The organism is Pseudoalteromonas umbrosa, assembly GCF_030125375.1.
Classification (GTDB): Bacteria; Pseudomonadota; Gammaproteobacteria; order Enterobacterales; family Alteromonadaceae; genus Pseudoalteromonas; species Pseudoalteromonas umbrosa.
The window spans coordinates 475,620-533,290 of record NZ_JASJUU010000003.1 but is presented as its reverse complement, the minus strand read 5'-3'; the positions used below and the strand labels follow the sequence as shown (position 1 = coordinate 533,290).

The 57,671-nt window shown below is 38.5% G+C and carries 47 protein-coding genes and 3 pseudogenes (2 of these 50 cut by a window edge); 15 read left to right on the top strand and 35 right to left on the bottom strand.

Features of this window, described 5'->3' with window-relative positions; translation table 11 throughout:
* Positions 1–797, top strand: partial view of an MBL fold metallo-hydrolase gene (locus QNM16_RS12265; protein WP_284020749.1) — the 3' portion only. Its footprint begins 298 nt before the window's first position; the window shows 797 of its 1,095 coding nt (coding positions 299–1,095); its start codon lies beyond the left edge, outside the window; the stop codon is at positions 795–797.
* 52 nt (positions 798–849) lie between these two features.
* Here QNM16_RS12265 and rnd read toward each other — a convergent pair whose 3' ends face one another.
* From rnd to QNM16_RS12250, 3 genes are all read right to left on the bottom strand, one after another.
* Positions 850–1,980 carry a ribonuclease D gene (rnd, locus tag QNM16_RS12260; protein ID WP_284020748.1) on the bottom strand — a complete coding sequence of 377 codons (1,131 nt, stop codon included), beginning with the start codon at positions 1,978–1,980 and terminating at the stop codon, positions 850–852.
* 51 nt (positions 1,981–2,031) lie between these two features.
* The gene (gene fadD, locus QNM16_RS12255) at positions 2,032–3,681 is read right to left on the bottom strand and encodes a long-chain-fatty-acid--CoA ligase FadD (protein ID WP_284020747.1); all 1,650 of its coding nucleotides are present in this window, start codon (positions 3,679–3,681) and stop codon (positions 2,032–2,034) included.
* Positions 3,682–3,798: 117 nt separating this feature from the next.
* A complete protein-coding gene (locus tag QNM16_RS12250; protein ID WP_284020746.1) occupies positions 3,799–4,674 on the bottom strand; it encodes an alpha/beta fold hydrolase in 876 nt (291 codons plus the stop codon).
* Between the two features lie 128 nt (positions 4,675–4,802).
* Here QNM16_RS12250 and QNM16_RS12245 point away from each other — a divergent pair, with 128 nt between their 5' ends.
* Complete coding sequence (locus tag QNM16_RS12245) at positions 4,803–6,098, top strand: alkaline phosphatase (protein WP_284020745.1); 1,296 nt, start codon at positions 4,803–4,805, stop codon at positions 6,096–6,098.
* Positions 6,099–6,160: 62 nt separating this feature from the next.
* Here QNM16_RS12245 and QNM16_RS12240 read toward each other — a convergent pair whose 3' ends face one another.
* The gene (locus QNM16_RS12240; RefSeq protein WP_284020744.1) at positions 6,161–6,676 is read right to left on the bottom strand and encodes a DUF2867 domain-containing protein; all 516 of its coding nucleotides are present in this window, start codon (positions 6,674–6,676) and stop codon (positions 6,161–6,163) included.
* Positions 6,677–6,934: 258 nt separating this feature from the next.
* Between QNM16_RS12240 and QNM16_RS12235 the strand changes: the two genes are divergently transcribed.
* Positions 6,935–7,120 (top strand): hypothetical protein, encoded by a 186-nt coding sequence (locus tag QNM16_RS12235; RefSeq protein WP_284020743.1) that lies wholly within the window; start codon positions 6,935–6,937, stop codon positions 7,118–7,120.
* 66 nt (positions 7,121–7,186) lie between these two features.
* On the opposite strand, the gene QNM16_RS12230 is transcribed toward QNM16_RS12235, so the two are convergent.
* The gene (locus QNM16_RS12230) at positions 7,187–8,032 is read right to left on the bottom strand and encodes an alpha/beta hydrolase (RefSeq protein WP_284020742.1); all 846 of its coding nucleotides are present in this window, start codon (positions 8,030–8,032) and stop codon (positions 7,187–7,189) included.
* Between the two features lie 1,313 nt (positions 8,033–9,345).
* On the opposite strand from QNM16_RS12230, the gene QNM16_RS12225 reads away from it, so the two are divergent.
* Positions 9,346–9,720, top strand: a complete 375-nt coding sequence (locus tag QNM16_RS12225) for a hypothetical protein (RefSeq protein WP_284020741.1) — start codon at positions 9,346–9,348, stop codon at positions 9,718–9,720.
* 495 nt (positions 9,721–10,215) lie between these two features.
* On the opposite strand, the gene QNM16_RS12220 is transcribed toward QNM16_RS12225, so the two are convergent.
* Positions 10,216–12,255, bottom strand: coding sequence for a S9 family peptidase (locus tag QNM16_RS12220; RefSeq protein WP_284020740.1), 2,040 nt, complete (start codon positions 12,253–12,255; stop codon positions 10,216–10,218).
* Positions 12,256–12,837: 582 nt separating this feature from the next.
* Between QNM16_RS12220 and QNM16_RS12215 the strand changes: the two genes are divergently transcribed.
* Positions 12,838–14,415, top strand: coding sequence for a S8 family serine peptidase (locus QNM16_RS12215; RefSeq protein ID WP_284020739.1), 1,578 nt, complete (start codon positions 12,838–12,840; stop codon positions 14,413–14,415).
* Between the two features lie 1,016 nt (positions 14,416–15,431).
* Positions 15,432–18,707 (top strand): TonB-dependent receptor, encoded by a 3,276-nt coding sequence (locus tag QNM16_RS12210; RefSeq protein ID WP_284020738.1) that lies wholly within the window; start codon positions 15,432–15,434, stop codon positions 18,705–18,707.
* A gap of 251 nt (positions 18,708–18,958) precedes the next feature.
* Here the strand turns inward: QNM16_RS12210 and QNM16_RS12205 are convergent, their stop codons facing one another.
* The 3 genes from QNM16_RS12205 to QNM16_RS12195 all read right to left on the bottom strand — a co-directional run bounded on the left by QNM16_RS12205 (position 18,959) and on the right by QNM16_RS12195 (position 21,151).
* Positions 18,959–19,564, bottom strand: a complete 606-nt coding sequence (locus QNM16_RS12205) for a hypothetical protein (RefSeq protein WP_284020737.1) — start codon at positions 19,562–19,564, stop codon at positions 18,959–18,961.
* A 111-nt stretch (positions 19,565–19,675) separates the two neighbouring features.
* Positions 19,676–20,278, bottom strand: coding sequence for a hypothetical protein (locus QNM16_RS12200; protein ID WP_284020736.1), 603 nt, complete (start codon positions 20,276–20,278; stop codon positions 19,676–19,678).
* A gap of 279 nt (positions 20,279–20,557) precedes the next feature.
* Positions 20,558–21,151 (bottom strand): pentapeptide repeat-containing protein, encoded by a 594-nt coding sequence (locus tag QNM16_RS12195; RefSeq protein ID WP_284020735.1) that lies wholly within the window; start codon positions 21,149–21,151, stop codon positions 20,558–20,560.
* A gap of 176 nt (positions 21,152–21,327) precedes the next feature.
* Here QNM16_RS12195 and QNM16_RS12190 point away from each other — a divergent pair, with 176 nt between their 5' ends.
* Positions 21,328–22,116, top strand: a complete 789-nt coding sequence (locus QNM16_RS12190) for a hemopexin repeat-containing protein (RefSeq protein ID WP_284020734.1) — start codon at positions 21,328–21,330, stop codon at positions 22,114–22,116.
* A gap of 77 nt (positions 22,117–22,193) precedes the next feature.
* Here QNM16_RS12190 and QNM16_RS12185 read toward each other — a convergent pair whose 3' ends face one another.
* The 3 genes from QNM16_RS12185 to QNM16_RS12175 form a co-directional block, all read right to left on the bottom strand.
* Positions 22,194–23,738: an alkaline phosphatase gene (locus QNM16_RS12185; RefSeq protein ID WP_284020733.1), complete on the bottom strand. Its 1,545-nt coding sequence runs from the start codon at positions 23,736–23,738 to the stop codon at positions 22,194–22,196.
* A gap of 87 nt (positions 23,739–23,825) precedes the next feature.
* Entirely contained in the window at positions 23,826–24,881 is a 1,056-nt protein-coding gene (locus QNM16_RS12180; RefSeq protein WP_284020732.1) for an alkaline phosphatase D family protein, read from the bottom strand.
* Between the two features lie 343 nt (positions 24,882–25,224).
* Positions 25,225–27,576, bottom strand: a complete 2,352-nt coding sequence (locus QNM16_RS12175; RefSeq protein ID WP_284020731.1) for a TonB-dependent receptor — start codon at positions 27,574–27,576, stop codon at positions 25,225–25,227.
* 209 nt (positions 27,577–27,785) lie between these two features.
* On the opposite strand from QNM16_RS12175, the gene QNM16_RS12170 reads away from it, so the two are divergent.
* Together QNM16_RS12170 and QNM16_RS12165 are read left to right on the top strand one after the other, a co-directional pair.
* Positions 27,786–28,499 (top strand): UTRA domain-containing protein, encoded by a 714-nt coding sequence (locus QNM16_RS12170; RefSeq protein WP_284020730.1) that lies wholly within the window; start codon positions 27,786–27,788, stop codon positions 28,497–28,499.
* Positions 28,500–28,611: 112 nt separating this feature from the next.
* On the top strand, positions 28,612–29,928 hold the full coding sequence (locus QNM16_RS12165; RefSeq protein WP_284020729.1) for a DUF5690 family protein: 1,317 nt from the start codon (positions 28,612–28,614) through the stop codon (positions 29,926–29,928).
* Positions 29,929–30,141: 213 nt separating this feature from the next.
* Here QNM16_RS12165 and QNM16_RS12160 read toward each other — a convergent pair whose 3' ends face one another.
* On the bottom strand, positions 30,142–31,005 hold the full coding sequence (locus QNM16_RS12160; protein WP_284020728.1) for a hypothetical protein: 864 nt from the start codon (positions 31,003–31,005) through the stop codon (positions 30,142–30,144).
* 756 nt (positions 31,006–31,761) lie between these two features.
* On the opposite strand from QNM16_RS12160, the gene QNM16_RS12155 reads away from it, so the two are divergent.
* Positions 31,762–32,121 (top strand): hypothetical protein, encoded by a 360-nt coding sequence (locus QNM16_RS12155; protein ID WP_284020727.1) that lies wholly within the window; start codon positions 31,762–31,764, stop codon positions 32,119–32,121.
* Between the two features lie 211 nt (positions 32,122–32,332).
* Here QNM16_RS12155 and def read toward each other — a convergent pair whose 3' ends face one another.
* Complete coding sequence (gene def, locus QNM16_RS12150) at positions 32,333–32,881, bottom strand: peptide deformylase (protein WP_284020726.1); 549 nt, start codon at positions 32,879–32,881, stop codon at positions 32,333–32,335.
* Positions 32,882–33,451: 570 nt separating this feature from the next.
* On the opposite strand from def, the gene QNM16_RS12145 reads away from it, so the two are divergent.
* Together QNM16_RS12145 and QNM16_RS12140 are read left to right on the top strand one after the other, a co-directional pair.
* Positions 33,452–33,595 (top strand): hypothetical protein, encoded by a 144-nt coding sequence (locus QNM16_RS12145; RefSeq protein WP_196760638.1) that lies wholly within the window; start codon positions 33,452–33,454, stop codon positions 33,593–33,595.
* Positions 33,596–34,574: 979 nt separating this feature from the next.
* Complete coding sequence (locus QNM16_RS12140; RefSeq protein WP_284020725.1) at positions 34,575–34,820, top strand: hypothetical protein; 246 nt, start codon at positions 34,575–34,577, stop codon at positions 34,818–34,820.
* A 179-nt stretch (positions 34,821–34,999) separates the two neighbouring features.
* Here the strand turns inward: QNM16_RS12140 and QNM16_RS12135 are convergent, their stop codons facing one another.
* The 16 genes and pseudogenes from QNM16_RS12135 to QNM16_RS12060 form a co-directional block, all read right to left on the bottom strand.
* Positions 35,000–35,149 carry a hypothetical protein gene (locus tag QNM16_RS12135; protein ID WP_284020724.1) on the bottom strand — a complete coding sequence of 50 codons (150 nt, stop codon included), beginning with the start codon at positions 35,147–35,149 and terminating at the stop codon, positions 35,000–35,002.
* Between the two features lie 211 nt (positions 35,150–35,360).
* A complete protein-coding gene (locus tag QNM16_RS12130; RefSeq protein WP_284020723.1) occupies positions 35,361–35,864 on the bottom strand; it encodes a hypothetical protein in 504 nt (167 codons plus the stop codon).
* 2 nt (positions 35,865–35,866) lie between these two features.
* Positions 35,867–36,382: a hypothetical protein gene (locus QNM16_RS12125; protein WP_284020722.1), complete on the bottom strand. Its 516-nt coding sequence runs from the start codon at positions 36,380–36,382 to the stop codon at positions 35,867–35,869.
* Between the two features lie 272 nt (positions 36,383–36,654).
* Positions 36,655–36,834, bottom strand: a pseudogene (locus QNM16_RS12120) (transposase); the annotation flags it as partial.
* A 200-nt stretch (positions 36,835–37,034) separates the two neighbouring features.
* Positions 37,035–37,526, bottom strand: a pseudogene (locus tag QNM16_RS12115) (transposase); the annotation flags it as partial.
* Between the two features lie 17 nt (positions 37,527–37,543).
* The gene (locus QNM16_RS12110) at positions 37,544–37,819 is read right to left on the bottom strand and encodes a hypothetical protein (RefSeq protein WP_284020721.1); all 276 of its coding nucleotides are present in this window, start codon (positions 37,817–37,819) and stop codon (positions 37,544–37,546) included.
* 266 nt (positions 37,820–38,085) lie between these two features.
* The gene (locus tag QNM16_RS12105) at positions 38,086–39,057 is read right to left on the bottom strand and encodes a transposase (protein WP_284020720.1); all 972 of its coding nucleotides are present in this window, start codon (positions 39,055–39,057) and stop codon (positions 38,086–38,088) included.
* A 223-nt stretch (positions 39,058–39,280) separates the two neighbouring features.
* Entirely contained in the window at positions 39,281–39,790 is a 510-nt protein-coding gene (locus tag QNM16_RS12100) for a hypothetical protein (protein ID WP_237136666.1), read from the bottom strand.
* A 10-nt stretch (positions 39,791–39,800) separates the two neighbouring features.
* Positions 39,801–40,973: an RHS repeat-associated core domain-containing protein gene (locus QNM16_RS12095; protein WP_284020719.1), complete on the bottom strand. Its 1,173-nt coding sequence runs from the start codon at positions 40,971–40,973 to the stop codon at positions 39,801–39,803.
* 408 nt (positions 40,974–41,381) lie between these two features.
* The gene (locus QNM16_RS12090) at positions 41,382–42,758 is read right to left on the bottom strand and encodes a UvrD-helicase domain-containing protein (RefSeq protein WP_284020718.1); all 1,377 of its coding nucleotides are present in this window, start codon (positions 42,756–42,758) and stop codon (positions 41,382–41,384) included.
* Positions 42,755–44,452 carry an ATP-dependent nuclease gene (locus tag QNM16_RS12085; RefSeq protein WP_284020717.1) on the bottom strand — a complete coding sequence of 566 codons (1,698 nt, stop codon included), beginning with the start codon at positions 44,450–44,452 and terminating at the stop codon, positions 42,755–42,757. Before QNM16_RS12085 ends, QNM16_RS12090 begins: the two co-directional genes overlap by 4 nt.
* Before the next feature lie 347 nt (positions 44,453–44,799).
* Positions 44,800–45,786: a tyrosine-type recombinase/integrase gene (locus tag QNM16_RS12080; protein WP_284020716.1), complete on the bottom strand. Its 987-nt coding sequence runs from the start codon at positions 45,784–45,786 to the stop codon at positions 44,800–44,802.
* Positions 45,779–46,279, bottom strand: a complete 501-nt coding sequence (locus QNM16_RS12075; protein ID WP_284020715.1) for a hypothetical protein — start codon at positions 46,277–46,279, stop codon at positions 45,779–45,781. Before QNM16_RS12075 ends, QNM16_RS12080 begins: the two co-directional genes overlap by 8 nt.
* Positions 46,272–47,018, bottom strand: coding sequence for an ATP-binding protein (locus QNM16_RS12070; protein ID WP_237136670.1), 747 nt, complete (start codon positions 47,016–47,018; stop codon positions 46,272–46,274). Before QNM16_RS12070 ends, QNM16_RS12075 begins: the two co-directional genes overlap by 8 nt.
* Positions 47,011–48,450 (bottom strand): Mu transposase domain-containing protein, encoded by a 1,440-nt coding sequence (locus tag QNM16_RS12065; protein ID WP_284020714.1) that lies wholly within the window; start codon positions 48,448–48,450, stop codon positions 47,011–47,013. The genes QNM16_RS12070 and QNM16_RS12065 overlap by 8 nt, the downstream gene beginning before the upstream one ends.
* Positions 48,451–48,738: 288 nt before the next feature.
* Positions 48,739–49,029 carry a hypothetical protein gene (locus QNM16_RS12060; RefSeq protein WP_081216431.1) on the bottom strand — a complete coding sequence of 97 codons (291 nt, stop codon included), beginning with the start codon at positions 49,027–49,029 and terminating at the stop codon, positions 48,739–48,741.
* A gap of 125 nt (positions 49,030–49,154) precedes the next feature.
* On the opposite strand from QNM16_RS12060, the gene QNM16_RS12055 reads away from it, so the two are divergent.
* Entirely contained in the window at positions 49,155–50,213 is a 1,059-nt protein-coding gene (locus tag QNM16_RS12055; protein WP_284020713.1) for a hypothetical protein, read from the top strand.
* Positions 50,214–50,582: 369 nt separating this feature from the next.
* Here QNM16_RS12055 and QNM16_RS12050 read toward each other — a convergent pair.
* From QNM16_RS12050 to QNM16_RS12030, 5 genes and pseudogenes are all read right to left on the bottom strand, one after another.
* A pseudogene (locus QNM16_RS12050) lies at positions 50,583–50,705 on the bottom strand (transposase); the annotation flags it as partial.
* Positions 50,706–50,853: 148 nt separating this feature from the next.
* Positions 50,854–51,087 (bottom strand): hypothetical protein, encoded by a 234-nt coding sequence (locus QNM16_RS12045; RefSeq protein WP_284020712.1) that lies wholly within the window; start codon positions 51,085–51,087, stop codon positions 50,854–50,856.
* Positions 51,088–52,836 carry an RHS repeat domain-containing protein gene (locus QNM16_RS12040; protein ID WP_284020711.1) on the bottom strand — a complete coding sequence of 583 codons (1,749 nt, stop codon included), beginning with the start codon at positions 52,834–52,836 and terminating at the stop codon, positions 51,088–51,090.
* A gap of 204 nt (positions 52,837–53,040) precedes the next feature.
* Positions 53,041–55,080: a S9 family peptidase gene (locus tag QNM16_RS12035; RefSeq protein WP_284020710.1), complete on the bottom strand. Its 2,040-nt coding sequence runs from the start codon at positions 55,078–55,080 to the stop codon at positions 53,041–53,043.
* Positions 55,081–55,431: 351 nt separating this feature from the next.
* Positions 55,432–56,238, bottom strand: a complete 807-nt coding sequence (locus tag QNM16_RS12030; RefSeq protein WP_284020709.1) for an AraC family transcriptional regulator — start codon at positions 56,236–56,238, stop codon at positions 55,432–55,434.
* A gap of 77 nt (positions 56,239–56,315) precedes the next feature.
* Between QNM16_RS12030 and QNM16_RS12025 the strand changes: the two genes are divergently transcribed.
* On the top strand, positions 56,316–56,687 hold the full coding sequence (locus QNM16_RS12025) for a DUF3224 domain-containing protein (protein WP_284020708.1): 372 nt from the start codon (positions 56,316–56,318) through the stop codon (positions 56,685–56,687).
* A gap of 327 nt (positions 56,688–57,014) precedes the next feature.
* On the top strand, positions 57,015–57,671 hold the start of the coding sequence (locus QNM16_RS12020; RefSeq protein ID WP_284020707.1) for a M24 family metallopeptidase. The gene runs 696 nt beyond the window's last position; 657 of the gene's 1,353 nt are visible here — the first part of the coding sequence; it begins with the start codon at positions 57,015–57,017; its stop codon lies off the right edge, out of view.

Here is a 57,671-nt window from a genome sequence, read left to right as displayed (position 1 = left end):
TAGGTCATGCTAGCTTTTCCGTAACAACACCTACTGGGGAAACCATACTAATTGACCCTGTCACAGGCCAATTTGACTGGCCCGTAGATTGGGCGTTTGTTCACTTGGCAGGTGGCTTTTATCGAACGGAGCCCAGTGCATACAGTAAACAAACACTTGAAGATACTCAGGCAGTCGTCTATTCACATATCCATTACGACCACTTCAATAAATCAGATATCGAAAACATAGGTAATCATCCAACCTACCTAACACCTTTAAACTTTGCAGATTACTTTCCTACTGGTGGTTATAACATTGTAGAAATGCCTTGGTTCTCCAAATATGATATCGGTAACACACAAGTTCATTTTGTCCCCGCACATCATTTTAGTAGTCGTATTGTTGTGCCCATGATCACAAGCGATGATGATGAAACACTTTGGGGTGGCTGGGTGTTCGAAAGTGAAGGCAGGAAATTGTTTTTTGCTGGCGATACAGGTTACTCAGGGCACTTTAAAGATATACACCAACAGTATGGTGATATGGATGTCTGTCTCATCCCAATCGCATCTTACCATCACGAAAAACATGGAAAGTGGTATAGAAACGTCCATTTGACTCCAGAAGATGCGCTAATTGCAGCTGATGAGCTAAATTGCGGTGTAATGGTCCCTTGGGGACACGGAAATATGAGCTGGAAAATGGGTGATCATACATCACACTCAGCACTATTTCGTTTATTACATATGAAAGAGGAGCTGAACAGCCGAACCCCACTTTTTATTTTGAATGAAGGTGAGCAAGCCGAATTCTGATTAAGCAAATCTAGCGAAGTAAACTGCTTCGCTAGACGATTGGGGAGCAAAGTTATGCTTCCCACTTTTTAAGCGCATCTCCAATGAGTTGCTTACGCCAGCCTTGGAATAAATCAGGTTTTATCATCACTTCGCGCTCTTTGGCACTAAGTTTCCAGTTCCAACTGATCACTTGATTAATTTGCTTTTTAGATGCAATGACATCAACAGGTAAATTACTCTTCTTAGCAACATCTGTGATGTCTGACTTAATCTCTTTCGCCGCTCGTTTGTACTGTGCAAAATCAATTAGCCTTTTTACTTTTGCAGGCAAAGCATCTTCTGCTACAGATTTTCCTTGCTCAATACACACTAATATTTCTTTACCAGAGCGATTCACTTCCATTGCATCGACTTCTGGAATATTGCGCATACTCGAAAGTGAGCTAGGTCGCCTCTTAGCAATCTCAACCATATTGAGCTCTTTAAGGATGAAGTTTACCGAAATATTTTTCTTTTCGGCTTTGTTCATCCTCCAAGCAGCAAGCTCTCTCAATACAGCAAGATCACGCCCTCTTAACTGCCAAACATTTTTAATGCTTAAGTAAAGGTATTCATCCGGCGTTCTAAAAGCACGCTTTTGAGCAATCAATTCACTCTCTGATATCACAATATCAAATAACTGCTTTTCTTCTATTTTCTTTATTAGTTTTTCAAAACAAGGAAGAAGGTAGTAAACATCAGCTGCGGCATATTCCAACTGTTTATCCGATAATGGTCTTTTCAACCAGTCTGTACGCGACATGCTCTTATCGATTTCAACATCCAAAAGGTTTTTAACCATGTTTGCAAAACCAACACAATTCCCTTCCCCCAACAATTGCAATGCAAATTGGGTATCAAACAAAGGTGAAGGTACAATACCACCAAATTTTTGAAAAACTTCAATGTCTTCAGAGGGAGAGTGAATTACTTTTATCACATCTTGCGAAGTAAACAGTGCCCATAAAGCTGAAAAGTCCATATCAATCAATGGGTCAATTAAAGCCAGATGTGTACCATCATACACTTGGAATAAAGCACTTTCAGGATACAGCGTTCTACGACGCATAAACTCGGTATCAATTGCTAAGATTTTACTTTCACAAATGAGGTTAATAAATTTATCTAACTCCGCTTGAGTTTGAATAAACTGATACTGCACATTGACTCCTTCGCTTCTTGCGAAAAAAAACCGACATAAGCCGGTTTCTTGTTATTTTAACGCCCTACGTAATATCTTACCTACGTTCGTTTTTGGTAGTTCATCTCTGAACTCAACCATTTTTGGAACTTTGTAGTTTGTTAGGTTTTCACGACAATGCGCTATTATATCTTTTTCTGACAAAGATTGGTCTTTTCTGACAACAAAAACTTTAACTTGCTCACCACTGACCTCGTGAGGCACACCAATAGCTGCAACTTCAAGTACGCCATCATGGCTTGCAACAACCTCTTCAATCTCATTAGGGAACACGTTGAAACCGGATACTAAGATCATATCTTTTTTACGATCAACAATGTAAAAGAAGCCTTCATCGTCATAGGTTGCAATATCACCTGTTGCAAACCAACCATCTTGCAAACACTCAGCCGTTGCGTCTGGACGGTTATAGTAACCCGCCATTACCTGAGGGCCTTTCACTAAAAGTTCACCTGGTTCACCTTTAGGTGCTTCCTCACCATTGTCTAGCACTATTTTTAAATCTGTGCTCGGTGCTGGTAAACCAATTGATCCGTTATAGCCAGCTAGGTCTAACGGACAAATAGTCACAAGTGGTGCACACTCGGTTAAACCATAGCCTTCAAGTAAGCGAGAGTTAGTGACAGATTGCCATCTTTCTGCAACGGGTCTCTGAACAGCCATGCCACCACCTAAAGACACTTTCAACTTTGAAAAGTCTAACTGCGCAAAGCCATCAGTATTGAGTAAACCGTTAAATAGCGTGTTAACACCCGTAATCACAGTAAATGGATACTTGGCTAGGTCTTTGACAAAGCCGGCCATGTCACGGGGGTTTGTGATCAAAATATTATGACCGCCATACTTCATGAAAGTCAGACAGTTCGCAGTAAGCGCAAAGATGTGATAAAGCGGTAGCGCCGTGATCACAACTTCTTTACCTTTATCTAGTACTTTGTCTAAACACCCTGATACTTGTTCTAAATTAGCAACCATATTGCCGTGCGTTAGCATCGCACCTTTTGAAACACCTGTCGTACCACCGGTGTACTGCAAGAATGCAAGGTCGTTTTGATTGACGTCAGGCTTTTTATAGCCATTAGGATCAGCACTCATTACATTTGCAAAAGGAATGGCTGATGGCAAATTATACGCCGGTACCATCTTTTTAACTTTCTTGACGACAAAATTCACCAAATGCTTTTTCACACCGCCAAGTAAATCACCAATCTGAGTTAAAACAATATGTTTAACCGATGTTGAAGGAAGTGCTTTTTCTAACGTACTTGCAAAGTTCGCTAGAATGAAAATAGCTTTGGCCTCAGAATCGTTTAATTGATGCTCTAATTCTCTTACTGTGTAAAGCGGATTAACGTTTACAACTGTACAACCCGCTCTTAGTACACCTAAAATAGTGATCGGTGTTTGCAGTAAGTTTGGCATCATCACCGCAACTTTATCACCTTTCCCAAGTTTAAGTGTGTTTTGAATATAACTTGCAACCGACTTAGTCGCTTCATCAATCTCTTTATATGTCAGTGTTTTACCCATATTTGAATAAGCGGGTAACTGAGCATAGTTGGTGAAACATTCGTCTATTAATTCTAGCAGCGAGTTGTAGTGTTCTGGATCAATCGTTGCCGGCATGCCTTCTGGATAGCGCTTTAGCCAGATTTTTTCCACTCTTAGCTCCTGTGTTCTCGTTCTTTTTTTCATTAACCTTAAAGCAAATAAGGCACTTAAACAATTGAGTAAATACTCTAACTGATGGATATTCCCATATTTAAAGCAAAGTTACAATCAGCAAAGCACCTGCTTTTCGATATGTCCAACAATCTCATTTAAGATATTTTGAGGATGTTGCATATGGCAATGATGACCTCCAGAGACATTGGAAACGCTAAGTTTATCAAAACACGACAGAAATTTTTTCATGTTATCACGCATTTGAGCATATCCTTTTTCAGGTAAGATAAGCATAGTGTCTACTGAAATTTTATCTAATAAACTAATCGCTTGTTCCTCATTTAACCTGATGGTCGAGGGTAATTTAAGTTTCGGGTCTGAACTCAATCTATATTTACCGCACTCGACAAGAATCGTTCTTTCCATCAAAATCTCTGCAATTTGCTCATCGAAGCCACCGACCTTGGCTCTTGCCTTGATCATTGATGACCTGTCATCAAACCAACGGTTATGTTGACTAGATTGCCTTTGTCGCTCTTCAAATGCTTTTATCAAGTTTGTTTTAGCGAACTGGGGGCCTTGATATATGAGTCCAATTCCGTCAATTAAGTTCAATGAGCGAACGTACTCAGGAAAAATACTAGCCAGTAGATTGGCTATTAGTGCCCCCATGGAGTGGCCTACAAAATGTGCACTTTTTATGTTAGCTGTTTGCATGAAACGCATTACATCGTATACATACTCGACAAAATAGTACTGCGCATCGTCAGATTTCCAATTTGATTTGCCATGCCCCGGTAAATCCAAAAAAATCCAAGTATATTTTTTTTTCTGAGCTTCTGTCAGCAGCTCTGCCATCGGTTTAAAGCTGTTGCTGTTGTCTAACCAGCCATGCAAACACACGACGGCATAAGGCCCGTTACCAACCTGTTGCCAAGAAAAGCCACCTTTAAAATTGTCTTTCATCTCATTTTTTTTATTAATCAGCATTTATTGATATTCTTCACAAACACATTTAGTTAAGATCATACGCGATAAAATCTATACAGCTATAGAAATAATTAATTCAATTATTGCATCAGACTTTAAATCAAACACGGGAATTCAAAGGAAAAACTATGTCACGCAAAATTTCGGCAGTTGCAGCGGCTATTTCATTATTAGCGAGTAGCCAAGTTTACGCTGCACCAAAAAACATCATTTACATGATTGGTGACGGCATGGGCCCAGCATATACCACGGCATATAGATACTACAAAGATGACAAAACAACAAAAGTAGTTGAGCCTACTGTGTTTGACTCAATTTTAGTTGGTATGGCGCACACTTACCCTGACGACAACACAGTGGTGACAGACAGTGCAGCAGGTGCAACGGCCCTAAGTACAGCAAAGAAAAGTTATAATGGCGCAATCGCCGTTGACACAGCCAAAAAGCCGCTAAAAACAATGCTGCAAATGGCTAAAGAAAAAGGCATGACTACAGCGTTGGTTGCAACTTCACAAATTAACCATGCAACACCTGCAAGTTTTGCCGCACATAATGAGTCAAGACGCAATTACGATGAAATCGCAAACGATTATGTAGATGTCAAAATAGCGGGTAAATTACCTGTCGACTTGATGTTAGGCGGCGGCACACAATACTTCATTCGAGAAGATAGAAATATCGTTTCGGAGTTCAAACAAGCAGGATACCAATACATTGACGATTTAAATGACCTAAACTCACTTAAATCAGTACCTGCAATCGGGCTTTTCGCCAAAAAAGGCATGCCGCATGCTATTGATGAAAGCCCTCTTCGCCTAACAAATATGACAAATAAGGCGCTAGATTTACTTGATCAAGACAAAAACAAAGAAGGTTTTTTTGTCATGATCGAAGGTAGCCAAATTGATTGGTGTGGACATGCTAACGATATTGCGTGCGCAATGAAGGAAATGGATGACTTTGCTCAATCGATTGAACTAGCTAAGGCCTATGTAGACAAAAACCCTGATACACTTTTAGTTATTACAGCTGATCACTCTACCGGTGGTCTAACGCTGGGTGCAGACGGTGACTACAAATGGGAACGTGACGTCGTTGCAAATGTTAAAGCTTCAGTCAAAACCATAACCCAAAAACTTAAAGATAGTAAAAGCCTTGAAAAAGACTGGGTTGCACTTACCGGTTTAGAGTATACATCTGAAGTCGCTGAAGAACTTAAAGAAGCAAAGTCCGAGGGTGATAAAGCTCTTTTTAAAGCGATAAACGAGCAAATAAACGAAGCTAGTTACACAGGTTGGACAACTGGTGGTCATACTGCCATAGATGTTCAGGTATTTGCACATGGTAAAGGCCGTGAAGATTTCATTGGCTCGCAAAACAATACTCAAATTGCTGAGAAATTAATTTCATTTATTGAACGCTAAATTTTCATTTCACATTAGGTTGGTTGTGGCTTCTAACAACCAACCTATCAACTTATACCTGTTTACCTTCGCTCTTTAAGCTTGCGAAGTCGCTGTAATAGTGTAGGTACTATCAATTTATGTACTGGTTTTATAAAAAACATATACCATTTGCCAAATGTATTATTTAAATGAACAACTGTCGTTGCATGGAGTTTGGCTCCAGAGTCATTTGGTGTCACATAAAATGATACTTTAACGTTTAAGTGTTTATCTTTATCCTCTAATATAACTTCATGTTGAGTATTTTTATAAAGAGTGAAAATCCCGACCCTGTCTCCAACCTCTATATTCTTAATATTCCTTTGCGGATTAACAGCACCAATCGCACCAAGATCTTTCAAACCAAAGCTAGAAACTATCTTATTACGTAAACTCATTAAAAAATTGAACCACTCTGGTGAGCGCGTCACTAGCTCCATAAACAGCTCAAGTGCAGTTTCACCTCGGTAACAATCGATATCAGACGAAAAGCAATCATAAAAATCTGCATCTTGTGTATATAACTTAATAAGGGAGGAGTTCGGTATTTTATCCATAAAATTAATATCGAGTTAAAGTGTTAAGTAGAATTTACCAATACTAATAGCACTATTGCAACCACACCCAATTTATCAAATTCAGTGCATACATTTCTTAAAGAAAAATCTGTAATGTTAAGCACTGCCTAACTTCAAGAACGCGTGTAGGGATAACTAGTAAAAATAAAAGGAACAATATAAAAACAAAATATTTACATTTTTTTATTATTAATATACGGTAAATAGAAACCAAGTAAGACATAAGGAAAAATGAGAATGAAAAAGCTAAATAAAAAAACACTAAAAAGTTTATCTAAAGACAACATGAAGCTGCCGCTGGATATGACACCAAACATTGCTGGGGGTGATCACACGGATCGATATACTGACAATTGTGGACCTTCAGTACCTCGTAACCCTACTTGGTATTCTGAATGTGGTTGTCCAACATCACCTTGTTGATAGAAAAACTTAAATATAAAAATGGGTTAGCAAGCACCTAAATGCTAGCCCATCCAAAGCAATTATTTATAAGCTCGCTACAAAATTAGCATAGACACGGCGTACGCTCTCATTGTCGAACATTTGATAGTGATCAGCTTCTTCAGATATCACAATTTGCTTATTTTCACTGTTACTCGATTTATAAAGTGCATGTGAGAGTGAAACAGGAGTTTGCTTGTCCTCCCCACCGCCAATCACCAGTAATGGTCCTTTATACACCCCCCTTAGCACTTGCTTGTTATCAACAGAATAAAAGACGTCATCCACTTGAACATCTACAATAATTTTTTTGTACCAAGGAATTGCTTCGTCTATCCACTCTTGAACATTAGTAGCTGAGCCTTCCATTACCAACCCATCAATTGGCTTTACGCTGGCTACTTGAGCAGCCAAAAAACTACCTAAAGAAAAACCATGTACTAGCACTTTATCAGCATGAAGTTGGTTTTGGACATAATCAAAGCTCATTTTTGCATCTTCAACTAAGTTCGAGATCGTTGCTTTGCCATTACTTGCGCCTAATCCCCTGCGATCGAACACAACAATATCAAAATTATATTCAGCTAAATGTAGTAATGCTTTCTGAGTTGCTGAGCTTTCAAGTGTCATTCCATTGCCCGGTATAAACAAAATTGTATTATTTGTCCCGGAAAAATCTAAATGCAAGCCACGCAATTCAACATTACCTCCATCTACGGACATCTTCAGCTCTTTAACTTTATGCTGAGCGGTAATGCGCTCAAGGCTTTGTAAAAATTGCGGAGTGTAGTGCTTTATCGAGTCTGACTGGCTAATGAAATTAGATTCACTAATCGAAATAGTGCACCCATTTAGTAAAAAGAAAGTCAAAAAAATCACATGCTTTTTCATTTTATTTCCTGATTATTAGTAGGTTATATGTACCAATCTATCAGAAAGTATTCCTAAAATGTGGTATGTACATATTTTGTAACCACAAACTACTTTTGATAAATGAAAAAACAATCAATTTTAGAAAGGTGATACAAATTACATGCATCGCAAACCCCACTAAAGAGCTTATGATGCAAGATAAGTTTTGAAGCTCACTAAAAACAGCCACTTGATAATAAAAAATCTGAATGGATTAAAAGTAAATCTATAATTCAGAAACTTAAATAACTTTGATATAAAACGCTATACTATCATTGACGCATGTAAGAAAGATTCTATTTAACATATCAGAGGGCAGTATGAATCGAATAAAATATATTGTGCTCATTAAAGTTACGAAAGGTATGAAAATTCGAGCATTCATCGCTGATGATTTGTTCTTTAATTGACAGTTTTGTGTGTAACGTCTATTCGAGTGACTAGGTAATACAGATCTAGGTATAATACAAATATAAGTTTAGCGACCAGTTTTTTCCAAAAACCGAAGCCGCCCTATCGCCATTACGTTTTATCAAGCAGTTATCAAACAAGTTGGAGACCACTTAACATCTTTCATTGCTCAATATAGAGGGCATACTTACTATTGAATTAATATTGAAAAGCATGATGCAGAGCTGGTTACCAAGCATAACTTCCTCTCGCCATTTTATTCATTAAAACTATAACCTTGAAATTCGAGCTAATAAAACGTTGAGTTAACATACTTTCAATAATTCTAGTGGTTTCATTATTGAGAGTTTTATGAAATAAATACCCAACCATTTTGCTAGGCTGCGAAAATCACATTATCGCCATCTAATTTTATTTTTTATCTGAACACAGCTCTTAAAAGAGTAAAATCTACAAGCCCCTTATCGACTCTACACTCCATTGACGACTAACTGATTGTATTTTTAGTTTCCCTAATTCAAAACATATGATGTGCATCATATATACTATATTCATAACTGATTTATAAAAACTAAAACAGATACAACTAGCTGCTTTAAAAGAGCAAAAAAGTTGTTCTAGAACATAAAATTTAACATAAAAACACCAGAAATGTTAAATAAAAAATACCCATAGAAAACAAAAACTTCCAAATAACAAATCTTACAGGAAGAAATTATTCATATACTTATCAGTAAATTAAAAACAAAATCCCAACCTAATTATTTCCATAGACTGGTTAATTTAGAAAAAACACCATTGACGAAAGATTAAAAATTTTACTATCTTGTTAATGCACAAAGTGCATTCAATAAAAAACATCAATAAACAGGATTTTAAAAATGAAAACAACTTTAAAAGCTCTTACACTTGTAGCAGGCACTTTTTTTGCTGGTTCTGCGTTCTCAGCAGAGCTTGTGTGTGATGTATACCCCAAAGGTAACGGTAACAGCTGGGGCAATGGCACACAAAACTGTTTTGGCATAGATTTCTCGTTCGGGACATCCACATCAGGTCGTTTTTACCTAAAAAATGTTTCGAAGCCTATCCAAGAAATTCAGTGGAATGGCGCAGCTCGATGCAGTGGCACCAGCACAAGCTGTAGAGTTACGGTCAGAGCATACTCTGCTACATCAGCTTCTGCATTAATTCTATATAAAGACGGTACATGGGAAAAAACTAACACTGCTACCGCGTCATATGAGACTGGCCATTAACATCTTAACTAGCTAAATCTGAGCAGCGCCTAAAACCTTTTAGGCGCTTTAGGCAATAGTTAAACTTGACTCGCAAACACTCAAGAAACTTAAAATAAAGACTTCTTCTTCACTTAAACAACCTTTTAATTCTTTAATCATTCAGTGAGTTAATAAGACAGAAGAGACCTTTTCAAATTTGCTTATCATGGTAGATAAAAGTCATCCATACAAATATTATTCGTAAAGTATGTAGGAGCAGAATTACACTTATCAGCTATATAAACATAGTTTTTGCTTACTATTCTCAGCGTTCTAGCCAGCGAAATGCTAAAAACTATGTAAATAGCAAAGATTACAACTAGTCACTAAGATATCTACTTAAGTGAGGATATAGCCTTTTGCAGCAGTATTCATTAGAAGTGAGGAATTGGTAACCAGCAAGCAAACTAGGCAGGTGTGCTTGCTGGTCTAAAAATCGGAGCTTAACGTTGTGCAGATGCTCCACACGTAAGTTTATTTACCACCGGGCTCTGCAAATTTAGTCATCCACTTCTCAACTTCATTGTACCAATAGATTGAGTTATTGGGTTTCATAATCCAATGGTTTTCATCTGGGAAGTAAATCATGCGTGACTCTACGCCTTTGGTCTGCAAAGTACGGAATAGCTCAAAGCCCTGTCCGACAGGCACGCGATAATCTAGCTGACCATGAACTATCAGTGTTGGTGTATTAAAGTTTTCAGCATAAAAGTGTGGAGAAATAGTTTTATAAATTTCCGGCTGCTCCCAATAACTGCCGAAGCGAGGTGAATGTACAGCAAAATCAGCCGACATTTGAGAGTACATGTTATAAACCGCAGCATGAATTAAAAATGCCTTAAAAGAGTGTTTGTCGCCAAGTAATGTCGAACTCAAAAAACCACCATAGCTTGCTCCTGCTGCAACCATACGCTCTGCATCTATCCATGACTTTTGCTCAAACCATTTTGTTGCCAATTGCACATCTTTTAAGGGCTTCGTTCGCCAATCTGGGTTGATCGCATCAGCAAAATCCTGCCCAAAACCACTTGAACCATGGAAATTAGGCCACGCCGTTACATATCCCCAAGAAGCGAAAGTTTGCGCATTCCAACGATAGTGAAACCCGTCCGTGATTGCATTATGCGGTCCACCATGGATCAGCATCATTAATGGGTACTTTTTAGATTTATCAAACCCTGGCGGATAATGAACCCACATTTGTATGTCCTGTCCCCCCGCACCTTTGTAAGTGACAGATTCGTATGTACCTAGCTTAACTTCAGACATGACAGATTCATTCAAGCTGTCTATGCGACTTGATTTACCATTACGCGTATTGACTACGACTAAACGTTTTGGATACAAAAAGCTCTCATTAGTTGTCACTAATTTGCGTGAACCAAGCAGTATGGGCGCGCCAAAATTAGTGTCTTTTGTAATGGCACGTGTTTTCCCGCTTTTCCCATTAATATGGTAAATACGCCTTGTTCCAGCATCATCTATCGAACTATAAAAATCACGACCATTATCAGCCCATGTAATATTTGTGACTGAACGGTCTTTGTCTATGTTGAGTACTTTTGTTTCTTTATTTTTTAAGTCATATAGTTTTATGACAGCAGTGTCAGCATAAAAGCCAAGAATGCTGCGGCTTAAATAGGCTAGGGTTTTACCACTTTGATTAAACTTTGGCGAAAAATCTGGCGCATTATTGTCTGGCGTAATGTTTACAGCTTGCTTACTACCAATTTTACCAACAAAAATATCTGACTTAGTGTCAACTTGGTTATCCCAACCATTAGAATTAAACACAATGTGGGTCTCTTTTGAGTCAATGTCATAGCTCAATGCTGATTGACTTGATCGGATCAGCTGTCTTCCCATTGGCTCTGTAATAGGCTCAACCTGACCGCCATTTGCTGGAATACGAAAAACATGTGCTTGTCTGTCTTCATCAATAAAATGATCAAAAGAAGAGTATGGCAGCGCGCTCCATTGGCGAGCTGATACTTTGGTACCCTTCTGCTCTTTTAATAGCGCTTCCATTTCAGCCCAGGTTTTTTGCGGCCAAACCGAACTAATAAAATAAAGGTGCTTACCTACCCACTTTATACCTTTCACCCCAGTTGGGACATTCGTCAACCTTTTTGCTTCACCGGGCTCAGTTAGAGGCAAAATATAGATTTGGCTAGCTTTGTCCTCTGCACGCTTACTAATAAATGCGAGTTGACTGGAATCAGGAGAAAATACAGGCCCACTCGCCCTTAATTTAGCAGATGTTAAAGCCCTTGCCGGTTTGCCCTTTGCATCAAACAACCATAGTTGCGTATCGCCTTTATCTTTTGCAACATTAAACTTTGTTACTGGTGCAACGATAAAATTGCCATCTGATGACACAACAGGCGAACCCAGTCGTTCTAACTGCCATAAGCGCTCTACATTCAGAGCTGTGTTAGGTTGTGAAGAAGTCGCGTGCACATTAAACGTCCACCCAACCAACAACACAAACAATAAAAATAAACGAGTTTTCATTGGCTTGTGATACCTCTATTAATATGAAAATGCAAAATAACACTATCCATCAAATGAATCATACAATTTGGGATAAAACCCCCTAAACGAATGTTTACCGGACAGCGAGCTAATGCACTGTCGCTTTTGATAAGCCTATAACTAAAACGCTGTTGTTTAAGTTTCATTGAATATTAGACGCACCTATCAAAATTTCACATCGAATACGTAAAGATAAAGCACCAGAAAAAAGTAGTCTCAATAGCGGTTTCGCCAATAGTAGTAATTCATGTACCCATATATCATGCCAAAAACACACTATGAATATTTTTCATGTTAAAATATATATTCATATATAACAATAATTTCTGTTCAAAAAACAACCTAAAAAGTAACCCCTTGTAATTTAAATTTGCAAACAATATTGCCATTAGACCGTTCCAAGTATTATGTTATTTAAAAGAACACAAAATGTTACTGTGATGTTTACGACTTATATCAGACACACCCTAATGCTTATAGTTATTAAGGCTCTAACGCATTTGGCTGAATAAGTGATGTTTAGTCACAGGCAACATAAAACCTAAACAACAAGGAACAAACATGAGTATCAAGCGATTTAAACTTTCTGCAATCACAACCCTAATGGCAGCCGCAGTCAGCTTACCTACACTAGCGAATGAACTTGTCTTCGAAGGCCACAGCTCGGACCATAAGTTAGAGACAAAAACGGTTGAAAGTAACCGATACATTGTAAAGTTTAAGAAAGAGAAACTTGGTGAAAAAAGAGCGTTCAACGACTTTATAGCACTAAATTACTTGTTCACAGCGGGCGCTGAACCATTATTTGCACTAAACGATGAGCAAGCCATGGTCGCTGAACTCGATGAGTTTAGCCTTAGAACATTGCGTAAGATGTCATCCGTAGAATCAATCGAAATTGATCCTAAGCGTTACTTGTCAAAACCAATCTCAAAGGATTCCATTACCCCCTATGCACAAAGCACACCCTATGGAATAAACATGGTACAAGGAAACCAACTGTCACAGACTAATACTTCAGCGAGAAAAGTATGTGTTATAGACACTGGCTACAACTTAGGCCACCCAGACTTACCTTATGGTAATGTGACTGGTGTTGCTAACAACAATGCTGTTGGCAGATGGAATAATGATGGAAATGGTCATGGTACGCACGTTGCTGGCACAATTGCAGCCGAAAATAATAACCAGGGCGTTGTTGGCGTATACCCGGGCGTAGACCTTCATATAGTTAAGATTTTTGACGACAACGGCCAATGGACTTATGCATCAAATTTAATCAACGCGATACAGCAATGTAAAGATGCTGGTTCAGATGTAGTGAATATGAGTTTGGGCGGTGGCAATTACTCAAACAGCGAAAATACGGCAATGCAAAACTTTGTCAACGGCGGCATGATGTTGGTTGCGGCGGCAGGTAATGATGGTAACGGCACAAAGTCTTACCCAGCATCATATGATGCTGTTATTTCAGTCGCTTCCGTCACATCAAATGAATCGCGTTCATCATTTTCTCAGTACAACGACCAAATTGAAATATCTGGTCCAGGCTCGAATGTTAACTCCACTTATCCAACCAACACATATAGAAGTCTAAGCGGGACCTCTATGGCTTCACCTCACGTTGCCGGTGTTGCAGCACTCGTTTGGAGCCACCATACACAGTGTACAAACCAAGAAGTACGCGCAGCAATCAATGCAACGGCTAAAGACAAGGGCGCTGCAGGATATGATATCTATTATGGCCATGGGATCGCACAAGCGAAAAGCGCATCTGATTATTTAACTGCAAATGGTTGTCAAGGTGGTGGTGATCCAGGTAACCCAGGTGGCGTAAAACCGGTGAATGGCTCACTGCCTAATTTACAAGGTACGCAAAACGGATGGACGCACTACACTTGGAATATCCCTCAAGGGGTGAAAGAAATGAGCTTAAATATCACAGGTGGAACCGGTGATGCTGATCTTTATGTTCGTTACAACGCACAACCTGATTCAAACAACTATACCTGCCGCCCTTGGAAAGACGGAAACGAAGAACAGTGTACATTTACCAACCCGAACTCTGGTACATGGCACATTAGCTTATTTGGATATAGTAACTACAGTGGTGTAACACTTAACTATGCTTACAAATAAATAACAGCAGAATACCAAAACCAATGTTCAAGGCTAATTAAACAATCCCGATTAGCCTTGAACTCACACTTTTAAAAATGATAAAAACACAACAATAAAGAAATGCATGAAAAAATAATAACTTTCACTTAATTTACAAAACAAAAAACAACGCAATAATTTATTCATTCATTAAAGTTATATAAATAAACCAGTAACTTTGAACTCAAACCCATGCTCACTCATTGAAACCCAACAGAGACCAATAACATATTTTGTTATAATATACATAAATATAGGAAAAAATCATTAACACTTTTGCCACCTGGGCACACTTCAAACAAATAACTGTATATCCAGACAGCAACTCATAAAAACCTCAACTTGAAAACCAAAAAATATACGTTAAAACTGTGTATTTTTTATTCTTTTAATAAAGAATATCTTTGATAACCTAATCAAGCTTGAGTTATAATGCGCGCCCATAATTGCACAAAACCAAAGGGTGATAAGTTTTTCTTCTCGTATTTAAGTGGATTTTTACTGCTGTTTTGCAGGTTGACTTAAATGAAGGGAGGCGGACTTTAAAGCACATTAAATTGAATACACAGGATGAATGTCCGGTAAATCAATATTTATTGATTCAATTACAATGGAGCGGCCTGATTTAGATGACTGGAAAAACTAGAACGTGTTAACTCGAAACATTTTGTTGTTACAAACTAAAATAGCGGCCTTAGTCCAAGTGTGTCCATCACTTTTGACAGCTGCTCAGTTTCGCATTCTTATTTGTAATCTTCGTGGTCAAACACTCTTTGGTACTAATTATAAATAATAAGCAGTAACTCCTATCTATTAATTCTCACACCAACTTTATTACCAAGTAAGTTTCCTTCAGGAAGCTTACTTAAATTTGGTTTGAATAAAATAGCGTGGATGAAGCAGTTTTTAACTAATTATTGAGATTTATATTTAAATCAACTGGTTAGAAATTTAATTTAAGATTGAAACAACCTAAACACACGGGAAACAACACAATGAAAAACGTTCGCTTATCGAAAGTGGCCGGCGCCTTAGCACTTGCTATTGGTGTGTCAGCAAGTGCATTTGCATCTGACACCTCATCAGCCATGCGTGGTAAAATCACTACGCCTGCTGGCGATGCTGCCGCTAACGTTAAAGTTACGGTTATTCACGAGCCGACAGGCACAGTAAATACATTTACTACTAATGACTCTGGTGCATTCATCGCAAAAGGTCTTCGCGTTGGCGGTCCATACCGCGTTGTGATTGACTCTGATAAATATTCTGATGCAGAGCTAAACAACATTTCACTTCAGCTAGGTGACACACACCGTATTACAAAACAGCTAGAGCCACTACAGACAATCGAAAAGATCCAAGTAAGTGGTTATAAACTAGTACAACAAGCCGGCGGTTCAAGCAGTGTATTTGGTGAAGATACCATTAATAACGTACCTAGCTTCAACAACGACATCAAAGACGTTGCACGTCTTAACCCACTTGCAAGCATTAACGGTAACGGTGAATTGACCATTGCTGGTAATAACCCAAGAACAAACGGTTTAACTGTAGACGGTATCGGCCAAAACGATGACTTTGGTTTGAACTTTGGTGGTTACCCAACGTCTCAACCACCAGTTGCACTAGATGCAATTGAGCAAATCTCTGTTGATAGCTCACCATTCTCTGCGAAAAAAGGTAACTTTGGCGGCGGTACTATCAATGCCGTAACTAAGTCAGGTTCTAACGAGTTTACTTTCTCAGGTTTTTACGAGACAAGTACACCTAGCCTAGCAGGTAAAGTAGATAACATCTCAGAAGCCAAATATAAAGAGAATATTGTCGACGACAAAGGCGAAGTAGTCCATTACGCTGGATCTAACATTTTAGACGAAGACGGTCATAAAACGTTTGAAGTTTCAAGCACAGATCCAATCGAAACAGAAGCAAGAATGGGCTTTAGCACTGGTGGCGCTATCATCAAAGATGAGCTATTTTTCTTCGTGAACTACAACTCTTGGAAACAAGAGAAAGAAATGGACTATGGTTTTGATGGCTCTGGCACATCACACGAATTTGATATTTCTGAGCAAGATTACGACCGATTCAATAGTATCCTAAGCAATACATACGGTTTACAAGATGAGCTTGGTGGCGATCCTGAGAATACAAGTGACAGTCTACTAGTAAAGCTGAGCTGGAACATCAGTGACCTTCACCGCGCAGACTTTACTTACCAATGGCAAGATGAAGAGAGCGATAAAGGCTTCGCAACTGGTGGTAACACCATCACTATGGCATCTAGCCGTTACCAATACGTTACTAAATTCAACAACTTTGCGACAAAACTTTATTCAGATTGGTCTGACGACTTCTCAACTGAAATTGGCTTTGCTTACAAAGATGTATCCAATGACAGCTTAACAAATTCTGATTTAGGTCAAATTCAAGTCTATCTAAATAATAGCGACCGTGGTGAGTCTATTCAGTTCGGTCGTGACGATGTACGTCACAGCAACATTTCTGAAACAGAAACTTACGCATTCACTTTCGATGCAACTTACCTAATGGGTGACCATGAGATCAATTTTGGTGCGCAACTAGAAAGTAAGCGTCTATACAACCTATTTGCCCAAAACTCGATGGGCACATGGAAGTTTGGTAGCCTAGATGATTTTGAAAGCAAAAAACTGTACAAAAATTGGAAGGATGACTACCAATTCTCATACATGAATGCAAATTCAAACAATGTGAATGACTTAGCGTATGACGCAACACGTGAGCAACTTGCACTATATGTAGAAGATAAGTTCTACCTGACTGATGATTTAGAAATTACTGCTGGTGTTCGTTATGAACGCTTAGCTTCAGATGATGAACCTAATCTTAATGAACATTTCCTGAAAACATACAAACACACTAACCAAGAAAACCTAGATGGCGCAGACATCATCCTTCCGCGTATTGGATTTAAGTTCTACGCAACGGATGCACTAACCATTAACGGTGGTATTGGTCGCTTCCAAGGCGGTATTCCTAACGTTTGGTTCAACAACCCATTCCAAAAAGACGGCATAACACAAGTTGAAGCATCGCAAGATGATATCAACGCTTATTTTGCTAATGTTGAACAAGTTGATATTACTCGTGTGCCTGAAGGCATTAAGTCTACATTGGAAGAGGGTGCAGGTCATACAGCTTATACTGATCCAAACTTTAAACTACCTTCAAGCATCCGTGCGCAAGTCGGTTTTGAGTATGAATTTGATTCTGAGCTACTAGGTGACGGCTTCAAATGGTCTGCTGAAATTGCTTACCAAAACAAGCAAGACGAAGCTGTTTGGCGCAATACGGCTATTAAACAGAAAGAAGCTGCTCCAAACCTTTCGGCGACAGGCCGTGTAATTTATGAAAGTATTTACAAAGAAGAGTCTGGTCGTACAGATAATCATGACATCATGATGACGAATTCTGACTTAGATGCACGTTCAATTATCATTTCAACAGCAATCGCAAAAGAATTCGATAACGGCCTATACGTGTCTGCAAGCTATACACATCAAGATGTTGAAGACATCTCGCCGGGTAGTGCATCACAAGCTGACGGTAACTACAAACATGCAACAACACATAGCCGTAACGTTGACTTAGTTGGCCGTGGTCACTATGAAGTTGAGCACAGCTTTAAGCTTAACTTACGTTACCAGACTGAGTTCTTCGAAGGTTATGCATCTAAGTTCAACATGTTCTTCGAGCGCCGCTCAGGTCGTCCATTTAGCTATACGATGGGCTCATACAACGATGGCGACTTTGGTGATACTCGTGGTCTAGATAGAACATCAGCTTATCTTGCATACATTCCAACAGGTCCTGATGACACAAACGTAGATTGGAATGAATCTAAGTTATCGTGGAATGAGTTAGAAGCACTTCTTAACAGGGCTGGTATTTCTGAGCGTGGCCAATTACTTGACCGTAATACAGGTACTCAACCTTGGGTTACAACAATGGATGTGAGCTTTACTCAAGAGATCCCAGGTATCTATAAAGAGCACAAAGGTGAAGTTTACTTCATGATTGAAAACTTCGCGAACCTACTTAACAGTGACTGGGGTGTTGAGAAGAGACTTGGCTACAGCGACCAAAAACTATATGATTTTGGTGGTTTAGAGGACGGTAAACTAGTTATCGATCCACGTTACCAAGGTTCAGACGTTCGTAATTACTCTCAGATCACCAAAGGTGCATCTGCATGGCAAGCTAAGATTGGTATCCGCTACTCTTTCTAATAGCGTGACTATTTAATGATTAAAAGGCCAACTTATGTTGGCCTTTTTCTTCTCTGTGGTAACTGCATAAAAAACCGTAAAACATACTAGATAAACGAGTGCATAAGCTAAGCACTTTTATCAAATATTTTTAAAGCATATAGAGCAACTTTAAACCCTTACTCCCCTCTCAGCACCGTTGTTACGATACATCAAAAACGAACCAAAAAATTATGTTAAATTGGTATATAATCAAAAAAGCACGACTATCACTACTTTATTTCTAACTCAGTACAGCCAGCTCGCTTTTGCTTAAAAGCGATATACTCACTAAAGTATTTAACATTAACAGGGAAATACTCTACTGGCTCATCTCCATCAGGGTAAGCCTTTGCTTGTGATATTAGAGCTTTTTGCAAGGCTCCACACTCCTTCACTCGCTCTCCAGTAGTGCTATAACCGGATGAAAGTCTCTCATATAAACTTGCTATAAGCGCTTGATTATCATCTGCAACCACATAGCTGATCGCCTTTATGTAATGCGCAATACCTTGCTGCTGCCTATTTTCAAATGTTACACCGGCTTCTGCAAAACCAAAAACGTTAAACGTGCCTTTATGATTGGTCAGCATAGAAGAAAGGTAAAAGTCACCATAATACAAATGAGTGTACACCAAACATTTTGGTTTTTTAGTTTCATTGCAAAACTCCAACACATTACTAAGCAGATTATCTACACCTTTAGGCGCTTTATTTTGCTTTAAAAACCTAACTGCTTTATTAAAGTCCCTATCTGCATCTTCTTGCTTATATGTCACTTCACACCCGGTTAAAACAAAGGTTGCACCAACCGCCAACATAGTATTTTTTATATTCATAAATTCACTGAAACTAGTCATAAAAATCGACATTATTATCGGATAGTAAAAAATTGAAAAGTCGCCCATCAAGATAGGCTTAATCAAGTGATTAAGCACTATAAGGAGATGTTATTCTGGTTTGCTTGCACAGCCTGCTTGACTCTGTAGTTGCTGAATATAGTCACTGAAGCGTTCAAAATTCATTGGAATTTCGTCAGCAAGCATGTCATCTTCTGGGTACGCTTGAAAGTGATACTGTAAGCTTTTCTCTAACGCTAAACACTCTTTTTCTGTATCGTCTATTAAGTGATAACTCAAAGATAGCTGGATATAAAGAGCTGATATTTCTTTATGATCTTTAGTATGGTCCCAATAGCTAATGGCTTTTTCAAAATGTTTAGCAGAATGCTCAAACCTATTTTCAAACGTAACATCTCGCTCTAAAAATCCATTTTCCTCGTAGTACTTCTTTTCAACCCTGACTATATTGGAGCGATATAAATGTCCATAAAGTTCATACGCAAGTGCTAAACACTGATAATCATTTTCTCTTAAACAAATTTCTGCTGAGTTTTTAAGCCGGTGTTCATTACGAACTGGGTCTCCAGACATTTGAACAGAATAACGGGCCTGATTAAGCGTGTAACGCGCTTTCATTAAATCTTCGGTCATGCCGCAACCACCAATAGATACAAATGCGATTAACATGATGAAAAATTTTTTTAAATTCATAAGCTTGTTATTAAAAATAGTCGAGAAAATACTGATTAATATTGAGCGACAAGATCTAAAGAGTACTATTATAGGTAATTAGAGATACCTTTCATATTAAAACCTTGCCGCTCTGAGTTAAAGTTAAGATTATTCAGACGCAATACTTATCCATAAATCTCGCGCATCCATTATGGGAACAGAGGAGCTTAAACAAGCTTCTTGTTGTATTCTGTTTAAAAGGCTCTTAATAAAGTAGCCGTAACAACTAATTCAGGCTGTGTAAGTGTTGAACCTAAATCAGACTAACTCAACCTCCAAGCAGCTTAACAGTCTTGTTGCTTCAAAACGGTCAAATTTTGCTTTGTTAATTGTATTACTAAATATATCAATATCAAAACCCGTCGCATTTGAAAAGTCGACAGACGAAAGGTTAGTGCTTGAAAACATAGACCCACAAAACTCACTGTCCTTAAAGCTTGCTCTAGTAAAGTCTCCATCTCTAAAATCCACACCTCGCACCACACAGTTTTCTAAAATAAAACCGTGAAGCTGCAAGCCAAAGAACGAGCTATCGTTTAGCATGCAATCATAAAACTTGATTGGCGAACTGAGCATTAACCTTGGCCACCCAGCTTTGGTCCAATCTATGCCAATTGCTTTAGAATCTCGAAAAACCACATCAGAAAACTGACTGTAGTGCATTTTAGTGAGGCTTAAATTGCACTTTATGAACTCACAATCAATAAATTTGCAACTGCGAAAGCTAGTTTCTGAAAAGTTACAGCCCTTGAAAATACAGCTTTCAAACTCTTTAGATATGAATTCTTCAGTGGAAAAGTCTTCACTTTCGAATGCTATTGACCAGAACTCACTATGTTCATGAATACTCAATTTACTTCCTTTTTTAATTTACTCAACTCGTCTTTATGTATTCTAACTTCAAAGGTTAAGTTTTGTCCTGTAAATGAAAAAATAGATTTTTAGCTAGAGTTAAAGGTGCCGTTTGATTACTTAACTTAATTACACAATGTAATTAAGTGTAATAGAAATTGGTAGGTTGGAGTCTAATGTTAATTTCAAACCTAAACCAAGCTGGAACAAACATGCTGATGTTGAACAGCTATCTGACAACCATTTCTAAAGGAAATAACATGAACTTTACTGATTTTTTTAACTCTGGAATAGACTCCATTAATGTGCTTCCAAATCAAAAAACATACATCACAAAAGGTAAATGGTATGTTCGATACTCAGATAAAAATGGAACTAAAGTAGATGAAGGCTATCCAAAAGAGCTCGTTGGAAACTGGGGGTTTAATGAAAGTATTGGCTCTTTTGCAACTGGATTTGATTCAATGGCGACATTGCCGAATAAAAAAACCTATGTCACAAAAGGTGAGCATTACCTGAGGTATTCAGATAATAATGCCACCGTTATAGACAAAGGCTACCCCGCATTAATTGCCGACAATTGGGGAGATATTGCGCCCGAGTTAAAGTTAACAGGGTTCGATGCAATGGCTACATTACTCAATAATAAAACTTATGTGTTTAAGGGCGATAGTTATTATCGCTACTCAGATCTCAATGCAACATCTGTTGATCCTGGATACCCAAAAAAAATTGCTGGCAATTGGGGGAAAAACTTACCTAAAGAGTTTCTCGAAGGTATTGATGCTATCGCCGTCCTTCCTAATGGCAAAACCTATATGTTTAAAGGCGACCAATATATTCGGTACTCTGATAAATCTTGCAGTCAAGTAGATCAAGGTTATCCATTACCAATAAAAGACCATTGGGGGTTTGAAAACCTAGCAGTGCCCAGTGAATTAAATGAATTAGATACAATTAGCTAAACCACACAGCCCCAATACATTGGGGCTCTTTAACCCAGCTTGTTCATAAACACGTACAAAATTACAACCAATGGTACTTAATACCCAGTCAAAATTTGCTTCATTTTCTTACCGAGTTCTACATGAGTATAAAATCCACTAAACTGCTTAATCGCATGCTCTGGGCCTAACACAAAAACCCCTACTGGTGTATGCGTATGTGTACCTGTTGACCAAACAATATTTTGCTTTGTTGATAGTGCCCTACCAATTAGGTTTAAAGGTCGCTCATTAAGGTAAACATAAAAAGGGGAAAAATCATGGATTTTACTGGCAATTTTGACACCCAAGCTTTTATGTCCTCGTTTAAAAAATGCATTTTTCTGCTCAGCTAAAATAGTATTTGCATCTGCATCATTTATTTTAAATTCACTATTTAAATTGACTGTTTGGACTAATTTATCAGCGCTAGGTTTATTATCATCATGCTTTGCGGCTTTCCACATCGCACTATAACTTCGTTTTTGCAAGTAAAGTTTATCTAAAATCGTAAGTTCACCAAAATTATAATTTGGTTTATAAATGTCACCATTTAAATTATCGAGCTGCTCTGCTTGAGGCAAATCTGCACCGCTATAACTAAAGCCGAACCCTCCCGTTTCATGATCGGCTGTCAAAATAACTAGGGTGTCATCTCTATCCTTTGCCCATTGCAACACAGCATCTACTGCACTATCGAACTTGATCATTTCATGCAATAAAGTACCTGCGTCATTATTGTGACCAGCCCAATCAATTTGCCCGCCTTCGACCATTAAGAAAAACCCTTTTGGGTTTTTTGCTAGTTTGTTGATAGCAACTTGCGTCATGTTCCGTAAACTTGGTTGACCATGATAGCGTTGATTAGACGCTTCAATACCATCCACCATAGCGCTGTTTGCAAATAAGCCCAAAATACGCTCACTGTGTGCATCTTGCAATTGGCCTTCATTAAATACCAATTCATAACCTTGGCTTTCAGCTTGTCTTAATATATTTTTTCTATCACGTCGTTTCGATTTTAATGATAAACCGCTTACTGCCAGCCTTGTCTCTAAGGCGTCGAGTTCGCCCGATAACATATAGTCTTTAGGTATAAAATGGCGTAATCCACCCGATAACATAACGTCAACGGAGTTACTAACTACCATTTGCTCCGCAATGGCGTTTTCCATCGAACGATGGATTTGATGTGTTGCAAAAGCAGCTGGCGTCGCATGCGTCAATCTTGTATCTGATACCAACCCTGTTGACTTACCCATTGCTTTAGCTTTTTGTAAAATCGTCGGTATTTTTTGCCCCGCACGGTTTAACCCTATCATCTCGCTACCCGAAGCAACCCCTGTCGCTAATTGCGTTGCTGAGCAAGCGGAGTCCACAACTAATTTATCAGCAGGGCCATGTAGAGATAGCCCTGTCACACCTAAGTTGGCTAGTTTAGAGATCGCGCTATTGTTACCTCGATAAATTGATTGAGGTGCACGCGTCGCATACTCCTCCAATAAACCAACTTGCTGGGGACCCATGCCATCCCCAATCAACAAGACTATATTCTTAATCTGTGATGGTTCAGCCGCTACATCATAAGCTTTGCTTTCAAGCATTTTGCATCCAGATAGGCTTAAAAGTAATAAAGCGAGAATTGGCGAGTGTTTTTTTAAATCTGACAGCACTTTAATTGCCCTCCATGACTATTTAAATTGCAGTGAGGAAAGCTGCATGCTTTGCAGGTGTGTGATATCCCCGTAAAGATCTTTAAGCCCAAATTGAATTTTCGGGTCCGCCTGCCCCCAATCAATTTCAATGAAACCGTAATTCACTTGCGCAGTGTACTCTCCGATACGATGGCGGTTTGGACTCACATCTTTCCACTTTTGTGTTAACCCTGAACTGGTGATCTCCCAAATCGGATAACCATGTTTTGTATCGTATCTCGATAATTCCCCCCAATGCGTGTCGCCACTGATCATTATTACACCACCAATTTTGTGCTTTTCAATAAAGTTGAATAGCCTTTGTCTATCAGCTGGAAAGTTAGCCCAACTCTCCCACCCTGTAAAATCTGGAATAAGCTGTAAGCTAGACGCTATTATTTTTACTTTTGCTGGCTTTAAAAGCTCTTTTTCAAGCCATTGCCATTGAGCTTCTCCGAGCATAGAGACCTTATTATCAACTGGTCGATAAGGGCCTTTATTATTAAAAAAGCTTCCAACCCAGTAACTCAATGCTCCAACAGAGTTAAGTTCAGGGCGATTCCAGCGCAGATCAGGCATGATCACTTGCACATTTTGATCTTGCTCGCCGTACATGTAAGAAGTATAAATACCCGACGGACGAGTGCGCCTCGGACTATTTTTCGGCTCTTGCCAGAAGTCCAACATAATCTGGCGAGATTGCTCTTTAAATGGGTATTCTGTACCCGCATCATTCTCTCCGTAATCATGATCGTCCCAAATAGCGATGGTGGGTGTCGTTGCACGCAGTGTTTTAAATCCTTCTTTACTACCCAATTTGTGATACTTGGCCGCTAACTCAGTCATATCCTCTGTGTCGCCATAAATATTATCGCCAAGGAACACAAATAGATCTGACTGCTCTTTATTAATTGCATCAAAAATTGGAATATCTTTATCTTGGTGACTACATGAGCCAAATAATATTTTATCTATTGAACCTGCAGCTTGCGCGTTAGCTACAAAGCAACCAATGGCAAATAAAGTAGATAATATGGGACATTTAACATTCATGATTTACCGCTCTCATTTTAAGACTACCTACTTTTAAAACGCACTTTAAATCAGATCTTGCTCCGTATTTCATTGAGGAGAGGCCATGCTAGGTAATAGGTAGTAAATATTGTTTAGAAGATTGCAAAAATATGCTGTTGCCTGAATAGAGAGCTAAGTAACCAAGGGAGACTATTACTTAGCTCATACGGCATAGAGTTGTAGGGCCTGTTTTTTCTTATATTTCCATGCTTGCGCACTAAGAAAAACCTATAGCTCTATCAATCACTATCAATGTCCTTTTTAACCGTCATTCTGGGCAGAAAAGATGACGAACGCATTTCACCATTCGCCATCAATAAAGTTAAAAACGTGTTTGGAAATTAATCGCGGCGGTGCGCGGCGCGCCAATCCAACCACCCCAACCACCTGCAACACTGCCGATATAGCTCTTATCAAATAGGTTGTTAACTGTTAGGCGAATGGAAGCACCTTTTAGTGCACCAACTTCTTCAAGATCTACAGCAATATACATATCACTGACTGCATAGGCATCAATACGCTGAGTATTGTCTGAATCCATCCAACGCTCACCAATCCATTTAGTCGACAAACCTGCAGAGTAAATTTCTGATTGCCAATCGAGTGACAAAACGGCCATGTCTTCAACTGAACCAAATACGGTGTTACCAGCTTTAATATCAACAGTGCCATCTGTGTACTCAGAGTCATTGCTTGTATATGACATATACACAGACAATGATTGAGTTGGATAGTAAGTCAATGACGCTTCAACACCTGAAGACTCAATACCACCGGTATTAATATACTGGCCACTAGTACCAACCAAGTAATCATTTCCAGATGCAGATTCAGGCGCAACAAAAGTTAATCGGTTTTCAAAGTCAATGCTATATAAAGTGACGCTAGCGTCAAAGTCACTGTTGTCATAGCGAATACCAAAGTCCATGTTTTCTGCCGTTTCAGGCTCAATATTGCCAAGAGCTGATGCATCAGCTTCAAGTACTTGGTCTTTAATAGCCGCAAAGTTCTCAGCATAACCGGCAAATACTTCTAGGCCATCAACCGGTGTATACCAAACAGCACCCGCTGATAACAACGTATCTGAATCTGAATTGACTGACTTATTAGTGCTTGTGAATTTGTCGTGGCTGTCCAAATCTACCAAGTACTTTTTCACACCTGCACGCAATGTCACTGTATCCATTTCAAGTGAGTCTTCTAGGTACAACATAGTTGTTTCTACTGGATAAGTGCGGTCGTATTGTATCCAGTATGGGTTGTGGTCAAAGTCGAAGTTACTTTTTGAATCAATGATTTTGTGCCAATCACGGTACTCAGAGCGCTCGTAATCTTCATACCAAATACCACCACGCAAGATATTGTTGTAGTCACCAATCTTGGTTTCCCATGTTAGGTCAGCATTAATACCAAAGCGATCTTTTTCATAGTGACTATTACGGTATGAACCAACTGGACGAGCTGTCGCCTCATAGCAATTTGGATCGTACTCAGCATCGGCACCGCCGTATGGGAATGTAATTGAGCTTTCACAGCCTTTCATTGGCTGAAGTGATTTACCATCTGCATCAACAAAATAAATCTTACCTAGAGAACTTCCACCTTGATAAGTAGTGCCAGATACTAATTCAGAGTGGCCATTCGCGCCGTCTTGATTAACATCAACGATATAAGGTGGAACCCAGTCACCACGACCTTCATTTTTATGGAAATATGCATTAGCAGTGACTTCAACTTCGCCAAACATAGTATCCACTTCGATGTAACCAAACAGGTTTTCACGTAAGGTTGACCAACCGCGACGATAAACCTGATCAATATAAGGAATGCCTGTCCACTCTCCTGTTAGGCCATCTGATTCTGGGTTTTGCTTAAAGCTTTCTAATGACACACGCTGATAGTTGTCTTCGTGCACATCATCATATGAAAGATAAGCAGTGATCTCTAAATCACTATCCATGCCTTTAACAAATTTTGCAGCAAAGTGGTCACGGGTATTTTCAGCTGTGCCGGTGATCCAGTCGCTGTTACTTGAATTTGAATAACTTAACCAACCATATGTGTCATCCATCACTTCACCAGTTTCAATGCGCATATAGTATTTCTGCGCATCAAAATTCGCCAATGACACACTGGCAATAATGCCTTGCTCAGCACTAGGGTCTATTGTCGTAAAGTTTAAGGTACCGCCGAGAGCTTCATTAGAGCGAGAGCCAATATCTGCTGTACCCTGAGACACTTCAACTGCCATCAAGTTTTCAGTATCGATATAGCGGTTTGCCTTAGCGCCACCGCCATAGTTTGAATTACCATTTGAGATACCATCAATCGTAATACCAACTTGCTGCTCATCTAAGCTCAGTTGAAAACCGCGAATTGACACTGTTGTTGACCAATCATCAGAGCCAAATGTATCACCCTCATTGATAAGCACGCCTGGTAAGTTGTCAATCATCGCCATTGCACTAGTCATGGATGATTGTTGCTTAAACATTTCTTCAGAAGTTGCGTTATTCGCATAAGAAACACTTTTACCAACGACCATGATCTCTTCGATTTGTTGGTCCGCTTTTGCTTGATCATCTTCTGCAGAAGTCGGTGCCGATAATGCTGCAGCAACAGCCATAGCCAACATAGATATTTTTGTAGAGCCTGTAGAGTATAACGTTTTCATTATAATTCCCGAAAGTGATTGGTACATACCAAAATTACGAACGGGGCAAATCTTAGTTATGTATCATTACAGGGACTTTACAGTTATGTGTAAGTTTTAAAACAACTGGTACGGACCAAAATTTAGTAAGATAAGTTTCCATTTTGTGAAGTATGTTGTAATGTGATAACAATAAAATTAATTAACGTACTACCAAGAATAAGTCATCTATGAGCGACACCAGTTTTGCCTATGCCCAAGTGCGAGAAGCCATCAGCCAACAAATATTTGAGAAAAAGTTAATAGGTAGCTTGCCTTCTGAACGAGAATTATGTGCCAAGTACGACGTAGCACGCTCTACTTTAAGACAAGCGCTGGGACAGCTTGAACATATGGGGTTAATCTACAGAAAAAACCGCAGCGGCTGGTATGTATGCCCTCGCAAGCTTAAATATGATCCTATGCAACATACCTCTTTTTTACAGTACACAACCGCTCAAGGCTTTCAGCCAAGCACAGAATTAGTTGAAAAAACGAGGCGAAAGCCGTGCAAAGAAATAGCTACTGCCCTTGATTTAGATGGCAGAACAAGTCTGACAAGTATATTACGAGTTCGTTCAGTTGACGGCCGGGCCGTGGTCGTTGAAGAACTTAACTTTAGTAACAAGCACCTACCAAATATTGATAAACACGACCTATCATTATCGATCAGCGTATTACTTAAAAACACTTATAAGCATCATAATGTCCTTTATGATATTTCGGTCGAATCATGTTGTTTGTTCAATCCCATTGCGCAGTACTTAAATACTTATGACGGCGCTTTGGGGCTTAAAGTAACCCGCATCGTAAGAGATTTAGAAGGTACAGCATTTGAATTTGACCGCGAATATTGGCGTCATGATGCACTGATGATCGAAAACAAAGCTAAACTACATTTTTAACCTGCAACACACTGTAAAACAACTGTAATAAAGCCAAATTAAACTGTGAACAAGTTCAAGACAACTGCTATTTGGTCCATACCAAATATGTTCGTTCCAGTATGAGTGTCAAATGTTTTACCAATTGGGCAAGCAAATCCAAAACCAACTGAGTGCTAATACCTTCCTTTTTTGTTCATATGCGATAGTCGCAGCTTGCAGTACCTATGCATTTATGTATGGCTTTAGAAAGCCTGTTGCAGTCGGCCTCTATCAAGAGGTTACGTGGTTGGGCCTATCCTTAAAAACCTTATATTTAACAGCTCAAATTTTAGGTTATGCGCTATCAAAGTTTATTGGAATTAAGGTCATATCAGAACTAAAGAGCCATGGTCGTGCCAAAGCAACCCTCGCTTTAGTCTTTTTTGCATGGTTCGCTCTATTAGGGTTCGCTATTACTCCTTCACCGTGGAACGCAGTATTTATGCTATTAAATGGCCTACCCTTGGGTATGGTTTGGGGCATAGTGTTCAGTTATTTAGAAGGACGAAGGGTGACTGAAATACTCGCTGCAGGCCTTTGCACTAGCTTTATTCTTGCTTCAGGCATTGTTAAAACAGTAGCCAGTATATTATTACTTGACTACAACGTGAGTGAAATATGGATGCCATTCGTAACAGCATCGATGTTTTTACCTTTTTTGTGTGCTTCAGTGTGGATGCTAGACCAACTACCGCCCCCAAATCAAAGCGATATTGAACAGCGCTGTAAACGCGTACCAATGAATAAAGCTAGTCGTATAGAGCTACTCAAATTACTTGGCTTTGGGATCACTATGCTTATTTTTGGCTATATCTTATTGACTATATTACGTGATTTGCGAGACAGTTTTGCAGCAGATGTCTGGCAAGCGACTGGGCTAAGTGGTGCACCAGGACTTTTCACACTAACAGAGTTACCGATCGCAATCGTCGTGTTAATAATAATAGCGTTACTTAAACTCGTGAAAAATAACCATACTGCCATGATAATTAATCACTTCTTGATATTTTTAGGCTTTATAATCACACTGCTTAGCTCACTTGCATACGAACATAGCTACATTGGTCCAATTAGTTGGATGATCCTTAATGGTATCGGCCTATATTTGGCCTACGTCCCATTCACCACTTCACTATTTGACCGACTTATCGCGACATTTAACCGCCCTGCTAATGTTGGGTTTCTTACATACTTAGCAGACTCATTTGGCTATTTAGGCACAGTCGGTGTCATGGTTTATCAAAGCACAAGTACTCACACTATCAATTGGAATATCTTTCTGCGGGATTTAGGTATTTTAACGGGTGTAACAGGGGGTGTTTTAACCCTTTCCTCTCTCGCTTTTTTTCTTTATAAGGAGAGAAAAACTGACAAAGAGTTGCATTCTTTGTCAGTTACAAAAATATAAAAAATACTTTGAGCAAAAAAAATATTACGAACAGTGGTTAATTTATCGTTTATTATTGGGGTTCACTACAAACCCCAATGTGTGTTCTTACTGAATACTCAAAAAATATCGTGCATACCGGAGTTAAAAACCATTTACTGATTTGTGTAATCAATTAACGCCGTCAAAAACGTACTGTAATCCAAATACAACCATAATATTTATTTAGGCCATTCAATATGATCTAAAATAAAGTGGGGGGTTCACAGAATTAAGTGACTTATCTTCTATTAATAGACCATTTTTCAATTCTTTATTTAAACCATCTACCAAAGAATATGTAGAAGAATTCAATTTGTAAGCAACAACAACATCATTATTCCACCCTTCTGCACCCGTACAGTATTTCATACTCAATTGATTGTTTTGACTACGCCACTCACATTGTAAAAGTGTTTGTTCAAACCCATTTACAATACGCTTTTTAGGATAGGCCCTAAAATATACTGGGCCAACATCACAGTCGTCTGGTTTTGGTATTTTATCGACACTTACTGTACCACTATCAAAGCTTTTAAGCATATTGGCATCAAAAATCATATTGCAGCTATTAAAGTGATTTTGTTGTAACTTAGAAGCTATTGGTAAGTTTAACGTTTGCCCATTAGAAGTATTACATATTAACTGATGTGTATTGTTTCCCTTTGGCTTCCAGCCGCAATCAAGTAGCGTTTCTTTTGCTCCGTCGACAGTTCGGGTAGCTGGTGCAGCTTGATACAAAATTGAATGCCCATAACAAGCTGACTTCTCGCCTGTTACTGTAATACTTCCTTTTAATTCAGTTCTGTAACCATCCATCCAACTCACACCGCAATAACCTTGGCCCGATATACTCACTTTTTTAGCTATAAGCAAATCTGTATAGTCTGAGCTTACCGGGTTGTTACAAAATAAATTCTCAGATATAGCAACTTCGTTTTGTTCTTCGAATTGCCAATAGCAAGACATGGGCTCAGACCCTTGAGCAAATGCGGGAGCTGATGATAGACTTCCAGTCATAGTGATTAATTGGATTATTTTTCTAATTTTTGTATTCATGCTAATTATCCCTCTTAGCAGTAGCTATTATCATTTACAAACTTAAATAGACAATAACAGTATGAAATTGGAATATGAATAGTGGGTTACAGTCTCTTACAATGAATTACCTAAGCATACAAAAAACAACTTTTCACTAATTATAGTGATAATATTAAAACTGACATCATTCAAATGATCTAATATAAATTTCGTATACATCTAGATAACCACCTTAATAGAAAGCGGTTTTTCCCTCATAAAAGCAGAGTTTTCAAATAATAGTTAGCTTCACGCTAGGCTGGGTTGCTAATGAAGTCACTTATAAGCAACAACCTTCAATTGAAATTACGAGCAAAGTAAAACCCAAATTCAATATTAACCATTCCATCATTAAAATTAAATTGGTATAATTTTAAAAAGCAACCCTTATATAAAATACTAAATGTAAAAATAGAATTAAAGATTGACAATCGGAAATTACAAAAAAATAAAGCCCTCACAATTTTATTGTCATAAATATCTAAGAAGGTTACTTTGAAATTAAAACAGCGATAAAGGGCAGAACATTCCCAAAACTCTAAAAACTGGTTAAATGATGTGAGCATTAAACTTCTTAGATTTAAATCCTTATATAAAAATCTCATTGAAGCGAGGTTTGTCAGTAAGCCCTGCCTGTCATCAAACGCCATTTTTCTACTGCTATTTTAAATATGACAATAAGAACTATTAGAAATTAAAGATTTAGAGAACCAAAAAATATTTTCAAGGAATAAAATGAAAAAAATATTATTAGCTTCACTCTTGCTTTCATCATTAAAATCTTTTGCATCAGATGTATATGTAAATGGCTATATTGACAGTATTTCAACTGACTATGCAGTGTCAAAAACAAGCCTCGTTTTAAAGCTTAAAGATTCAAACTATCAAGGGTGTGAAAACAGGTTTGTACTCTTTCACCTATCTGACTTTGCTTTATCAGGCGTAGATATGGAAGATGCAAGAGATAAGTTAAATTTCACACGCTCCATCGCGTTAACCGCTATGATTTCAAATAAAAAAATTGAATTTATCTTAAAAAGTGAATCTAGCGGGAGATGTACTGCAACAGGTTGGATAAAAATATTAAATAATTAAAACTTTCAAAATACCCATTACAATAAAATGGCAGCACTAACTAAAGTGGTTAAGCTGTTTTGAATAGAAAAAGCCCTAACTCATGTTAGGGTTTTTTAGAAACTCCCAGACTTAAATAATTTTTCAATATCAAATAACGTTATTAAGAAGTTGAGATTAGAGATAATTATTAATAAAAGTTAAAGTCGATAGGAAATAGAAAATTATAAATCTATGACTTAGTCGCAAAGTTCTCATACCAATAACTTTCGCTCACCAAGTCCTGTGTTGACTCTAATCGGTCAATAAAGGTCAAGCCATTCAAGTGATCCAATTCATGTTGAAAAATACGAGCAATAAAGTTATCAAACACCCTTGTGTGCCTCTTGCCCTGCTGATCATAATATCTCACCTTTATACGTTTATGCCTAGGTACTAAACCACGCATACTTGGTACACTTAAGCACCCTTCCCACCCTTTTTCTAACTCATCACTTACTTCAATAATCTTAGGGTTAATGATTGCTGTTGGCGCCATACTAGGTGCATTTGGGTATCGAACGCTCGGTTTAGAGCACATTATAAATACCTGTAAACTCCGATAAATTTGTGGAGCTGCTAGGCCTACTCCATTTGCCTTTTCAACCGATAACATCATTTCTTCAATCAACATTTGACATTCATCGGACAAGATATTGTCAACAACCTTCGCCTCTTTTCGCAACACGGGGTGCCCAAGTTGAGCAATATTAGGCTGATTAGATTTACTTAGAGATTTCATTAAATAACCTTTTTAAAATCAACAACTCAATCATGCTGACTAAACATTATCAAATGTCAGAATCAACTAAAACTAAAACCTGCTGATTAACGGAGTAATGTATCTTAACTACAAAATAATATGGCATGTTAGTCATTTACACCGACCTTGCCATTACACACTTTTGTCGCTGACTCATTGCAACTCGAAAGATTTTATTAATGTCAAGTGACTAATTCATCACATCAAGCAAGTCTAAGATTTAGAGCCAAAAAATAAAAACTTCCAAAAATACACACATTGATGGAATGAAATTAGAGCCAAGTTGAGCTAATCAAACAGCAAAGTTTCAAAAATTTCTAAAAGTTCTGCAATTTCTAATTATAGTTTGACAATCTTATCCTAGATCAATATATTGTCGACTCGAGCGAGCAGTATTTATAAAAAATTGCCATAGCCCAACGGCTAGACCAATAAAGTATGACGATGGGCATACAAAGGCCTAGGCAAACAGAATTAATATTCGAAAAGGCAGTTTTACAACGTCGCTCTTTATTGTGGTAAGTGACATGTAATTTTGTGGAGTGTGTGATGGAACAACATTGGTCTGATTTTTTCCCATATATTTTTATGGGCGTAAAAGTAATTGCGTTGGGTATAGCTGGGTTCTTTGCGGTCAAATGGCATTTTGATCAAGACAAAAAGCTCAAAGCCAAAGAGCAAAAAGAGAGCTAATTTTATATTGACTGTTCATTTCCACCCATGGTGGTGCAGAAATAAACGTTTATAATGCTTGTTTCGAAAACTCTCTATGAACAGTCAATAAACAGTATCGCTAAAAGTGAACATTCAGTCATTTGAGTCATCGATAAATAAAAATACGGTGGCTTTGCACACCAGAACTACCCAAAAAAGACAAAGTTCATATTATGAACTCTCACTTCCTTAACCGAACATTCGGACTAAAGAAAAAATATATAACTTGCATGAACAAATTTTGCATTTGCATCCGCTTGCCCAAGCTACTGCTCTAGATAAAAGTTATTTGCTTTAATAACAATTTATCTTTTTAACCTAACCACCTACAGGTAATAACCAAACTAATTCAGTAGGTACTTGACTTGATATCTGCTAACGAAATGGCATAGGAACATGGCCATATCTGTTTTTCGCCAATACTTGGTTGTCAATATTGAATTTATTTTTTTGATAAAAATAAGGAACCAATAAATACATTAGCTAAATAGAAACAAGGGATTTGACACTAAAAAATACTCCATTATTATTTTTATAAACTAAAATTCGCTCTCATTTTTCACTCAAAAGTCTACCCGCCAACCTTGATACTATTTCCGATTTATTTTTAATGTCGAAAGCCTCAAAAAAAACCAAATCATTGTTTTAATTTGTTTTATTTTTTACAAATCATAACACCACTAAAAACTTACATTTGTAATAAAACCGAAAAACTAAAGAGAGGCCCCATTACAACACAATATAGAAAATTAATTTTTTTATATTTAAAAAATAAAAACACACAGCAAAACAGGGTTGAAATCAGCAGAAAATTAATGTGCGAATTACATTTCACAAACCAATAAGAACAAAAACAAACCATTGACAACAACCACAATTTAAAACAATATTTAAAATAAAAACTACCATTTAAAAAACACGAAAAAACAATATCTATACATTAAAAAAGGAAATTAATATGAAATTATTACTCGCTTCAGTTTCAGCACTTACTATATTTTCTGCAACGGCTCAGGCTAACGTCGCAGCAGAAGAAGGAGTAGCCCCACAGTTTGCACAAAAAACTTATTATGTTTGTAAAAAAGGCGGTAAAGTGCTGAATTTCGGGATTTCTTATTTCTCAGGTGATATCGCCGTAGAACGCAGAAACTGCGAGTGGCAAGGTGGCATGCTTTTAACATCAACAACAGGATATCCGTGGTAAGAATCAAGTATTGATTTAACGGGTTGATATTACTGATATAGGGTATCAACCCTTTTAATATAGAGTTTAATCATCAATAAATGGCAGATGGATATTTAGATAAAAGTAGAACAATAATTAAGATCTACTCCGATAATATTACTCCCTAATACAACTCCAGACTGAGGTATTCTTTAACATCAAGCAGCCATACCTTGCTCTTGAATGAGTGTTACATATTTTTCACGCGCTTTATGCATCACGATATATAGTGATGATACTTGGCATCCACCAAACCAACTTGTCTCTTCTTTGCTATTGCCATAAAAAAGCCACCCATACTTTAACATTCATTAAAGCATAGACGGCTTCTTACACTATTCCCAAATTAAGATGGGTGTCAATTTTGCTACAGTAAAGTGACTCCGTTGGTCACACAGACCGCTATATACACTTCTATATAGCGGTCTGTGTGGACCAGAAAGTCGATAGACGCGACCAGAAACACAAAAGCCCCAGCAAGTATACTGGGGCTTTGGATTGGGTGTTTTTTATATATTTTTAATTCTGTATTTTAAAAAGTCCTTTATCTTCAATCAATACCATATTTAGCTCCCCTTTAGGTATCAGATAATTAGTTGATATATATTTTAATCCATCTCTTTCTGAAAATAAGAAGGTACCCACTGCACTACCCGAGCACTCTTCCCCTTCATAAATATAAACCAGATACTGCTTATCTTTTTCTAAGGAACTGACCACACAATATCTAAACCCTTTAAAGCTCCACTTCACTTCTCCGGAGTATTTACTTGGAAAAGAGAATTTATAGTATTTGTTGAACAAGCATAAAAACTCATCATCTTCAGTACATATATAGACTTTCTCAATAAACTTTCCTTCAATAAGGATAGAGCTTGTAGATTTTACATATATATAATCACCAGTCTTCAAATCCACATATTTAGCTTCATTTCCAAAAACCAGTGTAGGTTTGAGCACAAAATAAAACAAAACATATAGAAAGATTACTTTAAATTTTTTCAAAGTTAAGGTGGGTGTCATGTTTATTTTCCCTTTTCTATCGCATGAAAACCATAAATAAAAAGTAACCCTTTGAACTTTTTGTGAATACAAAAACCTATCTTCCCGTCGATACACTTTTTGTTGAAATTTTCTCTGCTTGTATCTGAAGATAAAACTACACTGTATGAAAAGTAATAAAGCTCACTCCTTTCTTTTATTAATGAAAATCCAGATGTTCCATCATCGAGAGTGTTCCCATGACGTATTCCAAGCTCATAAGCAAACAATGCATGTTTATAGTGAATAGGATCACTTTGAATTAAATCATCTCCTATGTATTTAAAGTGCTTAGGAGAATAGTGTACGCTTTTGTTTTTATTAAGATATTCAAGTGCGCTAACCACACTATCATTATGCTTAATTACCTTCGAGTTCCAATCTCTTACAGCCTGACTATTAATAAATAACTCACGTTCTTTTTCTAAGTTATTATTACCACATGCAAATAAAGTTAAAAGAATTACCACCCAAAATAAAAGTCTAACATTTAAAGTCATCAACATTGATCCATGATAAAGTTTTTTACCGTGCATAAATCTGAATAATTTAAGATAAATTAAATGCACGTTATGTGACACCCATCTCAATTTATATCACAACTACACCTCGACATGTTTCAAAGCAGAAACAAACCACTAAAAATAGCTCAATTCGCTTTGAACCTTTGATAAATTGCTTAACTTGATAACTTTTTTGGGATTTCAGGCATGACTAACCACGTAACTTTTAAAAGTCACGTTGAAATTAGGATGTTAATGCATATTAAAGACTATGCGAGCAATGCACTACACTGCGTTAAATTTGCTCGTCGTTTTAACTTTAAGTGTTCACAATATTTTTGCTTAGCATCTGGCCTACCTACAGAACCTTTAAACACTTCTGTAAACTGGGTGGTGAGTTTTAGCCAATTTTCTGGTTGGATATTAAGCCTTGCTAAAATGTGCACGTTACGTGACACCCATCTCAATTTATATCACAACTACACCTCGACATGTTTCAAAGCAGAAACAAACCACTAAAAATAGCTCAATTCGCTTTGGACCTTTGATAAATTGCTTAACTTGATAACTTTGTTGGGATTTCAGGCATGGCTAACCACGTAACTTTTAAAAGTCACGTTGAAATTAGGATGTTAATGCATATTAAAGACTATGCGAGCAATGCACTACACTGCGTTAAATTTGCTCGTCGTTTTAACTTTAAGTGTTCACAATATTTTTGCTTAGCATCTAGCCTACCTACAGAACCTTTAAACACTTTTGTAAACTGGGTGGTGAGTTTTAGCCAATTCTCTGGCTGAATATTAAGCCTTGCTAAAATGGGCTGAGAGTCTGTGATAAATCCACGTTTGTCTTCACGCATACATCGACCTGTTAAGTCAACAAGCTCGACATAATATTTGAATTCGAACGGTAACCCCTTTGGCATGTGTTTTCTTGGATTACCTGCAAAACGCATGAATGACTTAGGCTGCTTACCTACTTTTGCTGTCTCAATACGCTTTTTGATACTGGTGTGGTCTGACTCTTCTGGGGTTTCTGCCATTTTAGCTCTGACTGGATTCAAATCAACATATGCTAAGCACGCTGCCAACGCGGCTTCATCTAACAAGGCTTGTGATTTAAAGCGCCCCTCCCAAAAAAACAATCTTAAAAAAATCAATCGCATATGACAATTGATTCACTATTCCTTTCTTTCAACATATAAGCCCCTTCGTATGGACAATTAGGTATCGCACTTAAATACTTCGGGACTAATTCTTCTATAGCGTCAACATTTTTACCATTTTTTTTAAAATAGACTTTCATCGCACTATTTATTATTTCAATATCATAATTAAATTTATCTTCTTTCAACATCTCTTTAGAGTCAATTACTAAAAACTTTGCAGTAAATAATGCTAAAAAAAATAAAATAGTCATTGTAAGCTTCAACTCATCTATCTCCTTTAAATTCGTATACGGGTTTTGGATAATCTTTCAGGTTTGGTGAATGCACTTTACATGACACCCATCTAAATTTATATCACAACTACACCTCGACATGTTTCAAAGCAGAAACAAACCACTAAAAATAGCTCAAGTCGCTTTGAACCTTTGATAAATTGCTTAACTTGATAACTTTTTGGGATTTCAGGCATGACTAACCACGTAACTTTTAAAAGTCACGTTGAAATTAGGATGTTAATGCATATTAAAGACTATGCGAGCAATACACTACACTGCGTTAAATTTGCTCGTCGTTTTAACTTTAAGTGTTCACAATATTTTTGCTTAGCGTCTGACCTACCTACAGAACCTTTAAACACTTCTGTAAACTGGGTGGTGAGTTTTAGCCAATTTTCTGGTTGGATATTAAGTCTTGCTAAAATGGGCTGAGAGTCTGTGATAAATCCACGTTTGTCTTCACGCATACATCGACCTGTTAAGTCAACAAGCTCGACATAATATTTGAATTCGAACGGTAACCCCTTTGGCATGTGTTTTCTTGGATTACCTGCAAAACGCATGAGTGACTTAGGCTGCTTACCTACTTTTGCTGTCTCAATACGCTTTTTGATACTGGTGTGGTCTGACTCTTCTGGGGTTTCTGCCATTTTAGCTCTGACTGGATTCAAATCAACATATGCTAAGCACGCTGCCAACGCGGCTTCATCTAACAAGGCTTGTGATTTAAAGCGCCCCTCCCAAAAACGGCCTGTGCAACCATCTTCTTTGTTGGCTTTACGTGCGATATCTTCATTGAGCGTTCGCATAAACCAGCTGATATCCGCTAGGCGATTTCTGTATTCCTCTATCAGCTCTGACAGCAAACAACGTTCTGAGTTTGTCAATGAATCTCCACTGACAAACTTATGAGTCAGCCAAGTCCCTTTAAATTGTTTATGCCAGCGAATCAGGATAGATTTATCATTTAAACGTTTTGCTTTTTTATCATCAACATGTAAAACAATATGCGTATGATTACTCATTACCGCATAAGCACATACATCAATGCAAAACACCTTGGCTAGTTGTAGTAGCTTCTCTTCAACCCACCCTCTTCGATGTTCAAATGACTTGCCTGTTACTTTATCTTCTCCGCATAAAAACGCGCGTCTAACGCACCGTGATATACAGTGATAATACTTAGTATCCACCAAGCTAACTTGTCTCTTCCTTGCTATTGCCATAAAAAAAGCCATCCATACTTTAACATTCATTAAAGCATAGACGGCTTCTTAAACTATTTCCAAATTAAGATGGGTGTCATGTTTATTGCTATAAAGTCGATAGATGCGACCACACAGGTCAGATAGGCGTGACCAAAAAATCGGCGAAACGCGACCAAACATGAAAAAGCCCCAGCTAATTCTGGGGCTTTAGATTGCGTATCTTGTATAATTAATTTGAAGTTCAGTAATTATCCAAAGGCAACTCAATTACATTCGATCTAAAATAATTTCCATAGCTAGAACCTATTATTTCAGCGCATAAAGTATCTTGCACCTTAATTTGTTTTTTTAAAACAGCGTAGTTTATATAAAGTTGATATTTAAAGTCAGCTTTGCCTTCGACGCTAGGTTCATGGTCATTAATCAAATAGTATTCTATTGTTTTCCCATCTAAAAAAACCGAATTGAAAGCTAACTCCGGCATGTCCTTTCCATCTTCACACAAACCAATACTCGCTCTCAAAGTTGTTGACTTGTTTAAACTTAATGCAAAAAGTTCAACATCAGATGAAATCGTTAGCTCTATTAGCTCTCTGACTTCTGACTTTTTCTTGTAATCTGGAAAAAGTTTAACCATTTTTCGCTTTACTTTTTCATATTTTTGAAACTCAATTTTTGGGCTGCTACCAACTCCATGCGTAGTGCATGAAGCCAGTAACGATAGGTAAATTATCATCAAGTATCTTTTCATAATCTTACTCTTAATATTTACAGAAAACCTGGCATATTTGGACATGATCTAGTTGTTTGTACCTTTGGTGAGATGTTGCATAATTTGCTGGTGCCGAATTCCAAGCTCCACCTACAGTTGCAACAACATTGTTAAAGCTCTTCAAAGAATCTCCAGCGTCGTAGTTTTGCCACACTCCTGAATTTGCTGCAACCTTAGAAAAGTTAGGCTTCGACCAACCTACGGGATCTACCGTAACCAATCTAGCTACAGAGTGACCATCAGCAATAACTTGAGCGGCCATATCTGCACCATAACTATGAGCAATAACAGTTCCATTACCATTCCTTTGGTCTATCCATAACGCCAGTTCTTTATGTTGAGTATTCTCAAAATACACTGCTGAATCTTTTCCATATTTGTCGATGTGTTCATCGTATGCACTTCTCACAACTTTGTTAAATGGATTTGTGTCGTCTGTAGCACCGCCAACAAATGCCACGTTAGAGTTTTCAGGAATTGGATCCGATTTCCAATCAGCTCTCATAGCAGCAGCAAAGGCCGCAGAAATTGCTCCATTTGAAAATTTACCGCCTGTCAATTTAGATATCGTTCCACCGACTACTGCAGAACCGATTACTTGGGTGTAGGGATTTTTACCAAACCTTCCTCCCATAGCTGCCCCAATGCCAGCGCTGAAAAACCCTGAACTAAACTTTCCACCTTCCAAGTCAGTAATGATGCCGCCAGCCAAACCGCTAGCCACAAATGCTTCAACACCACTCAATGAACCTCCAATGCCTCCCATTATAGCGCCACTTAAAGCCCCTCTAAGTGCTCCTTTAAGCGAGCCTGATGTAATTGCTCCGCCAACTAAACCCGCAGCGGCGCCACCAGCAGTATATCCAATAGCAGCCGCCGCTGTTGCACTAAACCCTCCAGTCCCAGCTGCCCATGCAGAAGCCCATCCAGACGCAGCGCCAAACGTGTAATACGAAGCTACAGCCGCCACAGCTACTTTCCAATACTTCTTAATTCCTTTCAACAACTTCTTAAACAAATACCCACTCGGATCCGTATAACTCAACGGATTATTCAACACATAACTATAGCGGTTATAGTTCTGCAAATTACTCGGCGCTTGCACAAAAGAATCCGCCTGCATAAATCGGCCTGTGTCTGCATCGTAGATCCGACCGTTCATATGAGCGAATGTGATCTTGGCCTCAATTGTAGACAGTTTATGAAAATGAAGAATCAGCTTTTTCTAGGTTATTGTACTGTGCTTTTAACTCTTAGCTCTTCACTTTACCGAACTTAAAGTCAAAGCCCAAAAGAGCATTTGAATACAACTCTATTTGCCTATTGACGTTGAATTTTAGTTGGTCAACTCACGGACAAGGTTTTGTCTAGAGGCTTCCTATAGCTGAATTTTTACCCGAGGTATTTTGTAGATGTGATGGTTCTAAGGATGTCCTGCCCCAAAACGAGTTACTAGCAGCATCAAAAGGAATTACTTACATAGGGCCGATTAATTCAACTAATTTTCACACATTTTGTTAAGTCCGACTTCTATTAGGCTCCCCCATCGGTGCTTGCGGATACATATATACTAGTAATGATTAACAAACCCCAATTCACAGATGGAGTCTCTAACTGCCGCCATGTCTTCTTTCCCAATTAATTCGTGATCTAATGCTAAGACCAACCTCTTCTTAGCACGAGTAAGGGCTACATAGACTCGTTTCCATTCTTTATTAAAATAATTAGCTTTACCAATACCATCTTGGGTTAAGTATTTCAGAGTGTTAGGGCTGAGTATTATTACACACGTATCGGCATCCAACCCCTTGATAGAGTCAATACTTTGGACTTTGAATTGTACGTCATTTTTCGTGCATGAATTGCACAGCTCATGTAATTGGGCGAAGTGCTGTTTATTAAGAGTCAACGAATGCCGAGCGATGAGTTTGCTTATGGCTCTCTTAGTATCTTCATTGATTGCATCGTCCATAAAATCAGCAAAAGCAGCTTTCACAAATAAAGTTTTGTCTTTCTTATGGTTAGACTCACGAATCATTTCCTCTATCTCTCGCGGGAATGCGTGTTTGTGTTTAGATGAAGTTGTATAGCGACCATTTTTTTTGTCGATGCAAACAAGTTGTTTTGTGGCTATGTAATTCGTTAGTAGCTCATCATATCGTTCGTCCGTTGATTCTATATACATGAGTTCACCAACCACTTCTGATAGTGACTCTTGTTGCTGATCTTCATAACAAAAGTTATTTGATACCGCTAAAATCTCTATGGGTACTCGTCTAGTTTGATTGTTGATTGGTAGTATGATTGTGTAATCTTCAGACGAAACTTTTTCAACGAAAATATTAAGTGCTTTGGGATACTTAATTGCTTGCTTTGGATCTCCAATCATATATACGTCAATAGCGTTGCTGCCTAGCACCTCAAAAAAGCGTAGAGCATCACCATCTAAGTCTTGGACTTCGTCAATGAATATCTTGTCAAAGCAACTCACTAGAATAGCTAGAAGCCTTCGGACTTTTACTTTCTTAGCCCTGTTGCGGTGCTTGCTGTTGGTTTCATCAACAATCTGTTTAGCAATGTTGTAGACGCTCTCAGCATGAATGATGTTGTTGTCTTTTAACCCCTTTAAATGCCAATTTTTGAACCTAGCATTACTCGGTAACATCATTATTGATGCGTCGTTATACACATCACCAAGAGTGAATGATGAGAATGGGTAGATGATTTCGTTTAACAAGAAGCTATGTACGGTCTGTATACAGAGATTCGACGGAATAAAGCCGTGTTGTTTGATTATCTCTTGCTCTATCTTCGCTGTTGCAGAGTTTGTGTACGTCAGTGCAAATGTCTTTTTGTGACTAGTACAAGCTTCGATGTGCTCTATCAAAGTTTTTGCTAAGCCATAAGTTTTCCCAGCACCTGCACCAGCAATCTGTACTTCTATCATAATACTGCCTCGATGACCTCAGCGATGTGAGCTGGTAACTGGATATCCAGTGGGTTCTCTTCATCCACCATCGCATCACATACATCAAGCATTCTTGCTGTCTTACCATTAATCATGTATTTGGATACAGCGTCGAGATCGCCTTCCATTTCGAATAAATCATTTAGTATAGCTAGGTTGTCTTCTGCTTCTACTAAATCAATTTCAAGTGTGTAGTTTTTTGTTGTTCTTACAGTGACATTAGCATGCGCTGTGTCATAGGCGTCATGCTTGGCTTTAGCCGCATCTGAATTGTCATAATCACGGACAACGCCAATTTTCTTGTTCTGGTTATCTTTGTTCAGGGCTAGCCATATATCTAAGAAAGTGGCGTAACCACGTTGACCAATTGGAATAATATCAATGTCGTTGAGGGCTGGTTGTTTAGACAGATAAGTGCTGATTAGCATTTCTTCAGTCGGGCCCTCTACGAGAATGACTTTGTTCGCAAACAGCAGCTTTAAGATGTCGAAGTTAGGTCTCTTTCTTAGGTAGTCAACTAGCTTAGTTGGAGTATCAGACAGACTAATTGCTTTCTCGCCAGTAAACGCCAACACATTAGAGAGCTTTAGCTTGTTGATGATCGATGGGTTATGGGTCGAAATAATAGTTTGTACAAGCGAGCCACTGTTGCTTGAGCTTTTCTCAATGAAGTCTCTTACTAAACGAAGGTTGTTAACGCTCAAGTGTGCTTCTGGTTCTTCTATACAGCACAAGTTAAATGTATCTCCACACGACTTGTAGTAAGCAAACAGGATAAGTATGTAGATAAGATTTCTTTGTCCCAAGCCTTTTTGGTAAAGAAATTCATTCCCGTATTTCAAAGTTATGTTAGACAAGATGTTCTTCAAGTTAGGCAGGTTAGGAGTGCACTCAAGCAGCTTGATAATACTGTCATAGTTCTCAAAGTCTTCATTAGTTCCAATAACTTTATCGAATGTTTCAGTCTTTTCAATAGCATTAAAGAACTCAGTGTAGGCTGTGTTGATCTGACCTTTGTCATCATCGTCTAGTATGTTCATTAGCAGCTTTGTGAAGATACTGTTGGACTTCATTGAACTGCTTTCTGAGAAGTCATCTCGCTCAGCATTGATACTATGGACACTGACATGCTTTAAGTCACTGTATGCGATAGGCTTTTCATTGTTCACAGATACTACTTGGTAGTCGTATAGCTCAACGGGTAGAGTAAACCAGTTAATATCATCTAAAGTCTTACCAGCAAGTGAATTCTTCACGGTCTCAAGCAAATCTTTATCGTTTTTAGGCTTAAAGTCATATCTAATTTTGTAACTTTCTTCATCACCATCAGCAACAATCCACTTAGCCAGCAGTGCTGTTTCATAAGCATCTTTCGGATCAGCGAACTCTACGGTTACTGATACTTTAGGGATCTTCTCAAGCTGATTCTCTTCAGTGTCCTTATTGACTACAGATTTTAGAAAATCAATAACGGCATCTTTGTTGATGTCAGAAACACTCAAACGCTTCTGGTTGAAGTCTATTTGGTTGCCGCTTAACGGTAACGAAAGTGCAGTGAAAAAGTTCGTCTTACCAGTATCGTTTTCACCAATGACAACTGTTAATTGCTGAAGTTGGGCTTCGAAAAAGCGGAAGCTACGGTAGTTGTTGATCGTTACTTGTCTGATATACATAAAAATTCCCTTAAAAAAGCATACAAGCGCATATGCCACCAATGTAATACAAGTCATGTCGTCACTGTAGTGTTAACAACTTGTTGGCTCCCTAAGTTGCTAACACGTAACTCAAAATTGCCCTATAACGGCTTTGCTGGCCGTCTGCTCCTCACTGCCAGTCAAGCGAAGTCTAAACCTGTTCGACTATGCGGTAAGATAAAATCTTAGCTACTACATCTTAGATGCAAGAAACCAACCCCGCAAAACTACGTCAAGCTAAAACACTCACAAAGCTTGCATCAATGTGATTAAAAAAGCCGACTGCATTGCTGCAGTCGGCTATGTATTTGCCTAATTTAGTGCAATCAATTCAAGTAACCTTCTACTGCAAGCCCTTTAGGTGCCTCACTCAGTGCTGCGGGGTGACACCTACTTAACGTCTTCCTCAATTGCAGTTGCGTCACTGTCAAATATACTTGCGTTGTAGAGATATCTGAGTGTCCTAGGTATTCCTGTATGTCTCTTACATTTGCGCCATGTTCCATCAGGTGTGTTGCCGCAGAGTGGCGCAGTGCATTGCATGCTGCACCAACATCCAAGCCAGCCATTAACAGGTACTTACGTACAAGCCTGCTTAATTGTGCGCCGTTAAACTTTTTGCCTCTGCTGTCTAAAAACACATGTAAACTCGAGCAAAGTGATGCTAACTTGGGTCGAACATGCTTTAAGTACTGACTCAACCAAAATGCGGTCCTAGGATAAAGTGGAATATATCGACCTTTTCCACCTTTACCTTTTTCAACAAGCACAAAACACTTTTCACCTTCAAGTTGTATATCTTTCAAAGTGAGCTCTGCCAGCTCCATTCTTCGCGCCGCCACACCATAGTAGCACTCTAAAATAGCTCTATCCCTAAGCCCATACATGCCAAAATCCACTGTTTGGCTCATCAGCCACTCAACCTGTTCTTGAGTGAGTAAAGCCCTTACAACCGGCTTGGGGGCCTTCGGGCTTTTGGCATTCTGTAAAGGGTTACTCTTTAAAATGCCCATAAACATGAGCTCTTTATAAAATGTTCGAACATCCGTGGCCCGTTTACGGCAAGTCGTAGGGTTAAGCTTTGCATGAGTTTTAGGGCTTACATAGCGGCAAAGATAAACCTTATATTGGTCGAAGTGCTTTTGGTTTACACCTGTTAGGCACTGTTGTGTTTGCGTATGCAACCAGATCAAAAAAAGCTGTAAATTATTACTTTGCTTTTCAACAGTATTAACTGAGTAGCCATCTGCAAGGCGGCGCTCTCCGTAGCTCTCTAGTATAGATTGCTCAAACACAGTAATAGACTTATGCATGATTAGCCTCCTCATACTTAGATTGAAGGCTGATAGCCATCAGATAGGCTGTTTTTAAGTCCGAAGGTGGCTTATATATCTCTAATTCACTTTGAAATACAAGCCACTGCTGCCTGCTACAGTGACCAGAGCATCGACCTATGCGCTCACCGTAAATAGCGTGAAGTGCTGAGCCGCAATGCAATAAAACGAGCGCTGAGCCACTAAGCCTTTCATGACCACTTGGCTTCAATATTCCTAAACGCTTAAGCGCACCGCGTAAGAGCTGCCCTTCTTTACTGCGCGGTGACAAAAGCTGGTTTCCCAACGTCCTATTTGCATATCCAAGTAAAGGCAGACAGAGCTTTTTGGTCTCCAGCCGCTCGTTGAACCACTGAATAGTTTCACTCGACGATAAAAGTGACTGACGATAATAATGGCTGATCTGTGGTAATGTCTGCTCAAAAACGTTCTGGTCAAACTGTGCCACATTCGAGGGTTTTGACTTATTCATTGTCTTCTCCCTCGCGTGCAATACACCTAGCTGAGTCGCCTTCCAACTTTATGACATGTGCATAAGATACAATTCTATCAAGAACTGAATCAGCTAAAGTATGATCTTGAAACGCACCATACCAATCTTTAGTGTCATACTGTGATGTGATGATCAGTGATGCTTTACACTCTCGTGACTCTATGAACTCAAACAGTAAATGACGCTCTCTATCACACAAGGGGGCAAGGCCCCAATCATCCAATATCACTATATTCGTACGATTCAATTTGTTTCTAAAGCGCTTTAGATTCATTTCATTTTCCGCAGCGACTAACTCCAACAAAAGATTGTAAAAACGTTTAAATAGTACTGTGATACCCTTATTCATCGCCGCATTGGCAATTGCACAAGCTAGATGAGTTTTACCGACCCCCGTTTTACCTGTGATCACAATGTTTTCGTTTCTGCCTACCCAATCGAATTCCATTAAAATGTCCGCGAGAAGTCGTCGATGCTCGATATGGCGTTTAAAACAGTCTTCAATGGTCGCATCTGGCCACCTGAGGTGCGCTTGTTGCCCCATTCTAGCTCTGCGCTTTACATTGTCAGCATCATATTGAACTTGAAGTAACTCACGTAAACGGTCCTCAAAAACCATGTTTTTGTACGCACTTTCTCGATACTGTTCTTCAAATGCAATTGACAGCTCACTTAAACGTAAATTGGCACACAACTGCTTAATTGTTAGTTTATCCATGAGAAGAGCCTCCATAGTATTCAGGTCCACGAATGTTATCGTGTTTGAACCTAGGTTTTGTTTCGGCTAAAAACTCCCATGGTCTCGCCCTTGCGACCATGTCGACGTAAGTAGGATGATATTGTTGCTTTTCCAGTGCGTAAGCGCAGGCCCTTTCAAAAACAGCTGCACCAACTTTATTACAGCATTTCTGAAGCGCTATACACCGTTTACCAATATGTCGAGAGCGCGTGTTTCTGGTAAAGTCATATTGCTTTAGCGTCATCTGTTGAGCAGCAACCCCGATCTCATGTCCCCAAGCAACAAAAAACTCTTTTGTTTTTTCAGCATCCTTTTGATGGGCAATAGGCATATGTTCTCGAACAATCGTCGCGCCACTTGTGCGCTTGCTAACATGATGTTGAGTAACGAGTTCATGTCGGTTGAGTATATCCATTACACCATTTTCATACACGCGTATTTCCACCCGCTTTCCAATATATTTATGGGGTACAGAATAAAGATGCCCTTCATATGAAATCAGGTATGTTTTTGGAACCGTTAATAACTTCTGATAAATGATGTGCTGATATTCATGTTTAGGTAAATCGGCCAGTGTGCCTTTTTCACTTTTGTAAAATAAGTCATCCCGACTGAATGATTCAGATTGAAACTTAGCAGCATTTATCTTGTTCACTTCACGAAGAATATATGCATTCGCATCATCCACACTGGTAAACATCATGTCTTGCATATAATTGAGAATGCGATACGTCACTATACTGACACCATTTTCGGCCAAAGCATTATCCTGCGATTTTGCTACACGCGATGTATCTGCTAAACAGTTATAAAATCTAAAAAAATGTTTTGCTTCATCGGTATATAAAGGGAGTAACCCCGACTTTTTAACCAACGCTACTGTATTATCACTATGGACCACTTCAGTAACGCCGCCAAAAAAATTAAATGCCTTTTTAAGCGCTAAAAGCCAATCCCTGGTGGTCATACCCCGAGTAGCAAAAGCAAACAACCTTTTTGAAAACCCCAACACAGCGACAAATACAAATAAGCGAGTTACTCGGCCATTTTCTTTCACTGAAACAGTTAGCCCTGCATAGTCGATAAATAGGCATTCTCCAGGCTCATAAAACTGTTTCATTGACGCTTGATACTCTAATATCATTTGTCTGGCTAGAAATTTAAACTGAGTTAGCCGATAAGCCGTTTTTTCATCTACTGATTCGTATTCTAAGAACAGTTTTGCCCAAGTAAGCCTTCTTTTCCCTTTCCTTTTTACTCTGGTTTCGATGATCCGTTCTTTGCAGGGTAAGCGCTTACCTTTGCGTACTCGCTTAATTAAATTAGGATAAAAAATCTTAGCAATAGCGTCATCGCTAATAGAGTCAACATACGCAAAAGACAGCTGCGATTTTTGGACTATTTTTTTCATTTTCCCAAAAACTTGATGGGAACAATTAGTAAGTTCTCCTCCCTCTCGGGTACTACAATCAGGCCTAAGTTCACAGACCCGTGTGATTTCTCTGAGTTTATCGAAAGTTAGCATAAATGCCTCCAAAAAAAGGCACACACCCACTGACCAGTCACATTGTATGAGTTGACAGGTTATCGATTTCAAGCTTTACTCAAATAGTCGGACGGAAGAAATTCGACTATTTTAGAGAGAGCCAAAGCTACAACTTTGGCTTTTTCGCTTTATGTGCCGTAACAATATTTAGGTTCATGTGTTTTTTGTCACTTTTTCCTCCCATATGCGATTCACCCAATTAGCCACGTCTATAGAAAACGCAAACCTGCCTTTTCTATTATTAATCTGGAATACTGGAATAGGTAACTCTTTCTTTTGAATTGCTTTTCTGTATGCATTGTGACTTGGGTAGCCCAACACTCGCCATACTTCTGCCGGAGGGATCAATACACCGTATTTGGCTACCAAGACCTTTTCAAAGTCAGGCTTACCTGAATCTGAGTGTGTGGACCCACTTGGCAAATTGCATGAAACCGCTGACATAGACCCTCCCATTCACCTCATCGACACAATCAATATTGCAAAAATAGCACTAAACTTAAAAAGTGCTACTGTCACTTTTTTTTTAAAAGTGACAGAAATAAACTCAGAATTCGTGAGGTAACTCAATGATAGATAAAGACCCACTCACGACTCCTTGGTCACAACATGTAATTTTTGCGTTTAAATTAAGCCCAAATACAGCATATTTACGTGGACAATGTTGGCGTGACCTAGTCGCATATAAGAGAGGCGCAATCCCCAGTGCACAATATTTTGATCAACTGCTAAAAAAGAAATGGATAAATAAGCAGTCAGATAAACCGTCGAGTACAGCAAACAGGATCCAATCCGGGAAATATGGTGTTAGCTTGCGTACTAGAAAAACCGTGTGTAAAGAGTCATCTTTTTATCTGTGTGAAGAATTTTACCAAAGCCCTTTATGGCGCCTTTTAGATCCTTTGGAATTTAGCCGCGAAAACATCAAAAAATTATTAACCGGGCTTCCTATACACATACCTTACAAACTCCTACTTCCATACTCATCAACTGATATGCCGTATTTTAAGCCTATAAAGAAACGTCTTTTACAGCCCGGCCGTGACTTATTTCTGATACACCGCTTAATATATCTACTTATATTGTTCAGATTTCACAAAATCAGTTCAAAAATAAAAGTACACATGGCACTCATGGAAAAAATAAAATTACAATTAGCTGTGTTAGCATTTGAACCCTATGTTTTCCCACATATTGAAAAGATTTTATATGCAACTTCTCAACTTAAAAATGACGTGTTATTTTTCAATTCAGATGGTGAAGATTATTTTAGAGGAATAGAACTTTATCACTTCATTACAAAGCTAAAATTTTTATATCACCTTTATTACAAGGCATTTAGCTTAGGGCGAGATAGGAGCTTTTTCAAATTTATAGAATTGTATATAGAAGCTGATGAGGACCAAATCATCGGCGAGCTAGAAAATGTTCACGCTAATATTGAATACAGCATACCAACAACAGGAAGAGGATTATATTGGCTAACAAAGAATCTGAACCAGATCAGACATAAATCATACAGAGAACCACTTCCTTTAAGTCATAGATTTAAAACTGACTTGGCAGAATACTTACAACTTTTTCCAAACCGTCAATTGTACCCTAGATTATCACTTCCTCACAACTGACCAACCCGTTTTGGTTAAATTTGATTGACCAAAGTGGTCGCGGCTAATCGACCATGTGGCAACAGTAAAGTGACACCGTTGGTCACACAGACCGCTATATACAGTTGTATATAGCACTCCACCTGGACCAGAAAGTCGATAGACGCGACCACCCAGGTCAAATAGGCGTGACCAAAAAATCGGTGAAATGCGACCAGAAACAAAAAAGCCCCAGCGGTGCTGGGGCTTAAAGTCTATAAACAGTTCAGGTACAAATATATGCCTGTCCCAATCAGGTTTTTCTATTCAACTTAAATCAAACTGGATATTTAAACAGTAGTCAAGCAACGTAATTTATGCAAAGAGTTTGTGCCTGTCCTATTTGGTTCCCTCATATGACTTGCCTGTTACTTTATCTTCGCCACACAAAAATGCGCGTCTAACGCATCGTGATATACAGTGGTAATACTTAGTATCCACCAAGCTAACTTGTCTCTTCCTTGCTATTACCATAAAAAAGCCATCCATACTTTAACATTCAGTAAAGCATAGACGGCTTGGCAGCCTCAAAATAGACGTGACCAAAAAATCGGTGAAACGCAACCAGAAACAGAAAAGCCCCAGCAAATGCTGGGGCTTTGGATTGGATGTCTTTTATATTTTATTTACTTAACCGTTTTTCAATTTTGCCTTCATATTTATCAATAAAATATCCCATTTTATATGATACTGTGAATGTACACACTAGGATAACCAAAGAGGCTATAAACCTATTCAATGCTTTTACTTTTGCCCCTTTTGGGTTCATGAGCATAGCTAAAATATTTCCAACCACACTTAAAAATGAAGTGAAAAATATAAATAATAAAAACAACCCTATAGTTTTTTCAATCATCTAATTACCATATATTGCTTTAGCATCACCTAAAATTTGCCAAATAGACATTGTTTTGGTGTGCGTAACAACACCTCCAACCGCATAACCTAATTTTCCGCTCAGACTATAACCCAAATTACCATTTGTACCCCTTGTTATCTCTTGGCCCGCAAATATTACACCATGAGATTCACCAGAAAAATCTAATATATTACCCTGAGTTCGTCCATACTCTAGACCTAGGCCAAAATTTCTACCCGCATTCTCGCCTGTAGTTTTTGTAAATGATATCGACCCGTACCCACCTATATCCGCCGTATCATCTCTTACAATCCCTAATTCAAGCTCTACGTCAGCCCCTTCTATGTCAACACCAAAAAAAGATAATAACTCCTCAGGAAAAGCCACAGATATTCCTAACTTCGACGTTTCATTCGATAAAATCGACCCTATATTCGGCGCCTCCGCATTCAACGCATGCATCATCGCAGCAGTCCTTGCGCCATTAGCAAACTTACCACCAGTAATTTGACTAGCAGTTCCACCAACTATCCCAGCGACAATCGTCCTACCTGCAATTGCATCCCAGTCTCGGTTATTCATGTTGAAACCAGCATTACCCATTGCCATCTTGGTAAAACCAGCTGATACAAATCCATGACCAAATTTACCACCTGAAGCGACAGATGAAATACCACCAACCAAGGCATGGCTTCCTGCCCACTGTAATTGCTGGCCTAACTTTAAGTCTGCAAAACCAAAATCTTTTGTAATTTTGAACGCTACTTTAAAATGCTGCCCAATTTCATAAAACGCCTGTGCCGTCATGCCTGCGATAACACCTGCCTTAAACGCCTGTGATGAAGTGCCCCCCATCGCACGCGTAAACTCATAGTTCCAAGCAGCAGCACAAGCACCTGCTGCTGGACCACAAGCTGACGATGCCAAACTACCAGCCATACTGACAAGTTCTGTACCAAATAAACGTGTAGTGCCTCTAATAAAGCTTCGACCTGCGCGTTTAAATGTCTTAAAACCCTTATCAAACAAATACCCACTCGGATCCGTATACGACATCGGGTTATTCAGCACATAACTATAGCGGTTATAGTTCTGCAAATTCCCCGGCGCTTGCACAAACGGGTCGGTTTGCATAAATCGGCCAGTACCCGCATCGTAGATCCGACCATTCATATGAATGACGCGGTTATCATCACCCAACTTAAGAGACTCATGACCAGTATAACCACGTAGGTTACCAAATATTTCGCCAAGCACAGCGGTTTGTAGATCATAATTCATGGCCGCTTCTACTGCCGTTGGTATTATGACTGACTGTTTGCCGAATGCATCGTATGTAAACTCTTGTTGTATTTTATACTTCTCATTCGTAATCGCGATTATTGAACCCTGATAATCGGTAAACAACCACTTAAGTTCTGCATGAGAGCTAATTGATTCATCAGCAGCGACTTCTACGGTGTAACTTTGAATTGCATCATTGCCTACATAGCGCTTGATCACATTCGTGGTCAGTTCAGAGCTTTTCGGATAAGTTAGCTCCAAAGCGCCAACATAATAAACCGTTTGTTCATTGTCTTCGCGCTTGTAACGACTGTTGTTTGCATCATATTCAAATGTAACCGTCTCATTGTTCGCAGTAATAGAGCTAACTTTGTTACGGTCGTTGTATTGAACTGTTCGATAGCTTATGTCATCTTTGCTCATCTCAGTTTGGTTGCTATTCCAATCATAAAAGACACGCATTAATTAAAATCAAAACCAACATTATAAATACATTGTTTTATAATTAAAAACATCAATATTTGATTATATTGCGAACTAAATAAAGGATAAGTAATTTTTTAAATTAAGGTGTGGAGTTAAGATATAAGATTGTTGTAGGGATTATATTTACCTCAAAGTAAAAACAAAACGGGCAGCATAGCGCCCACCTTGTTTATCTATTACTTATTGATTATATCTTTCAAACCAGTCCAGTATATGCTCGATTCGTGCAACTAGGTTTGTAGGCTTGCCAGTACGAGACAAAGAATGTGTTTCACCTTTAAACACAACCATTTCTACAGGTACTTCGTTGACTTTAAGAGCGTAAAACCACTCCTGCCCTTGGCCTATCGGTGTGATCATGTCCGCATCACTATGAATAATTAGCGTTGGCGTAGAAACTTTATTCGCATACTTTAATGGCGATCTATCCCAGTATGCATCAAAATTATTCCACAAGTGACCACCAAACTCTTTCGTCATTTGGCTAGGCGTATACTCTTGCGTACCAGCTTCAGACACCCATGAACTCACGCTGCGCTGAGTAACCGCAGCTTTAAATCTATCAGTCTTAGTGGTTATCCAGTTAGTCAAAAAGCCACCATGACTGCCACCTGTGATGAACAGCTTGTCTTTATCCATCCAAGTATTTTTAGCTAATATATTATCTAAAAACTGGATATTATCTTGGTAGTCAGCGCCACCATAGTCTTTACGTACTGCTTGACTATGTTTAATACCATAGCCGCCACTACCTCGATAGTTCACATACACTACCGCATACCCTTGTGCCGCATACATTTGATTTTCAAAGAACCATTGATGGCCCCACATACCACCAGGGCCACCTTTAATATTTAAAATCACCGGATATGACTTATTTTTATCAAAGTTAAGCGGTTTATGAACAAAGCCCTGAACTCTCATGCCTTTGTCATTTATAAACCACACATCTTGCGCAGCAGACACAGCCTTCTCAGTGCGCAACTTATCATTAAATGTGGTTAACTTACTTAACTTGTTATTATTCAAGTCCAAGCGATATAACTCGGGTAATTCAGTTGAGCTTTCAGCAGTGAAAACCAAAAAGCGGCCGTCTTGTGAGGCAGTAAGGTTATCAATTTTTTGGTTTTTATCTAATAATTTGGTAACTTTACCGCTTTTAACTGCCACTGAGAATAGGCGTTTTGCACCGTGATCATTCGCTGTAAAATATAGATGCTTGTTATCTGCCGACCAAATCGCAGGTGTGGCATTTCTATCAAAGTTTTTAGTCAGATTGAATGGCTTTTTACCTTTACCAGCCAACAACATGAGATCAGTTTGCTCGTAGGTGTCTTCAGAATGTAAATAAACCAGAGCCTCACTATTTGGTGCCAACGCTGTACTATATTGCGAGTGAGGATGATGAGTGATTTGTGTAACATTTTTAGACGCCAGCTCTAAGCGATAAATGTCACTATTCTCATTGCCTTCATAAGCTCGCCCTGTTTTATTAGCATGATAATAAATGTAAGCACCATTATCTGAAATTACAGGGCCTTGCGCATTCCAGCTAGTACCAGATGTCAGTTGATTGAGAGATTGAGTCTTAATGTCGTATTCGAACAAATGAGTGCGTTCATCACTTAAATAACCCGAGCCATTAGAAATATATTTTGCATTTTTAACCACAACGGTATCTGGTTCAGCACGCTTTCTACACGTTTTCTGCTCATCAGCGTTTTTATCCTCCGTCATCTCAGCGTTGCTAACATTTAGCGATAAAAGCAACTTATCTCCAGACGGAAACCACTCAAACGATGAAAGGTCATGAGATAAAGATGTAATTTGCTTTGCTTCACCTCCATCAGTGTGCATCACAAATATTTGCGACACGCCATCGACAGCTCGGATAAAAGCTACTTGACGGCCATCTTTAGACCATTTAGGAGACCAATCGCTTTTGCCTTGGGTAAACTCTGAGACTACTCCATGCTTGTTTATCTTATAAATTTGGTTATCTCTACCGCTAGCATCTTCATTGACAGTTTGTTTTACAAACAAAATTGCATCGTTATTTGGAGAAATTCGTGGACTGTTCATGTACACAAAATCAAAATAATCTTCTGGTACTAAGCCAGTTTTGTCTTGTTGTGCCGCAACTCCCGTTTGCCAAGTACCAATCGCCACTGAAAGTAGCACCAAGCTAGATGAACTAACAGACTTCAGTTTTTTTATCATAATACAGTTCCAAATATAGGTATTCCTCTATGTTACTAAACATCCGTATGTATTAACATTTAATAGAGACGAAACACTATTCTGTGCCATGAGTTGACGAAAATACTGAATTTTCACACAACGCGTAATAACCAAATTGTGATTTAACTAAAAGGACTTTTTGCCAACCATATAAAAGTAATAAGTCATGACAATTGACGCAATTAAAGATACATAATTCAAAGCAGGGTAAGAGCCAATTACATACGTATTTCTAGTTCGATATATTGATTGCCGGTTTGGGATTATTTATGAAATGAGTGTCAATAGGTAAAACCTTGATTTAGTGAGTATTGTGAACCACTACAAGTGTTATTTAAGATACTGGCCCGGTGTAACACCTATTATCTGTTTAAAGTCGCGGATCAGGTGTGCTTGATCTGTGTAGTCGAGCAAATCAACAATATCTAAAATACCTAAGCTTCCTTTTTCTAGCTGCTTTAACACTTGATGCAAACGATATTTACGAATAAGCCATTTTGGTTTTAATCCAACATACTTGTTAAATACTCTCTGAATAGTTCTTTTTGAGAGTTTGCTTTTAAAAGAAAGCGTCTCAACAGAAAAAATACTTGCATCATTTTTTATTAATTTACAAAGCTCCAAAGCTTGGCGCTGAGTTTCACAAACAGAGACTCTATAATTCAATAAAAATACACTTAGTGAGTTAAAAACACTTTTATCGCACTCATCATCGAGTAAAGGCATTATTATACTTTCAACCTGTTCACCGAATATTTCTCTAGCAGCAATTTCTTTATCTACGTATTCACTGGGCGGTTTATCTAACAAATGCGATAACGCTCCAATATGAAATTTAACACCCAGTATCCTTCCCTGCTCCTTCATAGTATAAGTATAAAGTTTACTCACAGGACCTATCAGTTTAGCTTGATTCTTTTCTATGACTAAATGAAAGTTAGGATCAGGTAAGTTCTGTTGAATATGCGGTTTTTTCCCGTTCAAATCCCAGTCCACAAACCAAAACTGCTCTAAGAAATTTTCAAGCTGTACTTGTGGAAAATATCTACGTAAATCATAATTTTTAGTGTCGGCCTTTTGATGTAAAACACCAGATACATTCGTGTTATTCTCTTGCAAAACTTCCAACCCTTTCATTTGTCGCGTTTATACAATACCAGATGTCAATGCTCATGCTAAGCTGCTAAAAAATACTGAAACAGGAGTAACAACCCATGACACTAACTGGTGTATTTCATATTGATGACTGGCAAGAATCAGTAGCCATCCAACTTGAAGGGACAGCTAAACTAAACAATGCAACTATAAAGCAGTCTTATGACGGGGACATCAAAGGCACAAGCACAGTCCATTACCAACTCTACTATGATTGCAAAGGTGCTGCTATTTTTAATGGCTTAGAGGTACTTATACATTCGAGTAATGAAAAAAACACACTAGTTATTCGTCATAAAGGGCAATTTGTCGATGGCGTTGCATCCAGTGATTTTGTCATCATAGACTGTGATTACGACAAAGACATGATAGGCCGAACTGGTAAATTCGAGTCTGTCGAGGGCCAAAAAGCAGCGTATAAAATAATATAAAAACAATCTGGTTATCTCAATCACAAATGATTGTATCCTCAAATACGGGTCGCATTTATGTGGACCTGTTTTTTAATCAAAGATAGTTACAAAATTAAAAGCCATAATGGTTTATATAATATAGTTAAAAACCATAAGTTCGTATTTTTATATTATATAAATTGTGCTTAAACTGCATAAGTGTAATTCGTAGCATTTAGGTTGCCGTTAAATGCTCATTGCCATAGTATTTATGGCCTTACTAACAATAAATAATTGAACTTTCAGGAAAGCCAGCTCAACGCAAACCTTTAAGTTCTACACAAGCAAATAAACAGTAGGACCAGTATGAATAAATTTTTTGGACTATTTGGGGCCTTGTTAGGCTTGAGCACATCACTATCTGCACAAGAGTTTACACAAGGGCGCGAAATTACAGAACTTCCTGATATCCTCAGCTTTAAAGAACGCGTAGAGCCCATTAATCATATGGTCACTGATAGGCTCGATAATCTACTTCCAAAGCTTATGGATGAAGCTGACTTGGACATGTGGCTCGTCATTAATCGTGAGTATGGTGAAGATAAATTATTTTATACACTTGTGCCGCAGCCTACCTTTGCAGCAAGGCGCACAACGTTATTAGTGTTCTCTAAAAAGCCAGATGGCAGTGTAGAGCGGTTCAGTGTTAGCCGATACCCTATTGGGGATCTATACCCTACAGTTTGGAAAGGCGGAAGTAATGAGGAGCAATGGCAGCGTTTAGTTGAAGTCATTGCTGAAAAAGACCCGAAACGCATTGGTATCAACATCAGTGAAGATTGGGCATTAGCTGATGGCTTAAGTGTTGGCCTGCATAATCAACTGAAAAAATATTTACCTCAAAAATATGAAAAGCGATTAGTAAGCGCAGAAAACCTGGTAATTAGATGGCTTGAAACAAAAAGTGAAAAAGAGCTAAATGTCTACCCACAAGCTGTGACTATTGCAAGACGCGTGATAGCC

Coding starts and splice junctions, on each gene's coding strand:
- QNM16_RS12185 (WP_284020733.1), bottom strand. CDS start 23,738: ATGCTTGAAAGCAAAGCTTATGATGTAGCGGCTGAACCATCACAGATT.
- QNM16_RS12200 (WP_284020736.1), bottom strand. CDS start 20,278: ATGAATTTAAAAAAATTTTTCATCATGTTAATCGCATTTGTATCTATT.
- QNM16_RS12205 (WP_284020737.1), bottom strand. CDS start 19,564: ATGAATATAAAAAATACTATGTTGGCGGTTGGTGCAACCTTTGTTTTA.
- QNM16_RS12125 (WP_284020722.1), bottom strand. CDS start 36,382: ATGACTTTAAATGTTAGACTTTTATTTTGGGTGGTAATTCTTTTAACT.
- QNM16_RS12180 (WP_284020732.1), bottom strand. CDS start 24,881: ATGAATGTTAAATGTCCCATATTATCTACTTTATTTGCCATTGGTTGC.
- QNM16_RS12145 (WP_196760638.1), top strand. CDS start 33,452: ATGGAACAACATTGGTCTGATTTTTTCCCATATATTTTTATGGGCGTA.
- QNM16_RS12030 (WP_284020709.1), bottom strand. CDS start 56,238: ATGAAAGGGTTGGAAGTTTTGCAAGAGAATAACACGAATGTATCTGGT.
- QNM16_RS12190 (WP_284020734.1), top strand. CDS start 21,328: ATGTTAATTTCAAACCTAAACCAAGCTGGAACAAACATGCTGATGTTG.
- QNM16_RS12245 (WP_284020745.1), top strand. CDS start 4,803: ATGTCACGCAAAATTTCGGCAGTTGCAGCGGCTATTTCATTATTAGCG.
- QNM16_RS12235 (WP_284020743.1), top strand. CDS start 6,935: ATGAAAAAGCTAAATAAAAAAACACTAAAAAGTTTATCTAAAGACAAC.
- QNM16_RS12230 (WP_284020742.1), bottom strand. CDS start 8,032: ATGAAAAAGCATGTGATTTTTTTGACTTTCTTTTTACTAAATGGGTGC.
- QNM16_RS12155 (WP_284020727.1), top strand. CDS start 31,762: ATGAAAAAAATATTATTAGCTTCACTCTTGCTTTCATCATTAAAATCT.
- QNM16_RS12035 (WP_284020710.1), bottom strand. CDS start 55,080: ATGATAAAAAAACTGAAGTCTGTTAGTTCATCTAGCTTGGTGCTACTT.
- QNM16_RS12070 (WP_237136670.1), bottom strand. CDS start 47,018: ATGGATAAACTAACAATTAAGCAGTTGTGTGCCAATTTACGTTTAAGT.
- QNM16_RS12095 (WP_284020719.1), bottom strand. CDS start 40,973: ATGAACGGTCGGATCTACGATGCAGACACAGGCCGATTTATGCAGGCG.
- QNM16_RS12100 (WP_237136666.1), bottom strand. CDS start 39,790: ATGAAAAGATACTTGATGATAATTTACCTATCGTTACTGGCTTCATGC.
- QNM16_RS12170 (WP_284020730.1), top strand. CDS start 27,786: ATGAGCGACACCAGTTTTGCCTATGCCCAAGTGCGAGAAGCCATCAGC.
- QNM16_RS12040 (WP_284020711.1), bottom strand. CDS start 52,836: ATGCGTGTCTTTTATGATTGGAATAGCAACCAAACTGAGATGAGCAAA.
- QNM16_RS12175 (WP_284020731.1), bottom strand. CDS start 27,576: ATGAAAACGTTATACTCTACAGGCTCTACAAAAATATCTATGTTGGCT.
- QNM16_RS12065 (WP_284020714.1), bottom strand. CDS start 48,450: ATGAAAAAAATAGTCCAAAAATCGCAGCTGTCTTTTGCGTATGTTGAC.
- def (WP_284020726.1), bottom strand. CDS start 32,881: ATGAAATCTCTAAGTAAATCTAATCAGCCTAATATTGCTCAACTTGGG.
- QNM16_RS12210 (WP_284020738.1), top strand. CDS start 15,432: ATGAAAAACGTTCGCTTATCGAAAGTGGCCGGCGCCTTAGCACTTGCT.
- QNM16_RS12240 (WP_284020744.1), bottom strand. CDS start 6,676: ATGGATAAAATACCGAACTCCTCCCTTATTAAGTTATATACACAAGAT.
- QNM16_RS12055 (WP_284020713.1), top strand. CDS start 49,155: ATGATAGATAAAGACCCACTCACGACTCCTTGGTCACAACATGTAATT.
- QNM16_RS12105 (WP_284020720.1), bottom strand. CDS start 39,057: ATGGCAATAGCAAGGAAGAGACAAGTTAGCTTGGTGGATACTAAGTAT.
- QNM16_RS12215 (WP_284020739.1), top strand. CDS start 12,838: ATGAGTATCAAGCGATTTAAACTTTCTGCAATCACAACCCTAATGGCA.
- QNM16_RS12085 (WP_284020717.1), bottom strand. CDS start 44,452: ATGTATATCAGACAAGTAACGATCAACAACTACCGTAGCTTCCGCTTT.
- QNM16_RS12075 (WP_284020715.1), bottom strand. CDS start 46,279: ATGAATAAGTCAAAACCCTCGAATGTGGCACAGTTTGACCAGAACGTT.
- QNM16_RS12160 (WP_284020728.1), bottom strand. CDS start 31,005: ATGAATACAAAAATTAGAAAAATAATCCAATTAATCACTATGACTGGA.
- QNM16_RS12250 (WP_284020746.1), bottom strand. CDS start 4,674: ATGCTGATTAATAAAAAAAATGAGATGAAAGACAATTTTAAAGGTGGC.
- QNM16_RS12140 (WP_284020725.1), top strand. CDS start 34,575: ATGAAATTATTACTCGCTTCAGTTTCAGCACTTACTATATTTTCTGCA.
- QNM16_RS12130 (WP_284020723.1), bottom strand. CDS start 35,864: ATGACACCCACCTTAACTTTGAAAAAATTTAAAGTAATCTTTCTATAT.
- QNM16_RS12060 (WP_081216431.1), bottom strand. CDS start 49,029: ATGTCAGCGGTTTCATGCAATTTGCCAAGTGGGTCCACACACTCAGAT.
- QNM16_RS12025 (WP_284020708.1), top strand. CDS start 56,316: ATGACACTAACTGGTGTATTTCATATTGATGACTGGCAAGAATCAGTA.
- QNM16_RS12080 (WP_284020716.1), bottom strand. CDS start 45,786: ATGCATAAGTCTATTACTGTGTTTGAGCAATCTATACTAGAGAGCTAC.
- QNM16_RS12090 (WP_284020718.1), bottom strand. CDS start 42,758: ATGATAGAAGTACAGATTGCTGGTGCAGGTGCTGGGAAAACTTATGGC.
- QNM16_RS12045 (WP_284020712.1), bottom strand. CDS start 51,087: ATGATTGAAAAAACTATAGGGTTGTTTTTATTATTTATATTTTTCACT.
- QNM16_RS12225 (WP_284020741.1), top strand. CDS start 9,346: ATGAAAACAACTTTAAAAGCTCTTACACTTGTAGCAGGCACTTTTTTT.
- QNM16_RS12135 (WP_284020724.1), bottom strand. CDS start 35,149: ATGTTAAAGTATGGGTGGCTTTTTTATGGCAATAGCAAAGAAGAGACA.
- QNM16_RS12220 (WP_284020740.1), bottom strand. CDS start 12,255: ATGAAAACTCGTTTATTTTTATTGTTTGTGTTGTTGGTTGGGTGGACG.
- QNM16_RS12165 (WP_284020729.1), top strand. CDS start 28,612: ATGTTTTACCAATTGGGCAAGCAAATCCAAAACCAACTGAGTGCTAAT.